This window comes from Sutterella massiliensis (assembly GCF_016899755.1).
In the GTDB taxonomy this organism is placed as follows: Bacteria; Pseudomonadota; Gammaproteobacteria; order Burkholderiales; family Burkholderiaceae_F; genus Sutterella; species Sutterella massiliensis.
In genome coordinates this window covers 1-57,007 of record NZ_JACJJC010000008.1, presented here as the reverse complement: position 1 = coordinate 57,007, position 57,007 = coordinate 1, and the positions used below count along the sequence as shown (strand labels likewise).

Genomic DNA, 57,007 nt, shown 5'->3' with positions numbered 1-57,007 from the left:
AAGCGGCTCGAGTCGGGCGTCAGCACTTCGTCCATGAGGTAGACGTTGCCTTCGTCATCCATGCCGAATTCGAACTTCGTGTCGGCGATGATGATGCCCTTCGTGAGCGCGTAGTCGGCCGCTTCCTTGTAGAGCTTGAGCGTCGTGTCGCGAATGATCGTGGCGATGCGCTCGCCGTAGAGCTCAACGACGCGCTCGAACGAGATATTTTCGTCATGCGTGCCGACCTCGGCCTTTGCGGCAGGCGTAAAGATCGGCTCGGGGAGCTTTTCAGCTTGACGCAGTCCGGCGGGTAGCTTCACGCCGCAGACCGAGCCCGTGGCGCAATAGTCCTTCCAGCCGCCGCCGATGATGTAGCCGCGAGCAACGCATTCGACGAGGATCGGCTTGAGGCGCTTCGAGACGACGGCACGACCGCTCACCTGGTCGATTTCTTCGGGCTTGACGACGGATTCGGGGGCAATGCCGGTCAGGTGGTTCGGAATCACGTCCTTGAGCTTTTCAAACCAGAAGTTCGTGAGCGCCGTGAGCACCTTGCCCTTGCCGGGAATGGGGTCACCGAGAATAACGTCGAAAGCCGAAATGCGGTCGGTGGCAACGAGAAGGAGCTTGTCGTCGCCCACGGCAAAAACGTCGCGGACTTTGCCGCTGTAGATCTGCTCGAGCGACGGAATGTGAGTCTTGGAAAGACCGGCCATGTCTAACCCTCCTGGGAATGGCGAAGTAGAGAAAAACGGGAGATGTGGAGATTTTAGTCGAGCCCGAAGCAGCGGCATCGAGTACGGCGGCGCCTTGAGTGACGAGGCGCGCCGCCGATCAAGAAAAGTACGACCAAACGACGGGACCAGCAATGCCAAGCCAGGCGATGGCGGCAATGATGAGCGCAAAAAAGACGCCCGCGCTGCCCATGTCTTTGGCACGGCCGGCAAGCGGATGAATCTCGTTGCCGAAGCGGTCGACGCAGGCTTCAATGGCCGAGTTGATGATTTCCGCGAAAGGCACGAGCAGCGTGCATTCGATGAGGACGATCTTCTCCAGCGTTGAGACGGGTAACAGAAGTGCTACCGGAATCAGGACGATCGCCAAAATCAGCTCCTCTCGGAAGGCGGCTTCGTGCTTGATCCCTGCCTGAATGCCTTGGAGCGAATAACGCGTTGCGTTGATGAGTCGGACAAGTCCCTGCTTGCCCTTGAGCGATTCTGCGGATTTCGGTTCGGTCATGAAGAGTTTTTCCGGGTAATGTGGACGGATGCGGATTGAAAAAGCGCGTGCGGCTTCATGTCGCCGCACGCGCCCAAATCATCATTGTCGCGTTACCGCATCAAAGCGCCATCAAAGGACGTTCTGACGAAGCGAACCGTCGGCATATTTGGCCGCGATCTTGTCAAGCGCGATCGGCTTGATCTTCGCGCCCTGGCCTTCGCAGCCGAATTCGAGGTAGCGCTGCTTGCAGAGTGCCATCGCGGCAGCGCGCGCAGCCTTGAGGTAGGCGCGCGGATCGAAGCCGGAGGGATTTTCGACGAGGTGGCGGCGAACAGCAGCCGTCATCGCAAGTCGGATGTCGGTGTCGATGTTCACCTTGCGTACACCGTGCTGGATCGCCTTCTGGATTTCTTCGACGGGTACGCCGTACGTTTCGCGCATCTGACCGCCGAATTCGCGGATTTCAGCAAGATATTCCTGCGGCACGGACGAGGAGCCGTGCATCACGAGGTGCGTGTTCGGCAGACGAGCGTGGATTTCCTTGACGCGGTCGATCGAAAGAATTTCGCCGGTCGGGCGGCGCGTGAACTTGTAGGCGCCGTGCGAGGTGCCGATCGCGATGGCGAGCGCGTCAATCTGCGTTTCGCGAACGAAGTCGGCAGCCTGATCCGGGTCCGTGAGGAGCTGCTCGCGGGTCATCTTGGCATCCGTGCCGTGACCGTCTTCTTTATCTCCGCGCATGGTTTCGAGCGAGCCGAGGCAGCCGAGTTCGCCTTCGACGGACACGCCGATGCAGTGCGCCATTTCAACGACGCGGCGGGTGACGTCGACGTTGTATTCGTAGGTCGCAATTGTCTTTCCGTCGCTCATGAGCGAGCCGTCCATCATGACAGAGGAGAAGCCCGAGCGGATAGCGCCCTGGCAGACAGCCGGGCTCTGGCCATGGTCCTGGTGCATGCATACGGGCACGTCGGGGTAGGCTTCAATGGCGGCTTCAATCAGGCGGCGAAGGAAAGCTTCGCCGGCGTATTTGCGAGCGCCTGCGGAGGCCTGCATGATGACGGGGGCACCGACCTCGCTGGCCGCGGCCATGATGGCCTGAACCTGTTCGAGATTGTTGACGTTGAAGGCGGGAATGCCGTAGCCGTTTTCAGCCGCATGGTCGAGCAGCTGACGCATGGAAACAAGAGCCATGAGTATGAACTCCGTAAGAGAAAAAGGCCCACGCGGCAAGCTCTTTAGTGAGCGTGCCGCATGCCTGATGGGATTGGCTCAAGATTGTAAAGGTTTTGCGGGCCGAGAAGCACCCACTTTGCTTCAGTGCATTGCAGACAAGCGCGCTCGTTGCATTCGGCAAGTATTTGTCAGCTGCGCAACAGCGTCGAATCTGCGGCAAGCTGCTTTTTGATACCTGTGAGAATGGCGCGTGCGAGCTTTTGCTGGTGCGAGGCGTTGCGAAGAAGTTTTTCTTCCTGAGGGTTCGAGATGAAGGCGGTTTCGATGAGAATGGAGGGGATCCCCTGTCCCTTGAGCACGGCAAAGCCCGCCTGCTCGACGTGATTTTTGTGCAGGCGATTGATGCCCTTAAGTTCACGCAGCACGGCGCCTCCGAGCGCGAGGCTGTAGCCGATCGTCCAGCTCGACGTCATGTCGACGAGAACGCTTGCGACTGTTTTGTCGACCGAGGCAATGTTGACCCCGCCGATCAGGTCGGACTCGTTCTGACTTTTGGCCAGCCAGCGCGCAGCTGAAGAAGAGGCACCTCGCTGACTGAGCGCAAAGACGCTCGAGCCTCGGGCACTCGACTTTACCCAGGCGTCGGCGTGAATGCTCACAAGCAGGTGCGCGCGCACCTTGCGTGCAATGGCAACGCGTCCGCCGAGACTGACGAAGTGGTCCGAGTTTCTCGTGAGAACCGCTTTCATGTTCGGCTCGGCGTCAATAAGCTTGGCAAGACGTCGTGCGATCTGCAGGACGACCGTTTTTTCCATCGTTTTTCGACGACCGATCGCGCCAGGGTCTTCGCCCCCGTGTCCGGGGTCAACGACGATGACGATTCGCTTGTCGCGCTTGCGTGCGGGCTGCTCGGCAGGCTTGGCGGGTTCTTTCGTCGGTTTCTCACCGTTTGCCGAGCCGCTCGAAGAGGCGCCACGGCCCGCTGCAAGGTCGGCAAGGATGCTCGCAAGCGGGTCGCCTCCGGTGTCGTCCGATGCATCCTCATCCGTATCCATCCCCGCGAGAATGCGGCTCACTGCATCGGTCGGGTGTTTCGGGTAGATGTCGAAAACCAGTCGGTGCTGGTAGTTGGCAAAGGGTTTAAGCGAAAAAACTTCCGGATTGACGTCTGTCTTGAGATCCATCACGAGACGCAGAATGCCGGGCTTGAACTGCCCGATTCGCATGGCGGCAATGTACGGATCGTCCGGGTTGACGGCGGCAATCTGCTTTTTGATCTGCTCGGTAAGCTCAAGCCCTTCGATGTCGATTACAAGGCGAAGGGGCTTGGCAGAGCGCACAAAAAAGTGTTTGAACTTGAGTGCAACGTCCGTTTCAATCGTGACGCGCGTGTACTCTTCTGCCGGCCACATGCGGACCGCCACCATCTTGGCGCCGTAGGCAATGTCTATGGGGGCAAAAGAGAAGAGCAGTGTGCTGCCCAATGCGGCTAACAGGCGGCGGCGTTCCATTGGGCACTCATCAATGCTAAAAAAGCGGCGCCGGACGGTGTTTCGGCGTCAATGCACACGCGTCTACCGAGCCCCTCCTGGACGAGCGACACGACGAGGTCGGCCGCAGGCAGATAGGGCAGCGCGCGTTCGCTCCACTCAGAGGCGCAAAACGCGCCTGCACAGTACATGTCGCGAAAACCTGCGTCTTCGAATTCTGTCGGCTCTTCAAAGCGATAGAAGTCAAAGTGGTTGACGGCGACGCCGGCCACCTCGTAGGTTTCCAGCAGCGTAAAGGTAGGGCTCTTCACGGCGCCCTGCCAGCCGAGCGTGCGAAGGAGTGCACGCATGAAAGAGGTTTTCCCTGCGCCCAAATTCCCTTCGAGTCGAAGGGCGAAACCGTGTTCGACGATTGAGTCGCGTGAGGCAAGGAGCGCCTCCGCAGCGGCAGCCCCAAGGCGATCCGTGTCGTCCGAGGTCGGAAGAGAAGCTTCAAAGTGCGGCATCTGTGTGGGCGAACTGATCGTCGACATGGTTGGACGGAAGAAAAGTCAGGAAAAACATTCTAGAGCAAGGGCGAAGCGTCCGAGGCAGTCGGCCAGTTAAATTCAATTTGAGTAGCAAAAGTAACAATTTGTAAATCAACTTGCCATTTTTTTAATAAGTCGTCATAATTCAACTCCTCTGAAACGCGCAACGCGAAACGCGAAAGCGAAAGAGCGAAGCTAGTTCAGATGTGCCGGAGTAGCTCAGCTGGTAGAGCAGCGCATTCGTAATGCGAAGGTCGGGAGTTCAAATCTCTTCTCCGGCACCACCAGAATTCAAGCAGTTGAAGCCCACGCTTAAGCCTTCGAGGTGATGAGTTGTGGGCTTTTCTGTTTTTTAAGCCGACCGATTCTAGTCGAAGTGGAACAAGCGGAAAGCAAAGCGCCCGATCGTCTCTGCGTTGAGACGCGGGCGCTTCGTTTTTTCGGGCGGCATCGAGTGATGCCGCCCTGTGCGAGCATTCGATTACTTTTTGTTGGTCGTTTTGCTCGTTGTTTTCGACGCACCCTGTGCGGACGATTGCTCGGTCTGTTTGCTGTCGGGAATCGCATCCGAGAGCTTTTTGAGCATGATGCCCGCGATACTCGAGGCGCTCACGCCGTCGGCTGAGAGTTGCCCGTTTTCATAGCGGATGTTTTCGAGGTGAATCGTTCCGGCAAGCTTGTCGCTGTATTTGTCGATTTTTTTGGCTGTATCCTCTTTGCCGCGAATGGCGGAAATGATCGAGGCAATGCCAGCCACTTCGCGAATGGCTTGAGTCTGCTTCTTCGCGGGCTGTTCGATTTCAGCTTTGGCGATAACCAGGTAAAGCGGCTCGGTCGTGGCGACCTCCATCCCAGAAAGCGAAGCCTTCGTCCAGCTCATGATGGTCGTGTTCTTCGCATTCGTGAGATCTAGATCGGCAAGCGACATATTCCCCTTCCAGCCGATGATGGGCTTTTCCTTCTCTTCGTTCACCGTGAGCTTGCCGCTCATGGCGAAAGCGCCCTTCTTGGCGCCGAGCCCCGTATAGCCGCGCAGGAACGGCGAGACGTCTTTGAGCTGAAGATTGGCGGCTTCAAGGTCAACATTGACACTCAAGGGCGAAAGACCGAAGCTGCCAGCGGCGTTTACGGTACCGCTTGCTGCGCCGAGAGCGACGTCGAGTACGGCGGTTGATTTCGGTGTCGAACTCAGGTTCTTGACCGTGGCGTTGATGCGCGAAAGGGCGAGATTTGCGGCAGGCTTGAGCGTTTCGTCGCGAAGGGTGAATGAGCTGTTCGAAAGGGTGGCCGATCCCACCTTCCACTGCCAGCTCGACGACGAGGCGCCGGCGCTGCCCTTGGCAGCAGCCTTGCTTTGCTCATTGCCTGCATTCGGTTTCCCGTTGCCTGTCGTCGCATTTTTTTGGCCGAGCTGCGCAAGGTCGAACCCCTGCTTTGTGTTGACCGCGTGAACCGAAAGACCGTCAACCGCTACGCTTGACACGTCGGCATTCTGCTTGAGAAGGTCAATGCTCGAAAGTGATGCCGAAGCCTTTTTCGCTGTCAGGAAGGTCTTTTTGCCGTCCTTGACAGATATGTCCGCGATCGTCGCTGAGCCCGAAACGGTTTGAACGTTATCGGCGTATTTGAGTTTGATGCCGAAGTCGGCGAGGGCGGCAATGTCAAGGTTCGTTGCCGACTTGATATAGGAGGTAAGCGACTTGGTCGAAAGCTTTGAACCCGTCACGGATGCATCGATCGCAAGGGGTGTGATTGCGACATTGCCCTTGGCGGTGACGCGTCCGCCGATCAAGTTGACCGACGCGTCGAGCGTCGCCTTCTGGCCTTCGGCGCTACCGAGTCCGTGCACGGAGACATTGATATTTGAGGCAGCGAGCTTGGCAGCAGGTTTGACGGTGTTGTCAAGCCAATTGATCGTGCCGTTTTTAAGCTGGGCTTGTGCAAGCGACCACTGCCAGCCGCTTGAATTGTTCGCCGTGCTCTCGCTGCTGGAAGCCGCTGTTCCAGCCGTACCGTTCTTGCTCGAGTCCGTCGTTGTGGAGATTGCTTCGATGACGTTGAGCCCCGACTTGTCGTTTCTCAGGTTGACACGCAGTCCGTCGAGCTGAGCGAGATCCACGGCCGCGTTTTGCGAGACAAAATTGACTTCTTTGAGCGCGACGCTCGCAGTCTTGAAGCCGATAAGTTCGGCGGCGGATTTGCCGCTCCCCTGAACAATCGAGACGCCGTCAAGCGTGGTGCTGCCCGAAAGAAGCATCTTGGCGGGTTCTCCGCCCGTCGGATTCCGGAAGATGAGATTGAGATCCGAAGAGAGCTTGCCGCTTGCGACGTGCAGTTTCTCACTGCTCAACATCGGTGCAAGTTTGGCGAGCGGAACAACATCGAGTTCCGTGACCTTGAGGTTGAGCATTGCTTCGAGCGACGAGCCGAAGGGTTTCGTCGAACCGGTCGCCTCGATGGGGGTGCCGTTGAGCTTCAGCGACAAGGTGGGGGTGACGAGGCTTTCTCGGGAACTTTCGAGCGTACTCACGAAGGGCAGGCTCAAGGCGATATCCGTGACGGCCTGATCGATGCCGAGCGAGGCATCGGCATATCGGATCGAGCTGTTCGTGACGGAAATGTTATAGAGCGCGAAACCGGGCAGCGCAGAAGAACCTTCGCTCGAGGTAGCCTTAGCAGTCGTGTCTGTCGAGGCCGTCGAGCCGCCAGAGCCCGTGAGTGCGGCGATGTCGGCTTTGAGCGCATCGTCCATAACGGCATCGATCTTGAGACCGTCTACGGCGATTTGGTCAAGGACAGGCGCAAACTTCAGAATCGTCTGTGCGGACGCATCCACGAGGAGTCGATCAAGATGCACGAGTGAGCCGCCTGACTTCTTGGGAATGTCAAGCCCCTTGATTTCATAGGTCCATGTCCAAGGATTGAACCGGACATCTTCGAGCGTGGCGGTCCGACCGAGTTTGGCGCTCACGAGCTGATCGAGTGCCGTTCTTGTTGCGTAGGGGATGCCGAGGTAGCCGATCCCGGCGTAAAGGGCCGTGCCGACGACAACCGCAGCGGCAGTGAATTTGAAAAGGCCGTTAGCCATGCTGTTCCCTCTGTGCGATGAGCGCAAATGCGCGCTTTTTCTCTTATGTTCTTCAATTATTGTTCCTGCGCTTGCGTGCGACGAGCAAAATTGCAAACGTCTTTTGCCGTGCGCAAAGAGAGGTGTTTCGCAAGAGAGGCACTGAAAAGCCCGCGAATGGCAGTCGAGCCGATGGGTGGACTAGTCCTGTGACCCACAAAACAAAATCCCGAACCACTTTCGCAGTTCGGGATTTCAGAAATTTGGTGGAGGTGGCGGGAGTTGAACCCGCGTCCGGAAACCTTTTTCCGATGGTTCTACATGCGTAGTCGACTAATTTGAGTTTCGCCTGCAGCTTTGCCAATCGACGGGCCAGTTACAGACTAGACGTCTAAGTTTCGGTTCGACATCGACGACGGCTACCGAACCTAGGCTATGTAAAACGATGCTGCTGTCGGTCGCCCGACCTGACCCATAGTCAAATCAGTGCAGCATCTCGCCAATTAGGCGGCGAGAGCGAAACGCTTGTTGTTGGCGTTTGTTTGTTTGCAGCGGATTTACGAGGTGACTGCACCTCGGCATGCCCCATTCAGCGTCCGTGTCCCCGTCGAAGCCAAGACACCCCCTGAACAAGGAGTTCAATCATAGCGCATTCGGACGCGACAGATGACATTTGGTGGGGACCTCCTCGCTAGAAAATGCGTGAGACGGGTGGCGGTTTACGCTCAGAGACCTGAGACTCACGCCTAGAGTGCTTGTTTTCAGAGCGTCAAAAACGAGAGCACATCGCTTGGTTCCTTAGCGAGGTATTGCGCCTCTGCCGGTACGGGCAGCACCGCCGCGCTCGAATCCCAACGAGCGAGCAGGCAGCGAATTCCCGCACGGTACGACGCTTCGATATCGCTAGTCGCATCGCCCACATAGAGCGTTTCTTTTTGTGAGGCGTCTAGTTGAGCCATGGCGAGTCGTATGCCGTCAGGTGCGGGCTTCATAGCCGAGCCCGGGGTGTCGCTACCGATAATCGCATCAAAGTAATGATCCAGCGAGAGCGTTCGCAGGATCTCTTTGGCGTAGACGGTCTGTTTGTTGGTGACGACCGCCGTGCGAACGCCTGTATCGCGAAGGTGTTCAAGAACGGTCGTGATCCCTGGAAACGGCTTCGAATCGACGGCAACACGCTCTTCGTAGTTGCGCAGAAACTCGGCGCGAAGCGCTGGAAAGCTTGCTTCGTCGGGTGCAATGCCCAAGGCTGCTTTGACGAGCGTGGTGGCGCCGCGGCCCGTAAGCGGGCGCAACGCGTTGAAGGATAGCGGTTCAAGCGCTCGGTCGGTTCGAAGCTTGTTGGCTGCTGCCGCAAGATCCGGCGCCGTGTCGACGAGTGTTCCGTCGAGGTCGAAAAGCACGAATTTGATCATGGGGCGACTTTTGTTTTTCGGACTTCAGTGTGCCCGGACCAAAAGAAAGCCCCCGCAGTTTGCAGGGGCTTGTCGCTAGCATGTTGGTCCGAGAGGCTGATGCGGTCGAACCAACTGCAGATGCAGATTATTCCGCAGGACGCGTGCCGACGACTTCAACCACGGCGCGGCGGTTGGGGGCGAGGCAGTTGACGAGTTCGCGGAAGTTCTTGATCTGGCCCTGACGCGAGGGATCCGGGCAGTTGACGACCGGGTCAGCTTCGCCCTTGCCTTCCGTCTGGATCAGCTGAGCGTCGACGCCCTTCGAGACCAGGTAGGCCTTGACGGATTCGGCGCGCTTCTGCGACAGACGTTCATTGAACTTGTCCGAACCGATACGGTCGGCATAGCCCGTCGACAGAATGACTTCGATATCAACGCCGGCGATGCGGGAGACGAGGTCGTCAAGAACGGCCTTGCCTTCGTCCTTCAGGTCGGAACGGTTGTAGTTGAAGAGCATGTCGGCGGAGAAGGTCACCTTTTCAGCGGCCTTGGCCGGAGCGGGTTCTTCAACAGCCTTGCAAGCTGCGGCGTCGAGGATGTCGGCGTCACAAGCGCAGCCGGCGCCGTTCACGCCGAGCGCTTCGGCAAGGGCGGGCGTCCAGAAGCCGGTGCGCCAGCAAAGGCCGGTACTGTTCTTGACGATGTCGCCCGAGCTCGAGTGGACATACGGATTCACCTGTTCGGCGGCGAACGAGGCGCCGGAGACGGCGAGCATCACGGCGGCAACGATGCCACCAATCTTCGCGGAAGTCTTCATGTGTTTTTTCCTCAAAAAAACTGGGAATGGACGATTTTTTTGTTGTGCGCCCTAAGGAAGACAGCACCGAAAGGTCATCCAAGCCTGAAAACAGAAGGAATGGAAGAATCGGTTCCGAAGGTGCCGAGTCTTCCGCCTTCTCGAATTTTTAGAACCACATTGTAAGCGCCTCTGCAGCCACACGGAACAGGTTTTTCCCGCAACGTTTGCCAACGGGATGAAAAAACGGGTTTCTTGCCTGTCGCAGAGGACACATGTTCAAAGTCTATTTTGCCATTTCCCGGCGAGCGAGTTGGCGCGGTCGACCGCATTTAGATCGTGGTAAGCGACGATTTCTTGCCTAATCGCAATAAGACGTCCGTTGACCCATGTGTGCGTGATGTTTTCACGCCCTGCCGCGTAAAGCAGCTGTGCTGCCGGGTCCTGCACGGGAATGGACTGGATCGTCGCGAGGTTGACGGCGATGAGGTCGGCCGCCTTGCCGGGTTCGAGCGAACCGATGCGGTCGTCCCAGTGCAGTGCGCGTGCGCCGCCGAGCGTGGCGGCTTCGAGCATGTCGAAAACGGTTGCGACTGTTGTGTCGCCCGCGACGGCTTTGGCGAGCATCGCTGCCAGACGCGTTTCGCCGAGCATGTCGAGCTTGTCGTTGCTCGCTGCGCCGTCGGTGCCTATACCGACGTTGACGCCGCGCGAGAGGAGCTTGGCAACGGGCGAGAAGCCGCTGGCGAGCTTGAGGTTCGAGCACGGGCAGTGGCACGTCGAGGCGCCCGCACGCGCGAGCCGATCGATGTCTTCGTCGTTGAGATGCACGGCGTGAACGGCAATGAGGCGCTCGTTGACGAGACCGAGCCGCTCGAGACGCTCGAGCGGGCGTACGCCGTGGTCGCGCAGCGAATCCGAGACTTCAACGGCCGTCTCATGAACGTGCATGTGAATCGGGGCGTCGTATTTGGCGGAGAGAGCCGCGCAGGCTTTGAGCGCTTCGTCGTTTACCGTGTACGGCGCGTGCGGTGCCACGGTCGCTCGCACAAACTCGTCGCCCTTGCACGCCTCGAGCACGGCTTCAGCACGCTTCAGGTATTCGGCATCATCCTTGGCCCAGGCGGAAGGAAAACCAATGACGAAGGCCGAGGTTGCGCAGCGCAGACCCGCGTCACGCAGACCGCGTGCGGCATCCATCGGGAAGAAGTAGTGGTCAGAAGTCGTCGTGATGCCGCTTGCAGCCATTTCGAGGCCGGCCATATATGCGCCGTCATGCACGAAGCTCGGACTCATCAACTTGCCTTCTGCCGGCCAGATTTTTGTTGTGAGCCAGTCCATGAGCGGAAGATCGGCGCCGAGCCCGCGCACGAGGTTCATCGCCGCGTGCGAGTGCAGATTCACGAAGCCGGGCATGACGAGGCTCTCGGGCAGCGAAACGACGTCGTCGGCCTCGTACTGCGTTCTGGCTTCGGCTGTCGGCAGGATCGCCGCAATGTTGCCGCCTTTGACGATGACGCTTTGGTTTTCAAGAATGACGCCTTTGGGCACGATGGGCAGAACCCAGCGGGCTTCAATGATGGTGTCGACAAGCTGCATTTGAAATCCTTGAATGATCGGTTGTGCTCGCTCTCGCAAGGTGCGGGAGCGGCTCTCGGCGGCATTTTAGCGAGTCGCTTCGCCGACGCGTGCAACGCGCAAAGCAACATCCTGATATCTCTGTGATCGAGGCTTGTGCGGCCGTGCCGGCCGACGCATGCTGGTACAATTGACCGTTTGCAGAGCGAGTCCCTCCGCGCCGCGCATTTGACTCGCGGCGCACCGGCGGCTTGCCGCTCTCCCAAAAAACAAGGAATCAGTCTCGATGGACGAAGAGAAGAACACTCAGGACGAAGAGCTGCCGCAGTCCGAAGGCGGCTCTCCGACGTCTGGCGACGCGATCGCGCAGGAACTGCTGCCCGTGTCGCTGGAGACGGAAATGCGCCGCTCCTATCTCGACTACGCCATGAGCGTCATCGTCGGGCGTGCGCTGCCCGACGTTCGCGACGGCTTGAAGCCGGTGCATCGCCGCGTGTTGTTTGCAATGAAGGAAATCGGCAATACGCACAGCAATCCCACAAAGAAGGCTGCGCGCGTTGTCGGTGAAGTCCTCGGCAAATACCATCCGCACGGCGACAGTGCGGCCTATCAGACGATCGTTCGCATGGCGCAGGACTTTTCTATGCGCTATCCGCTCATCTACGGTCAGGGCAACTTCGGCTCCATCGACGGCGACAGTGCGGCAGCCATGCGTTACACCGAAGTTCGCCTCGAGAAGATCGCTGCGGAAATGCTCGCGGACATCAACGAAGAGACGGTCGATTTCGTGCCGAACTTCGACAACTCCGAGCAGGAACCCGTCGTGCTGCCGACGCGCCTGCCCGAGCTCTTGATCAATGGCTCGGCCGGTATCGCCGTCGGCATGGCAACGAATATTCCGCCGCACAACATTCGCGAAACGGTCGACGCGTGTCTGCACGCGCTTGAAAATCCCGATTGCTCGATCGAGTCGCTTATCGAACTTATGCCCGCTCCGGACTTTCCGACGGGCGGCATCATCTTCGGTCTCTCGGGCGTGCATCAGGGCTACCGCACCGGCCGCGGGCGTGTTGTCATGCGTGCAAAGACGCACCTGGAAGAGTTCGGCAACGGTCGCACCCGCATCGTTGTCGACGAGATTCCGTACATGGTCAATAAGCGTGTCATGTACGAGCGCATGCACGAACTCTGGCGTGACAAAAAGCTCGAAGGCATCTCCGAGATGCGCGACGAGTCGACCAAGCAGGTTCGCATTGCGATCGACCTCAAGCAGGGGGCGATGCCCGAAGTGGTTCTGAACAACCTCTTCAAGAACACGCAGATGCAGGAAAGCTTCGGCATGAACATGGTCGCGCTCGTCGACGGTCAGCCGATGCTTTTGAACCTCAAGCAGATGATCGAGTTCTTTCTCGCGCATCGCCGAGAGGTCGTGACGAGACGCACGATCTTCCGCTTGCGCAAGGCGCGAGAGGCCGGTCACCTTTTGGAAGGTCAGGCCATTGCGCTTTCCAATATCGACGAGTTCATTCGCCTTATTCGTCAGTCGCAGACGGTTGAAGAGGCGCAGAAGGCGCTTCTCGGCCGAGGCTGGGCGCCGGGATTTGCCGCCGAAATCGCCTCGCGTGCTGCCGAGAATGGCCGCGATGTTTATCCGGAAGGCATGGAAGAAGACCGCGGCCTGCGAGCCGATGGCCTCTACTACCTCACGAAGGCTCAGGTCGACAATATCCTTGCGATGAATCTGCGCCGCCTCACGGGGCTCGAGCGCGAAAAAATTCTCTCGGACTATCGGCAGACGATGGAGCGCATCTTCGACTTGATCGACATCCTTGCCAAGCCCGCGCGCGTAAGCGCGATCATTGCCGAGGAACTGCGCGCCATCCGCGACGAATTCGGTGACGAACGCCGCTCGACGATCGATCTCAACGGCGACCCGAACTTCAATAAGCGCGACCTCATCCCGCAGCGCGACATGGTCGTCACGCTCACCGAGGGCGGTTACGTTAAGAGTCAGGAGCTGAACGACTACAACGCGCAGACGCGCGGCGGCAAGGGCCGTAACGTTCAGGCAACGACAAAGGACGACGTGATCGAGGCGCTCTTTATTGCGAATTCGCACGACATCATTCTCTGCTTCTCGACGAATGGGCGCGTCTATCCGATCGATGTCTTCGATCTGCCGGAAGGCAAGGCCAATTCGCGTGGTCGTCCGATCGTCAATCTGCTGCCGTTGGCTGAAAACGAGCGCATCAGCTTCATCCTGCCGATTCAGGGTTTTGATGCCGAGCATTTCGTCGTTATGGCGACCAACAAGGGCACGATCAAGAAGACGCCGCTTGAGACTTTCAAGAACGTGCGCAACAAGGGCATCATTGCCACCACGCTCGACGAAGACGAAGTGCTCGTGGGCGTGGGCATTGCCAAGATCGGCGACGACGTCATGCTCTTCTCGGATGCCGGCAAGTGCGTTCGTTTCGGTCTTGATGAAGTTCGCGCCACCGGCCGCACTGCACACGGCGTGCGCGGCATGCGCATCAAGCCCGGGCAGTCCGTGATCGCGCTCGTCGTTGTCGACGATGAAACGAAAGATATTCTTGCCGCCACCGAGCACGGCTACGGCAAGCGCACGCCCGTTTCCGAATACACGCGGCACGGTCGAGGTGTTCAGGGCATCAAGGCCATTTCGACCTCGGAGCGCAACGGCAAGGTCGTTGCCGCCTGCCTCGTGTCACCCGAAGACGACATCATGATGCTTTCGACGGGCGGCAAGGTTATCCGAACGCGTGCGGCCGAAGTGAGTGTCTACGGGCGCGGCGCAAGCGGCGTGCATCTCATTCGTCTGGGCGAAGACACGCTGCAGTCGGTCCGTATCGTTGCGAGAACGGGCGAGGAGACTGATGAAGACATCGATCACCTCGATATTGAAATTCCCGAGGATGCCGACGTGGAGGAACCCGACGATCTTGACGAAGAGCTCGACGTCGCGGCCGATGAGGCGGATGACGACGCGAATGCGGAACGCTGATCCGCATTTCGGCTGAGAGTGAAGCGGTGCGGTTTTCGCGCCGCTTCATTCGTAATAAGATCCGAGGAAGAGAGCAAGCTAAAAAAGGGAGGTCAGATGGCGCGCGTTTTGAACTTCGGTCCCGGTCCGTCAATGCTGCCCGAGAGCGTGCTCAAGCGCATGCAGGCTGAACTACTCGACTATCACGGCTGCGGCTGGTCGATTGTCGAGGCGAGCCATCGAGGCACCGAAGTGCAGGCACTGATGCGCGACCTTCGCGCGGCGGTACGCGATCTGCTTGCGATTCCCGACAATTACGACATTCTTTTCTGCCAGGGCGGCGGCAGGCTGCAGTTTGCCATGGTGCCGATGAATCTTCTCGGGGCGAGCCCTGTAGCTTCCTATCTCGTGACGGGTACGTGGAGCAAGACGGCCGCCAAGGAGGCGATGCGCTTTGCAAAAACGCAGCTCGCGTTTTCGGGGAACGGTACTCGGCTTCCTGTCGACGAGGAAATCGACATTGTCGAGGGTGCGGCTTATTGCTACTACTGTGACAACGAAACCATTCACGGGCTCGAATTTCCGACAATTCCTGAGCCAGACCTGAAGGGGGCGCCGCTTGTCGCAGACATGTCGAGCAACTTTATGAGTCGGCCGATCGATGTCGAGCGCTTCGGGCTCTTCTGGGCTGCTGCACAGAACAATCTCGGGATTGCCGGGCTCACGGTTGTTGTGATCCGAAGAGATCTTCTTGGACTTGCGAGTTCCGACGTGCCCACGCTCATGAATTACGGCGTCTATTCGAGAACGTCGAGCATTCCCAATACGCCGCCCGTTTTTCAGCTCTATGCAGCCAAGCTCATGGCTGAATGGATCGAGAAGGAGGGGGGCGTGGCCCTTATGAACGAAAGGGCAAAGGCACGTTCGGCGCTGATATACGAGGTGATCGATTCGCTCGGCGACTTCTACCTCACGCGAACGGAAGCCCGTGCGAGAAGTCGTATGAACGTCGCCTTTCGGCTGCGTACCGAATCGCTTACCCAAGATTTCATCAAGGCGGCCGAGGACGCGGGTCTATACAATTTGGCCGGGCACAGAAGCGTGGGCGGTCTGCGCGCGTCAATGTATAACGCCATGCCGCTCGAAGGTGCCGAACGGCTTGCGTCGTTCATGCGCGGCTTCGCCGACAAGCACGCCCGCTCGAACTGAGCGTCTGCGCCGAGCTCCTTCGAGGAGCCGAGGCACGCACCACTCGAAAAAGGAAACACTATGCAGGACATTCCCGTCATTACCATCGACGGCCCGGCCGCTAGCGGAAAAGGCACGATTGCGGCGCGCGTGGCTCGCTCGCTCGGCTTTCACTATCTCGACAGCGGCGCGCTTTACCGTCTCGCTACGTTTGCGGCGCTCAAGCACGGCATTTCGCTCGACGATGCAGCTGCGCTTGCCGCGCAGGCTGCGAACCTTGATCCCGTGTTCGATGGCGAGAAAATCCTCTTTGAGGGTGAAGACGTATCAACGGCCATTCGCTCTGAAGCCGTGAGCTCGGCTACGAGCCAGGTCGCCGCCATCCCGGAGGTGCGCGAAGCGCTCTTCAACCTGCAGCGGCGTTTTGCCCGCGCGCCCGGTCTCGTTGCCGACGGCCGCGATATGGGTACGGTGATTTTCCCGAAGGCCGAGCTCAAGGTGTTCCTGACGGCAACGGCGCGCGTGCGTGCCGAACGTCGCTATAAGCAACTTGTCGAGCGCGGTGAAGCAGCCGATCTTGACGCGCTTACGCGTGATCTCGAGGCGCGCGACAAGCGCGATAGGGAACGCGAGACCGCGCCCCTGCGCGCGGCAATCGATGCGTACATTCTCGACACCTCCGAAATGGATATCGAATCGGTCGAGAAAAAAGTGCTCGAATGGTGGCAAAGCCGCTGATCGATTGTGTAAGATGCTGATTTCCGCGGCGTCTCGCTCCGAGGCGCCGTTTTGTTTAACTCCGCCCAAAGCCGTTGCTGTTGTGTTCGACAGCGCAAACTGCGGGCGTGCTTTTCATTCTTTTTTTCCAATAATGTCCAACGAAACCATCAAGCCCGAATCCTTCGCTGAGCTTTTTGAACAGAGCCTCGCCAGCCAGGAAATGCGTCAGGGTGAAGTCATCACCGCTGAAGTCGTTCGCGTCGACTACAACTTCGTCGTCGTGAATGCCGGCCTCAAGAGCGAAGCCTATGTGCCCATCGATGAGTTCAAGGATGACCGCGGTGAAGTCACGGTCAAGCCGGGCGATTTCGTCTCCGTCGCTATCGAATCCGTTGAAAACGGCTACGGCGACACCATCCTCAGCCGCGACAAGGCCAAGCGCCTCGCCGCTTGGATGAATCTCGAGCAGGCGCTCGAATCCGGCGAACTCGTCACCGGTACGGTTACGGGCAAGGTCAAGGGCGGTCTCACCGTCATGACCAACGGTATTCGCGCCTTCCTGCCGGGTTCGCTCGTCGACACCCGTCCGGTCAAGGACACGACGCCGTATGAAGGCAAGACCTTCGAATTCAAGGTCATCAAGCTCGACCGCAAGCGCAACAACGTCGTTGTTTCGCGCCGTGCCGTCGTCGAAGCCAACATGGGCGAAGAACGCGCCAAGCTCCTCGAAACGCTTCAGGAAGGCGCCATCGTTAAGGGCATCGTCAAGAACATCACCGACTACGGTGCCTTCGTTGATCTCGGCGGCATCGACGGTCTGCTCCACATCACGGACCTCGCTTGGCGTCGCGTCCGCCACCCGAGCGAAGTCGTTCAGGTCGGCCAGGAAATCGAAGCCAAGGTTCTCAAGTTCGACAAGGAAAAGAACCGCGTTTCGCTCGGCCTCAAGCAGCTCGGCGAAGATCCGTGGATCGGCATCTCCCGCCGCTACCCGAAGGCCACGCGCCTCTTCGGCAAGGTCACGAACATCACCGATTACGGTGCCTTCGTTGAAGTCGAAGCCGGTATCGAAGGTCTCGTCCACGTCTCCGAAATGGATTGGACGAACAAGAACGTCGATCCGCGCAAGGTTGTCCAGCTCGGCGACGAAGTCGAAGTCATGGTTCTCGACATCGACGAAGAACGCCGTCGCATCTCGCTCGGCATGAAGCAGTGCAAGCCGAATCCCTGGGAAGAATTCTCCCAGTCGCACAAGAAGGGCGACAAGGTGACCGGCCAGATCAAGTCGATCACCGACTTTGGCGTCTTCATCGGCCTGCCCGGCGGCATTGACGGCCTTGTTCACCTCTCCGACCTCTCCTGGAACGAACCGGGCGAAGAAGCTGTCCGCAAGTACAAGAAGGGCGACGAAGTCGAAGCCGTTGTTCTCGCCATCGATACCGATCGCGAACGCATCAGCCTCGGCATCAAGCAGCTCGGCGGCGATCCGTTCAGCAACTTCACGAGCACCCACGAAAAGGGCTCGATCGTCAAGTGCACGGTCAAGAGCGTTGACGCCAAGGGCGCTGTGATCGATCTCGGCAATGACGTTGAAGGCTACCTGCGCGCCAGCGAAATCGCTGCCGACCGCGTTGAAGACGCCACGACGCGTCTGAGCGCCGGTCAGGAAATCGAAGCTGCCATCATCAGCCTCGACCGCAAGAACCGCAGCATCCAGCTCTCGATCAAGGCCAAGGACGCCGCCGAAGCTCGCGACGCGCTCAACCGCCTGAACGCCGATGCCGATGCCTCCACGGGCACGACCAATCTCGGCGCTCTGCTCAAGGCCAAGCTCGAACAGAAGTAATCGGCAGGGGTGATCATCATGGTGCAGGCCATGACGAAATCCGAACTGATCGAGGAACTCGTCGATCGCAAGTCGTCCGATCTTGATCGGGCGACCGACCGCAACATCGCTGACGGCGTTTCGGTCATCATTGCTGAGATGTCGAAGGCCCTCGTTGAGGGCAATCGCATCGAAATTCGCGGTTTCGGCTCGTTCGGGCTGAAGTATCGCGACAAGCGGGTCGGCCGAAATCCTCAGGACGGTTCGCCGGTTGCCGTGAAGGCTCGATATACCGTCTTTTTCAAGGCGGGTAAGGGTCTTCGCGAGCGAGTCGACGACTTCGAACGCTGATGCTCGAGAGGTGCGCGGCAGCGCACCTCCCAGACTGAGTCGGTAAATAGAAAGGGGGAGTGATCTTCGGATTGCTTCCCTTTTTTCTGTATGGACATCGAAGGTCGGATCTTTGCGTTCTCGACGCTTAGCATCGCCTCTCGCTAAAATGTTCGATTCTGCGTCGAGCGTTGTCGTTTCGGCGCACTTCTCAACACTTTTCCTGTCTTTACTGTTCAGATGGATTTCGAATACTGGTACTTCGTATTCGTGCCGGTGCTCTTCTTTGCCGGCTGGTTCTGCCGAGGGCTCGATCAACGCCAGCGGGACGACACGACGAATCTTCCCGAAGCATATTCGCACGGGCTTTCCCTGCTTCTGAACGGCGAGACGGATAAGGCGATCGATACGTTTGTCGAAGTGGTGCGCATCGACCCGGATCTTGTCGATCTGCATCATGTGCTCGGCAATCTCTTTCGCGAGCGCGGGGAGTTCGAGCGAGCCATTCGACTGCATCGCCATCTCTACAACCGAGCCGATCTTTCGAAAGAAGAGCGCACGCGTGCGCTCAAGGAACTTGCTCAGGATTACATTCGCGCTGGTTTTTTCGATCGTGCGGAAGCCGCGTTTCGACGTCTGTCCGAGATGCCGAGCGAGCACCTCTATGCACTGCGTTCGCTTCTTGAAATTTATGTAACCGAACACGAATGGGCGGCGGCCATCGAAACGGCTCGCCTCCTTGAGACGCAGGCGGGCGAATCGCATTCGGCGGAAATTGCACACTTTTATTGTGAGCGTATTGATCTGGCGCTCAAGCGCAAGAATCTCGAAGAAGCGACGCTTCTCGTCGGCAAGGCGCTCGAACGTGAAGATGCGACGCCGCGCGTCGGAATCACGGCAGCGCGCGTCGCACTCGCGGCAGGCAACGGCAAGGAGGCCGTTGCGCATTGGGAGCGTGTTGCAGAGCGTTTCCCCGAGTATCTTCCGATCTTCGTCGGGCCGCTTGCCGATGCAATGACGGCACAGGGCGACGAGGCGGGGGCAGTGACCCTTTTGCGAGATGCCTGCGAAAAGACGCGTTCGATCGACGCGATGGAGGCTGCGCTCTCGCGGGTCCGCAAGCTTGGTGATGCCGGCAGTGCCGAAGCGCAGAAAATCGTAACCGGTATGCTGCACGCTCGTCCCAGCCTGCTCGCTTTCAACGCGCTCGTACAGCTCAAGCACGAAGAGGATCCGAGCGACGAACAGACGAAAATGCTCGCTTCGCTTCTTGAGAAGCATGCTCGCAGGCTCTCGCGCTACCAGTGCCGAAAGTGCGGCTTTTTGGCCTCGCGCTTCAATTGGCACTGCCTCGGCTGCGGCAGCTGGGACAGCTTCCCGCCGCGCCGCATTGAGGACGGCAAAAAGGCCTGACGGTTTTGTTACAAATAACGTGGCATGCACTTTCGGGAGGACATGCCGCAGTTCGTAGAATGAGTTCCTGTCGCTTTCGGATGGCAGTTCATCGGACCGAGCTTTATGTCGTCGGTCTACGCACCCGACAGAGCGCAACACTCAAATAAAAAAGGAAAGTACTTCAAGCCATGTTCAAGCGTATCGGCTTACTGATTCTTGCCAACCTCGCCGTTTTCGTGATGCTCTCGATCGTTCTGACGATCGTGCAGATGATCTTCGGCGTCAATTTCGGCACCATGTCGGGTAAGAGCCTCAATCTCGGCGCTCTCTTTATCTTCTCCATGGTCGTCGGCTTCACGGGGTCGCTCATTTCGCTCGCCATGTCCAAGCAGATGGCGAAGATGAGCATGGGGGTGCAGGTGATTGATCCGAGCCGCCCTCGCAACAATCTCGAAGCCTATCTCGTTGAGGTTGTTCGCCGCCAGGCCGACAAGGCCGGCATTCCGATGCCCGAAGTCGGGGTGTACGAGGGCGAGCCCAATGCCTTTGCGACGGGCGCAAGCCGCTCGAGTTCTCTCGTGGCCGTTTCGACGGGGTTGCTCGGCGTGATGGGGCGCGATGAAGTGGAGGCCGTCATCGCGCACGAAATTTCGCACGTCAAGAACGGCGACATGGTGACGATGACGCTCCTGCAGGGCGTGATGAATACGTTCGTCATCTTTATTTCGCGCATTGTCGGCTGGGTGGTCGACCGGCAGATCCTCCGTAACGAAGACGACGGTCCGGGTGTCGGTTACTACGTGACTTCGCTCGTTCTCGATATCGCGCTCGGCTTCCTCGCCTCGATGGTTGTGGCCGCTTTCAGCCGCTATCGTGAGTTCCACGCCGACGCGGGCGCCGCTCGCATTATGGACGGCAGCTCCCCGATGATTCGCGCACTTGAACGTTTGGGCGGCGTCGAGCCGAACGAACTGCCGGGTTCCGTCAAGGGCTTCGGTATCTCGGGCGGCATCGGTTCGCTTTTTGCCAGCCATCCCTCGATCGAAGACCGCATTGCCGCACTTCGCGAAGGCCGCTACAACGCCTAAAGAGACGCCTGAGCCCGTAGAGAGCTGTGCATGCTTTGTGCACTCTCAAAGGGCTCGAAAACGCAAACGGGATCGCAACGAAGCGCGTTGTGGTCCCGTATTTTTTGGTCACCGCGCTCGAACGGATCGCCGCCTTATAGCGGCATGGGTGCCACCATCTGTTCGAGCGAGCGGATCCCGTCGAGCGAAACGCAGATGCGGCAGAGCTCGAGCGTGCGGCGGTTGTCCACCGTAATTTCGCGTGCCATATAGATGTGGTAGGTCTTGGGCGCTCGAGCGGGTTCCGGTTCGTCAAGGTCGAGTTCGGGCAGCGACGAATAGAGGTTGTCGATGTTGCGCAGAAAATCCGAAAGGTTAAAGCGCGTGATGTCGACGAATTGCCGTTCGGTGAACTGCAGTACGGCCTCGGAAACGGCAAGGTCAACTGTTTTGCGGTAGCGGAAAACCTGCTCCGTGCGCCCGTTCGTCATGAAGCTGAAGGGCGGCTCTTTGGCGTCGCGTCTGAGTCTTGCGACTTCTGGCGGAATCTGCTTGGAAGAAAGAAAATCGAAAGTCTCGTCGCAACGGCCGATTTCGGTGCCTGCTGTACCCGTTCGCATGATGCGAAGCCGTCGGTCCGGCAGCCATTCGCGAAAGCGGCGCAGAAGTTTCGCTCGAAGCACTTCCTTAATTCGATCCTTAAAGATGTAAGCAAGGATCATCGCAAAGAAGAGATTGAGCGAAAGGCTTCCGTAGCGGCTCTGCCAAACGAAGGCAACGATCGTCGCAAAAAGCATGGATACGGCGGCAGCTGCGCCGTAGAGCGAGTGCGCGAGAAGCGTTTCGCCGTCTCGGCGGCGGACGTCAAAGTAGAGGAGGCTTTCGACGTACTTTTTCACGGCGCGCCAGCGGTAGAGGACGCGTTCTCTGTCGGCGCTCGAGCGCGCAATCGTGCCCGGGTAGCGGCTTTCGCGATAGAGCTTTTCCTCGAGCCAGAAGCGGTCGACGACGTTTGCGCAGCGTCCTTCGAGTCTTTCGTAAAGACGTGAGACGGCTTTGGCGGTACTGATCGATATGAACTCGTTGCAGAGGTCGAACGCGTGCGATTCAACGCGCTCTTCGCAGCTTTCGGCGGCGAGCCGCAAGTCGCGAAAGCCCGAGCGGACGATTTTAGCCGATGTGAACAGTGCTTCGATCGAGGCATGAAGCTCTGCGTCCGTCATCGATTCGGCGCGCTTCAAAAGCGTTTTAACGCTCATCGAAAGGCTGCGTTGGTACAAAAGCGCCATGCGCTTGACGGCGCTCTCATAGCGACCGAGAAGCTTTTGCGGATTCTCTTTTCCCTGCGTTTCGTCGGCGAGCACCAGAAGCGTGCGGCGAAGTTTCTCGAGCGCACCGTTTGGAGCAGCGAGGGCCTCGAGCGTCCTTGCAGGACAGCCGAGACGAATGTAGGTCTTGAGGTGCTTCTGAAAATCGCGTCCGGCGTATGTGTCCGGATTGATGAGAAGCTCGTTCGGCAGGAAGAAGTACGTGTCGACAGCATAGGCGAGCGCGCGCTGGTCGCTGCCGACCGTGATGCGTTGGGTTACTTCGATTTGCGTGCCGCTTTGCAGTTTGACGGACTCTTTGAACTTTTGCATGGGTGCCTGCCGCTGCAAGTAATGTTGCCGAACATCCCGTTTTCTGTTCGTATCGTGCCTAGCTTAGCGCCGAATGAGGAAGCGAAAAAAAGAGGGACGCAAGCGCTGCTCACGTCCCTATGCGGCGGATGTTCGCGAAAGACGTCCGTAGACGTCAGCATTCTTACCGCTCGTGCTTGAGTGCGGCTGCGATTTCCGCAGGCGTGTGCGAGTCGTCCTTCGAGATGGTTTTGGACACCCAGGCCGCCATGACGGCAAGCGAGGTGCCCGTCAGGAACAGGCCGATCGAGGTCATGCCCCAGAAGCCGTAGACGTTGTACGGACCGCCGGCCCATTCTCCGTGAAAGGCCATCTGGTAGCCGAGGCCGAGACCGACGCCCCAGAGCATGACGCCGTAGATGATCATCGGCACGGTCGTGACGCGGTAGCCTCGAAGCGAGAACGATGACACGGTCTGCAGTGCGTCAAAGACGTGGTAGCAGCAGCCAAAGAGAATGAGCTTCACGGCGAGGTCATGTACAGCCGCTTCCGACGTGTAGAGCCAAATAATGGGCGAGCGGCCGAAAAAGAGAATAAGCGAAGCGAGGAGCGCAATCGTTGTCGAAAGGGCAAAGGCGCGCTTGAGAACGCGTTCACCGAGCGCGGGCCATTTGGCGCCGAGACACTGTGAAATGAGAACCGAGGATGCGATCCCGATCGAGAGCGGGAACATGTAGCACATCGACGTGAGGTTTGCGACGATCTGATGCGCCGAGATAATGGCAGGTCCGAGGCGCGAGACGAAGATCGCCATGAGCGTGAAGCTCGACACTTCGAAAAAGGTCGAGAGTCCGATCGGAATGCCGACGTGGAGCTGTTCCTTGAGAAGTTTCCAGTCCGGGAGCTTCCAGCTGCTCGGGTGCATGCGGCGGTAGTACGGGTCGAACTGCCAGATGAGCACATAGGCAATAAGCGAGAGGTAGGTGAGCGCAAAAAAGGAGACGCCAGCGCCTGCCCCGCCCATCGCGGGGAAACCCAACCAGCCGTACATGAAGATCGCGTTGAGCGGCGCTTTGAGCGCGAGCATCGCAAGCGAAACCCACATCGTGATGCGCGGCTTGGAGACGGCCGCATTCACGGCAATGAAGGTGCGAGCAGCCATGCTGCCCGGGAGTGCAAGCGCGGTCCAGAACATGTATTGGGCGGCCATTTCGGCAACTTCGCCCTTGGCGTCGCCGAGCTCGATCCAAAAGTCGGTGGCGAGCAGGATCGGTACGCCGATCAGGGCGAGGAGCACGACGAGCCAGAAGCTCTGGTTAAGCTCGGCGCCGATGCGCTCGAATTGGCGTGCGCCGAAATGGTGGCCCGCAATGGGACTCAAGCCCTGCAGAATGCCGACCAACCCCATCAGCACGGAAATCGTCGAGGCGATCCCGAGGGCTACGGCGGCCAAATGCTCCTTGCCGAGCTGGCCGGCCATGATCGTGTCGATCGTGCCGCTGCCGATAATGGCGATGTTGGCGATGAAGATGGGGCCGGCAAGTCGAAGGAGTGCCTTGAAGGTGATTTCCGGCGGCGTGAGAGCTTTCGTCATTTGTAGCATCCGGTGATGGAACGCGGCCACTGCATATGGCGGTTACGGAACTCGAAAAAAAAGAGCGGGTCCGAAACGGACCCGGGGATTCAGGTTTTGCGAGTTTGGTTTACTTGATTGCGTCAAGCACATTGTCGGCACTTTGCGCAGCTTCCTCAAGGGGTGAAGCCCTGCGGGCAGCATCGATTGAGAGCACATAGAAGACTTCGTCGGTATGCGGTCGCGCAATCGGCGTACCGAGCATGCCGGCGGGTAAAAGTCCCGCGTGGCTTCTCTCTATGCGGTAGCGGCAGGCTGACAGATTGCCGTCGGGTGCAAACGGGATGTGTCCGTAGTAGCTGAAGACGGCGCGCACACCCGGCGGCAGTTTGGTCCCCGATACGCAGTCGCCTTCGCGCATGCCGTCTTCCTTCAGAAGTGCTGCGGCTTCAGCGGCAATCGGTTCGTAGGAGCGGTTGATGTCGATGGCGTGATGGTAGAGCCCGAAGATGACGGTGGCGGCAGCGGTCATACCCGCAGCGGCAAGCCACGGACCGCGCCAGGCGACGACCGGTCGGTGCGTCATGCGCCAGCTCACGAAAACAAACCAAATCACGGTTACGCAAAGCGCGGCAACAAACCCCGTATCGAACGCGGGACGCGCTCCCGGCGCGAGCATCGCGATCGAGCGTGCCATCTTGGGCGCAAAGTTCGTGAGCCACGCAAGCCAGTATGTCCAGAGCGTGAGCACACCGAGGCTGAAAACCGACACGGAGAACCAGTCGAGAATGTCTTTGCGGTTGCGCCGCAGTGTCGCAAGTCCGAACGCCGCGAAGGAGGCCATGCTCGGAATGCAGCCCAGGAGCACCGCGTCGGCTGATTGGCTACTCGAGAAGATGGCGGCGAAAATGTTCGTACCCGTCAGAATGAGCGGCAAAAAGAGCGCCGTGCGATCGAGCTGCCAGCGCCAGCTGTAGAGCCCCCAAAGCGCGAGCGGCCAAATCGGACAGAGGTACCAGACGAAGTTCTTGCCGATCCATGCCAAGGTCGAGAGGCTCACGAGGCCGAAATTCTCCGACTGCGAGAGTGCCCAAGCGAAAAACCAGTCTTCTGTTGCCTGCGGGGCGACCGACCAAGCGGCGGCAAACCAAAGCGCAAAGGGCAGAATCGACGCGGCAATGAGAAGCAGAATCCGGCGATCGCGGTTCCCGGGAAAGCTTCTGAGCGCCGCATTCGCGACAATCGCACCCGCAAGGAGCCAAATGCCCGCAAAGAGCGTGTAGGCGAGAACGGCAAAGCCCGTTGCGAGCCCCGAGCAGAAAGCGCCGAGGTAGGGGCGTCGAAGCGAGGCGACAAGCGAAAGGAAAGTAATGCTCGTGAGCGCGAGGAACGCCGTCTCGGGAATCGCCTCGTGCTGGCGCGTCACGATGCCGAATGTCGCAACGAAGAGAAGTACGGCGCAGTCGGCGATGACTCGGCTGTAGCTGCTCGGCGAGGCTTCGCCGCCGAACGCAAAGGCGACGGGCTGCACTTCGGGGCGGCGTGCGAGCCAAAGCGTCGCATACCAAATGCCCGCCGTCGAGAGCGCGAACCAGAAGAGAGAGGCAGCTCGAAACGACTGTACGTCTCCGGCCAATGAACCGAAGAGCTTGATGAAAATCGCCGAGATCCAGCCTGTCAGCGGACCAGCAGCGTGAACGGCCGCTCCCGCGACGTTGGGCAGCAGCCAGTCGCGGGCACCGCCTTCTGCCATCGTGAAGGCAATGCCGAAGCTCGCGGCATCTCGAAGCGTCCAGAGGTCGCGCGCCCAGAAGCCGCACAGAATGAAGACCGCAAGCAGCGCATGCAGTGCGTAGCGCGGAAGCTTGCGAGCGGCTTCCTGCGACATTTTTGCGGGGGTGGGCAGCTGACTGAGCACGATGAAAGGCCTCTGACGTTTTTTGTGATTCTATTGGGAAGCCCGATCGCAGGGAAGGATCGAGAGCAACGGGCGCGGTGCGGCCGAGGAACAAAGAAAAGGAGAGCTCCTTCGTGGGGAAACTCTCCTTTTTGACGGCAGGGACTTCGACGCTCTGCTCGTTCGATGTCCTGCTCTGAACGCGAAGCGAAGCGCGATTACTTGGCGGCCTTGGCGGCAGCGGCAGCGGCGTCGAGGGCCTTCTGCTTGTTGGCGAACTTGGCGCGGAACTTTTCCACGCGGCCGGCTTCAACGATGCGGGTCTGAGCGCCCGTGTAGAAGGGGTGGCTCGCCGAGGAGGTATCGAGCTTGAAGAGCGGGTACGTCACGCCGTCGATCTCAACCGTTTCCTTCGTCTGGACGGAGGAGGGGATGATGAACGTCTTGTTGATCGAGAGGTCGATAAAAGCGACGGGACGGTACTCGGGGTGAATATTCGGCTTCATTTGAACTGGTTTCCTAGTTTGTGTGTCGGTCGCCCTGGCAGCCTTGCGCATCCGCCCGAAGGTTCGGGTCTTACGACGGGCATGCGTGCCCACGTGCCAACTGGGAAGGTCGGCAATTATCCCAAAGTCGGACTCTCGGTGCAACCGAAATTGGGCGGCAATTTCGGCGCTGCTCGCTTTAGAGGGCGTTTGTTGACGCCGTCGGCTTAAGCGTTCGAAAAAGATGCGGCAGTAAAATCGCAAAATTCGACGAGCGCGACTTGATTCGTGTTCGGTGTCTTCCAATCAATCAGTTAATCCATCGTTCATCATGTCCAAATTCGAACGCTGCGTCATCGCGACCCGCGAAAGTCCCCTTGCCATGTGGCAGGCGCTCCATGTACAGGCGCTTCTTCGCGAACGCTATCCCGATGCGCAGGTTGATTTGCTCGGTATGACGACGCGCGGTGACCAGATTCTCGATCGTACGCTCTCGAAGGTCGGCGGCAAGGGGCTTTTCGTGAAGGAGCTCGAAACGGCCATGCAGGCTCGCGAAGCCGATCTTGCCGTCCACTCGCTCAAGGACGTCCCGATGGTGCTGCCCGAAGGGTTCGAGCTTGTAGCCGTGAGCAAGCGCGAAGATCCGCGCGACGCCTTCGTTTCACCTAAGTACGCTTCGCTTGACGAGCTTCCCGCCGGCGCGCGCGTCGGCACGGCGAGCCTTCGCCGCGAATTGATGCTCCGAATCAACTATCCGCACCTTGAAGTGCTACCCGTTCGAGGCAATGTCGGCACGCGCCTCAAGAAGCTCGACGCTGGCGAGTACGACGCGCTTGTGATGGCATCCGCGGGCCTGAAGCGACTCGGTCTTGCCGATCGCATCCGCGAGATCATCCCCGTTGAAAAGAGCCTGCCCTCGCCCGGTCAGGGCGCGCTCGGCGTGGAAATCCGCGCGGGCGACGACGTGATGCATGAAGCGATGCAGTTCCTTAACGATGAAGAAACGCGTGCCTGCTGCCTGGCCGAGCGCGCTGTTTCTCGCGCTTTCGGCGGCTCCTGCCAAGTGCCGCTTGCCGCGTATGCAATCGTCGAAAACGGCGAACTCTGGCTGCGTGCGCTCGTTGGCAATCACCACACGGGCGAGTGCGTCCGCGCTGAAGCCCGCGGGCCGCTGAGCGATCCCGAGGGGCTCGCCATCACCGTGGTGGATTCGTTGCGCGCGCAGGGCGCCGAGGCGATTCTTCAGGCGGTTCTGAGCCTCTGAACTTTGTAAATGTGGCGGCGCGCCGCTCGCGCGCCGCGCTTAGCTTTCCTAGCATGGCAGCATGTAAACGAGGTGTCGGACCGACGGCTTTCGGTCACTGCCGCCTTGGCGGGAAAGTCAAACATATGGACAGCATGAAAACCCTTCATCGCCCCGTGATTCTGTCGCGACCGGGACAGGCGAACAACCGGCTTGCGGAGCTTCTGTCGGAAAAGGACGACATTGAAGCTTGGCGCTGGCCTGCCTTCACGATCGAGCTGCCGGAAGAAACGGAGCTTGTTACGCAGCGCCTTGCCAATCTCGACGACGTCGAGATGGTGCTGCTGCCGAGTCCTTCCTCGGTAGCGGCGGTGGCGCATTGGGTGCGCAAGTGGCCCGAGCACATCACGCTCGCGGCCGTGGGCGAAGGAACGGCCAAGGCGATTCGGTGCGCCTGGGGCGAAAACGTGCCGATTCTTTACCCGGAGGGCAGCGCCGAAACTTCCGGCAGCGAGGCGCTCTTTGCGCTTATCGAGAAGCGTGCAGTACCTTCGCGCGTGCTTATCCTGCGCGGTCAGACCGGACGAGAGTGGCTTCCGCAGAAGCTGCGCGAAATGGGCAGCGACGTCGTCGTGATGTGCGCCTACGTGCGTGTGCCGCTCGAGCTGAGTGCGCGCGCCGTCAAGCAGCTTAAGGACGCCCTGATGGGGCCTTCGCCCATCCTGTACGTCACCTCGACCGATGCGGTCGACGCCATCATGCATGCGGTGCGTCCGATTCCGGGTGCGCAGGCTTGGCTCGCGCGCGGCACGGCCGTGACGATTCACCCGCGCGTGGTTCGCCGTCTCGAAGAAAGCGGCTTCGAGCACGTTGAAATCACCTCCGCCGACGACGAAGCCGCCCGTGAACACATCCTCGCGAATTTGCAGGTGCAAACATCCGACGCGGTCTGACGGTTTTTGCCTGGACAACGGCGAAAAGATTTCTTCGCGGCGCACGAGAGCAACGCTTTCGTGCGCCATAATCTTTTGTGCCGCCGGCAACCCGAAAAATCCCTAAGGCTAGAAAATCATGCGCTTTACGCTCGTGCTTCATCAACCCGCACCTGAAAGCGGTGCTTTTGAAAAAAACGCCAAGAAAATAGTGGAGTCGCTTCGCGCTGCTCGACGCCGCCGACCCGAAACACCCGTCGTGCTCTTTGCGCCGCGCGCTGCACTCGAAGGTCTCGAAGGGCTTCGTGCACTCGAGTGTGATTTCGTCCGCATGGCGCGCGATGCCGCTCTTAAGGCGCTGCACGAGGAAGCGCGACTCTTGAAGGCGCTCGTTTATATGACAGTCGAAGGCGATCGAGGTCCGATCGCTATGGTGCTCGGGCGCAATGACGGTCCGACGGAGCTGCGCGCATTCGAGCGCCGTACCGGGTTTGAAATCGATTGTCTCGCGAGCACTTTTCCGAGTGTTTCCGTGCTTACGCAAGACAGTCCGATGCTTCTCTGGGAGCCCTTCGAAATACGAGAGCCCTTCTGCTCGAACGTGTCCGAGAGCGTTGGACTGCAGAGCGGTACGGCACGCATCTCGCCTTCTCTCGGCGGGTGCGAGACCTCGCACGCCTGTGCGGGCGGCTCTTTTGTCGACTTCGGAGGCACTCGCTTTACTGCGCGCCGCTACGAGCCCGATGCGCTCGCGTTCGACTGTGCCGCCGAAGACGGTCGGCTTCTAGAAGTCGGCGCGCCCGAGCGGCTTCTTGAGACTCCTGCACGCTCGCTATCGCTCCCGCAAGACGAGCGGCTTGCGGCGCTCATTGCCGCCATTCGCGACTACGTTTCGGCCGTTCGTGCCGAGGGCGTCGTTCTGGGCATTTCGGGCGGCATCGACAGCGCGCTCGTGGCGGCGGCCGCTGTCGAAGCGCTTGGTGCAGCGCGCGTACGCGCGCAGCTGCTGGCTTCCCGCTTTACTTCGCAGGAGAGCCGCGAACTCGCAAGAACGCTTGCCGAGCGGCTCGGCCTGGAACTTGCCGAGCGCTCGATTGAGGTCATGCACGAAGCTGCGCGCCGCGACTATGCGGACGACCTCGGCGATATGGTCGACGGCGAGATCACCGATCAGAACATTCAGGCTCGCTTGAGAAGCCTGCGGCTCATGGCGATTGCAAATAAGGAAAACCGCATCCTGCTTTGCACGGCCAACAAGTCCGAAGCCGCGATGGGTTACGGTACGCTTTACGGCGATCTGTCCGGCGGTTTCTCGCCGATCGTCGACCTCTGGAAGAGCGAAGTAAGGGCGCTCTGTCGAGCGTTCAACGCTTGGAAGGGTTCGGAGTGCATTCCCGAAGCGATCATCGAGCGCGAGCCTACGGCGGAGCTTCGCTTCGACCAGAAGGACAGCGACAGCCTGCCGCCCTACGACGAGATCGAACGCGTCATGCGTGCGGCTCTCGGGACCGATTTCGAGCCAGCGGACTTTACGGAGGCGGAGCTCTCGATTGTGCGTGCGGCTGCCCGCTTTGCCTTTAAGCGCCGTCAGTGTTCGATCGGTCTGCGTCTTTCCTCGCAAACGCTTGGCGACTTCGACGAGCGCTTCGGCATCAACCGTACGATCGAAATGCGTCGCTGACGCCGCACGTCGGCGCCCTGCTGCCAAATGTGTAAAGGGCCGCTCGCGATTATTTCGCGAGCGGCCCTTTCGGACCTTTACGCGCGGTTCAAGCCGCGCTTCAAGCGAGGCGATCAGCGCTTCATGAGCTCGAAGAACTCGTCGTTGGTCTTGGTGGACTTGAGCTTGTCGAGCAGGAATTCCATCGCTTCGAGTTCGTCCATGTCGTAGAGGAACTTGCGCAGCACCCAAACCTTCTGCAGGTTGTCGGGCTTCATCAGAAGCTCTTCGCGGCGGGTGCCCGAGCGGTTGAGGTTGATGGCCGGGTAGACGCGCTTTTCCGCAAGACGGCGCTCGAGGTGGATTTCGTTGTTGCCCGTGCCCTTGAACTCTTCGTAAATGACGTCGTCCATACGCGAGCCCGTATCGATCAGGGCTGTGCCGATGATCGTGAGCGAGCCGCCTTCTTCAAGGTTGCGCGCCGCGCCGAAGATGCGCTTCGGACGTTCGAGTGCGTTGGCGTCGACGCCGCCCGTGAGAACCTTGCCAGAGGAGGGAATCACTTGGTTGTAGGCGCGAGCAAGGCGCGTGATGGAGTCCAGCAGCACGACGACGTCGCGCTTCGATTCGGCAAGGCGTTTGGCTTTTTCGATCACCATTTCGGCGACCTGAACGTGTCGCAGCGCCGGTTCGTCGAAGGTTGCCGCGACGACTTCGCCCTTGACGGTGCGCTGCATTTCGGTGACTTCTTCAGGACGTTCGTTCACAAGAAGCACCATCAGCACGACGTCCGGGTGGTTCGTCGTAATCGAGTGGGCAATGTGCTGCAGAAGCACGGTCTTGCCGGACTTCGGCGGCGCGACGATAAGCGCGCGCTGGCCTTTGCCGATCGGCGCGATCATGTCAATGATTCGACCCGTCAGATTCTCTTCGCCGCGCATATTGCGCTCGAGAGTAAGACGCTCGTTCGGGAAGATCGGCGTGAGGTTCTCAAAGAGCATGCGGTGCTTGATGGCTTCGGGGGGAAGGCCGTTCACCGTCTCGACACGAACAAGCGCGAAATAGCGTTCGCCGTCTTTGGGCACGCGCACCTCGCCTTCGATCGTGTCGCCCGTGTGCAGATTGAAGCGTCGAATCTGCGAGGGCGAAATGTAGATGTCGTCCGTGCTCGCGAGATACGAAGAGTCGGGGCTGCGCAGGAAGCCGAAGCCGTCGGGCAGGATTTCAAGGGTGCCGTCGCCGAAAATTTGCTCGCCCATGCGGGCTTTTTTCTTGAGGATCGCAAACATTAGCTCCTGCTTGCGCATGCGCTGCGCGTTGTCGACTTCAAGCGCGAACGCCATGTCGAGGAGCTGCGAGACGTGCAGAGATTTGAGGTCCGAAAGATGCATGATCAAAGTGGCGAGCATCCGATGTCGATCGGTTGCCGCCGCAGGCTGGATCGTCAAATGAGGGTTGTTATGGGAGTCGAGGGACGCGTACGAGACGCGCCCAAAACACGACAGTCGCCCGCCAGGGAGCCGGACGACTGCGTGCCGAGTATGTGCTCGGAATTAGAGATTCTTTTCGATGAAGGCGTTGAGCGTGGCTTGGTCGCAGGCGCCCGTGCGCTGATCGATCACTTCACCCTTGCGGAAGGCAATGATCGTGGGAATGCCGCGAACGCCGTACTGCGTTGCCATACCCGAGGACTGGTCGACGTCGTACTTGGCAATGATCGCGCGGCCGTCGAAGGTCTTGGCCGCCTCTTCAAGGCGCGGGGCGAGCATGCGGCAGGGCCCGCACCACGTGGCCCAGAAGTCGACGAAGACGGGGGTTTCGGAGTTGACGACTTCGGCGAAGTCGGCGTCGGTGATGTGAAGAATTTCGCTCATGATGTGCTCCTCTAATGCGGAAAATGCTTACGGCCGACGGCCAGCAACCGATGCTTGCAGCGCAGAGCTGCAAAAGGACGTCTGTCCAGAGCCGCACGAGCGGCACGGCGTTGCGGAGTCGGCGCAGAGAGAAGTGGATAAAACGGTATGAAAGGGCGGGCGTCCGCTCGAACAGGCGACGGATGCGAAGAGAGGCTTCGCGCCTCGTAAGAACTGCGCGCAAGCCGGATGCGAGCGCCGCACGTCGGAAGCGTGCGGGCGGGACTTCATCCGGGACGCCCGAAAAAAGTCGGGCTAATACTAGCACTCATAGGCGCAAAAGGGCATGTCTGCAAGTGCTCTGAAACGAGTTTTTGCATCTGAGCGCTCGATGTCGCGAAAAGTTTTTTGCAAAATCGACGCACCTCACATATACTTGCGGGCTTGGCGGGTCCCCTCGCATGCGGTCCCCGGAAACCTGGTCAGGTCGGGAACGAAGCAGCCATACCGGTGTGTCTGCAGTGCCGAGGATAAGGCTCGCCATTTTTGCGCCCGCAGCTTTCGGCTTGTGCGGGCTTTTTTGTTGCCTAAATCCACGCCGGGTTCTGGCGGCCGTCCCGTGTTCGCTGGTGCGGCTTTGCCGTTCAATCCGCTTCTCGCGCGCCGCACCTCCCGCTTTTCCGTGTCTTCCCGCAAGTGCAAGGCGCGACATAAAATGTTCCGATCTGCAGAGTTTCCTGCGCGGATTCATTCGGCGATTCGGTCATGAACGCGACGCTTTTCGCTCTCTTTCTCGTGACATCGGCCACGACCATCGTGACGCCCGGTCCGGGCGTGCTCATGGTTGTCATGAAGTCTCTTCAGCACGGTTTTCGCGGCGCGATATGGACGATTTGCGGCACATCCTCAGGCACAGTCGTTATGGCGCTTATTTCCGGTACGGGCGTCGGTGTCGTGCTTTCGCATTCACCAACGGCGTATGCGGCGCTTCGCATTGTCGGCGCGTGCTACCTCGTTTGGCTCGGCATCAAATCCTGGCGCGTGCGGCCTCAACCGCCCGTGATGAAAGTTGCCCGGGTGAAGCTGCCCGACGGTTCGGGTGAGGCGCCCGAAAAAGTTCGCCGCTGCAAGGCATTTGTGGAAGGGATTACGCTGCAGCTCACGAATCCCGTCCTCATTATGTTCTTTGTCTCGCTCTTTCCGCAGTTCATCGACCAGAAGCTGCCCTATGCGGAGCAGTATGCGGTCCTTACGGCCGTCTACTTCGTTCTTGTTTTCGGCATCCACTGCGGCTATTCGATTTTGACGAGCCGCTGCAGGAATCTCTTGAACGGCAATTCAACGTTGGTTCTTCATCGTGTTGGCGGTACGCTCTTTTTGCTTTTGGCCGTTATGGTGTTCTACGACGTCTTCTGGCACGCGGCTTGATTGACTGTCTTCGTACGGGCGCGCAAGCACGTCGCAAAAGAAGACGCAGAGGACGCGCGGTATATGCCTCTTGCACTCGATAGGCCGGTCGAGCCCGTACAATGACGGCAGTTCGTACTGCGCAATCAATCTCAAAGCAACGCATTCATGAGCAGCTATCAGGTACTCGCTCGAAAGTGGCGACCGCACGACTTCGAAACGATTGTCGGCCAGGATCATGTCGTCACGGCGCTCACGCGCGCGCTCACCGAAAAGAGACTGCACCATGCATATCTCTTTACCGGGACGCGCGGCGTCGGCAAAACGACCATTTCCCGCATTTTCGCCAAGGCGCTTAACTGCCGCGGCGCCGACGGCAACGGCGACATCACCGCCAAACCCTGCGGCGTTTGCGACGCCTGCCGCGCGATCGATGCCGGGCGCTTCGTCGACTACATCGAAATGGACGCGGCTTCAAACCGCTCTGTCGAAGACATGACGGCGCTTCTTGAGCGTGCCATGTACGCGCCGACGGTCGGTCGCTTCAAGGTCTACATGATCGACGAAGTGCATATGCTCTCGAGTACTGCCTTCAACGCCATGCTCAAGACGCTCGAGGAGCCGCCCGAGTACGTCAAGTTCATTCTTGCGACGACCGATCCGCAGAAGGTGCCCATTACGGTGCTTTCGCGTTGTCTGCAGTTCAATTTGCGCAATATGACGCCCGCAGGCATCGTCGGTCATCTTGAGCACATTCTCAGCACGGAGTCGATTCCTGCAGAAAAAGAAGGGCTGCGCTTGATCGCGCAGGGCGCGCGCGGCTCCATGCGAGACGCGCTTTCTCTGCTCGATCAGGCAATTGCTTTTTCGGGCGGCAACGTCACGGGCGCGAGCGTGCGTTCGATGCTCGGGATGACCGGCGGCGACACGCTGGCGGGCATTCTCGAGGCGCTCGTCCAGGGCGATGCACCGGCGATGCTTGCGCGTGCCGACGAAATGCAGGGAGAAAGTCTTTCCTTTGCGCAGGCGTTGCGCGATCTGGCCGGGATGCTTCATCGCATTGCGCTTTTGCAGCGCGTGCCGGGTGCCGTTTCGCCCGACGAGCCGACCTATGCAGCGGAAGCTGCGCTTGCGAAGGCAATGTCGCCCGAAGAGGTGCAGCTCTACTACCAAATTGCGCTTCACGGGCGCAACGACTTAGGGCTTGCACCCGATGAATACGCGGGCTTCACAATGACGCTGTTGCGCATGCTCGCCTTCAAGCCCTCGGGGCTCAAGGTGCGGCACGTTCCGCCGCGCGACGGCGGTGCGGCTGCCGCACCGAGCTTGCCGGCAGCGTGGGCTGCGCCTGCCGCCTCGGCGCTCGAGACGGCGCCCGCAATTTCACGCGCGCCGACATCGCTAGCGATGGCGCCGATGCCGCCCGCTCAATCGGTGCCTCCCTGGGGAGAACTGCCCGCCGGTTGAGGAGGCTCCGATGTCCGAACCGCCCCGCGCTCAGCAAGCGCCTCGGGCGGGCGAACAGCTCAACTGGCGGAACATTATTGACGGAGCACGCTTCTCGGGGCCCGTGCGCATGCTTGCATCTCAGTCGCAGGTCCTGAAGCTCGAAGAAAACCGCGTACAATTGCGGCTCAATGTCGCAGCTTTGGCGACGGAAGCCAATCGGCGGCTGATGGCCCAAAAGCTCAGCGACTATTTCGGGCGACCGTTTCGTGTTGAATTCGAAGTCGGTTCACTTGATGCGGGCTCGACCGTTGCTGATGCGCAGCGGGCCGAAAGGGCTAAGGCGCACGCCGAACTCGTCGAGCGGTTCAAGAACGATCCGCTCGTCAAGGAAGTGCTCCGCGTTTTTGGCGGCACCATTGACGAAGACTCGATTCGCCCGATTTCGGACGATGAGCACTCGAAGAACTCTTAACCAGGAAAAAGGATTGCTATGCGTGGCATGGGTGGTATGGGCGGCATGGGCGGACTGATGGCTCAGGCGCAGAAGATGCAGGCGAAGCTTCAGAAGGTCCAGGAAGAAATCGCCAAAACCGAGTTTTCCGGCGAAGCTGCCAACGGCGCCGTCAAGGTTGTCATGAACGGCAAGCACGAATGCCTGCGCGTGCAGATCGATGCGGGCGTCATCGATCCGGAAGATCCGGAAATGCTCGAAGATCTCGTGACGCTTGCCGTCAATAACTGCGTCAAGACGATTTCGCAGGAAAGCGAAGCCAAGATGCGTCAGGCCGTGCCGCTGCCTCCGGGCATGAAGATGCCCTTCTGAGGCTAACCGCACGGGCGCTGATGGCGCCGCGGCTTTTCTCTGCGCTCCCGGCTCGCTTCTCGGAAGATATCGAGCGGGAGCGCTTTATTTATAGGGGTGTTGGCGATGAATCGGGTTTCGACGGTGGCGTCCTGTTGCTCGCATCGAACGGATACGTATCTCCTGCGGCTTCTTGAAGACGACTGTCCGCAGCTTGACCTAACGACGATTGGTCTCGGGATTGAGAAGGCCGAGGGCGTTGTTACGGCCGCTTTCAAGCGAAAGGGTATTGTTGCGGGGGCGATGCTCGCCAAGCGCCTTTTCGAGCTTTCGGGGGCTTCTGTGTCCGTCTACGCCGAAGACGGCGCTTCGCTCGCCGCTGGTGAACCGATTCTGCGCGCCGAGGGGAGTGCCGCGGCGCTGCACGCCGTTTATAAAACGGCGCAGTGCGTGATGGAATACGCTTGCGGTATTGCGCTTCGCACGCGCGAAATGCTCGATGCCGCTCGCGCCGTTTCGCCCGGCGTTCAAATTGCGCTCACGCGCAAGCACGCGCCCGGCACGAAGCCGATCGCCTATGCCGGACTGCGCGCGGGAGGCGGCATTGTGCACCGGTTCGGTCTTTCGGATTCGATCCTCGTTTTTGATCAGCACCGCGTCTTTTGCGAAGACTTCGACCGCTCTTTGAAGCGCCTGCAGGCCGAGTCGCCCGAGCGCAAGGTAGCCGTTGAGGCGGGTGGCCCGGAGGAAGCGCTCGGCTTTGTGCGGCTCGGGGTCGACATCGTGCAGTGCGAGCGGTTTTCGCCCGAGGCGCTCGCGGCCTTTTGCAGCAAGGCGCGCCGGATCAATCCGCGGCTCGTTATCAACGCCGCCGGCGGAATCCATGCCGGCAACGCAGCGCAGTACGCAGCCGCGGGCGCCGACGTGCTCGTCACCTCTTGGCCCTATTTCGCGGCGCCCTTCGATGTGAAGATGCGCTTTTCGGCAACGCGCTTAGCCTGAGGCGACTCGAAGCGGTTTTAGGAAAGAAAAGGACACCATGGCTTCGCTCAGACTTTCTCCATCGCTCGATGCGCTCGTTGATGCACTGGCGCAGCTCCCGGGGTTCGGTCCGCGCAGCGCGCAACGCGCGGCCTTTCACCTGCTGCAGGACCCTAAGCGCCTCGAGCGGCTCGAGCGCGCACTCGCGGGTGTGCGGGAGAATGTTCGCCGCTGCAAGAAGTGCCGCGTTTTTTGCGAATCCGAACTCTGTCCGATTTGCTCGGACGAAACGCGCGACAAGTCGCTGCTTTGCGTCGTTGAGAGTGTTGCCGACGAGCTCGCGCTCGACGCTTCGCTTGCGTGGCCGGGACTTTACTTCGTGCTTTCGGGGCGACTCAACCCCATCGACGGGATCGGTCCGGAAGAGATCGGTCTTACGGCGCTTGTCGATCGGATTGAGGCAGACGTAGCGGCAGGCATTCTTCGCGAAGTGGTTGTCGCCACGTCCTACACGCCCGAAGGCGACGCAACGGCGTACTATCTGATAGCTGCTGTGAAAAAACGCTATCCGCATCTTCGCATCACACGCCTCGCGCGCGGGTTGCCGAGCGGACTCGAGATCGAGTACACCGACCTCTCGACGATCGCGGGCGCTGTCTATGCGCGGCGCGATGCCTGATTAAAGGCGAAATTCTCCAAAGTACAACCACTCGGATACATAAAGGCTTATGAGCAAAGAACACGTGCGAGCTGCGCTTCAGGAGGCGCGTCAGGCTCTGGACAACTTCCTCGCCGACGAGGCAGGCCTTGAAGCGGTCGACCGCGCCGCTGCTCTGATGGCCGAAGCCATCGAGAAAAACTGCAGAATTTACGCTTGCGGCAACGGCGGCAGCCTCTGCGATGCGATGCATTTTGCCGAAGAAATGACGGGCCGCTACCGGCGCGATCGCCGTCCTTACGGCGCGACCGCCATTGCGGATGCTTCGCACATTGCTTGTGTTGCCAACGACTTCGGTTATGAGGCCGTTTTCTCGCGCTACGTTGAAGCGCACGGTCGTTCGGATGACGTGCTCCTCGCGATTTCCACCTCGGGCACGAGCCCGAACGTGGTTGCGGCAGCCAAAAGCGCAAAGGCCAAGGGCATGCGTGTCGTTGGCATGACGGGGCGTGCGGGTTCGCCCCTTGCCGAGCTCTCCGATGTGGCGATCGTGACGCCGGCCGGTCGCTATGCCGATCGCGTGCAGGAACTTCACATCAAGTGCATTCACATCATGATCGAGCTTGTCGAGCGACGCCTCGACCCGCAGAACTACGCCGACTGAGGCGCGGACGACAAAGCTGCACTTTGATAAAATAGCCGCCATCCAAGCACTTGCGAACGACTCGTTTTTTTCGAGTCGTTCTCTTTTTTGCCGGCCGCGTTCGGACGTGAAGTTTTCCGGGCGTGGCTTTTTCTACGTTTGCTGTACGACATGCTCAATCGAATTCCCATCACTGCCGCCGGCGCAGAAAAACTCAAGGCCGAGCTCGATTACCTCAAGAAGACGGCTCGTCCGGCCGTCGTCGCCGCCATTGCAGAGGCGCGGGAAAAGGGCGATCTTTCCGAAAACGCCGAATACGATGCCGCTCGCGAAGAACAGAGCCACATCGAAGGGCGCATCGCCGAGCTTGAAGGCAAGATTCCGGCGCTTCAGATCATTGATCCGAAGACGCTCAATGCGGGCGACCGCATTGTCTTCGGTGCGACCGTGACGCTCTACGACGAAGAGGACGACACGACCGTCACCTATCAGATCGTCGGCGACGACGAAGCCGACATCAAGAAGAACCTGATCTCGGTTTCCTCACCCATCGCGCGTGCGTTGATCGGCAAGTACGAAGGCGACTTCGTTCAGTACCAGGCTCCGAAGGGGCTTGTCGGCTTCGAAATCGAGTCGGTCGAGTACAAGTAATTGCCAGAGCGCGCCGATGCATTCGGCGTTCGCGATGAAGCTGCGCAGCAATGAAAAAAGAGCGCAGCCTGCTCTTCGGGGCAGACTGCGCTCTTGCGCATAGATGGGGCCAGCGAATTACTTACCCGAGAGCATCGCCTTCTTCGTCTTGCGGGTGCGCTTCGGGCGGGCGCGGCGCGGCGCTTCGGTCTTGCGGGCCTTTTTGTCACCCGGCTTCTTCGAAGCAACTTTTTTCTTGGGTGCAGCCTTCGCAGCCGAGGTCTTTTCGGCCTTGACGGGGTTGGCTGCAGCGGCAGCGGCCGCCAGAATGCGGGCGGCGGCGTCTTCTTCGGCTTCGTCTTCGGCGGGACGCCAGAAGATCAGAAGCTTGCCGATCATTTGAACGCGTGCAGCGCCGAGCGTTTCGGCGACCTGCGCGTAAATGGCTTCGCGTTCTTCGCGGTCGTCGGTCGGAACGCGCACCTTGATGAGTTCGTGCGCTTTGAGTTCGCGGTCGATTTCCTTCATGACCGCTTCCGTGAGGCCGTTGGCGCCGAGCAGCACGACGGGATCGAGGTGATGGGCCTGAGCGCGAAGCGAAAGACGAACGTCGCGCGTAAGAATGATTTCGCTCATAAAATTTGAAAAACTTGGCCTGCACGCGACTTCGCGTCGAAAATGAAACCGCACGCGTGCAGAGATAAAAAACGGAGGGGCAGATGCCCGTATCGAATAAAAAGCTGCGTTCGAACCGCGCCTGGATCGAACGGCATATCAATGATCCGTTCGTGAAGCGCTCCAAGGCGGAAGGCTACCGCGCCCGATCGGTCTATAAGCTCATTGAGCTCGACGAGAAGGAGCATCTCCTTAAGCCGGGCCTTACCGTCGTTGACTTGGGGGCTGCACCGGGCAGCTGGACGCAGGTTGTGCACGAGAAACTCGTCGACAAGAACGGTGAAGTCCGCGGCCGCATTATCGCCATGGATATCCTGCCTATGGATCCCATTGACGGGGTCACATTCTTGCAGGGCGATTTTCGCGAGCAGTCGGTTGCCGACAAGCTTGCCGAGATTTTAAACGGTGACAAGGTCGATGTGGTGCTTTCGGACATGGCGCCGAACCTTTCCGGCATCGCCGCGGCGGATGCCGCACGTTCGCTTCTCTTGAACGAGCTTGCGCTCGAATTCTGTCTCGAGCACCTCAAGCCTACGGGTGTCTTCGTGACGAAGGCTTTCCAAGGTTCAGGCTACTCGCAGTATGTGGAGGCGCTTAAGCGCGTTTTCAAAAAGGTTGCTGCGAAGAAGCCCGCAGCGAGCCGGGACACGAGCGCGGAAGTCTACCTTGTTGCGCGCGGCCTCAAGCAGTCCTGAGACCGACGGACTTCAGCGCTGGTTTTTGCGGCTCGATCGGTCGATCGGAAATATTTTCGAACGAAAAAGAACGGGCCCGAGACGCATTGTCGGCGGCAAAAGTCCCCGAGCGAAAGGCGAGGGGCGATAGAGTACCGCTACAATGAAACAATTTCGCATTCGTACGGGCTATGCGGAGCCGAAGCGACGGCCCGCATGCCAGCAGCCCGAAGCGTTTGCGCGGACCGGACTTTCCGGTCGCAATCTTCTGACATGAGGCCCCTTGAGCGCAGTGCGGCCCGCTTTTGAACGCCGCAGGCTGCGCATCTTGAGGGCACGGAGCCCAAACGTGGACAACAAGTCATTCGCCCGCATTGCCGTATGGATTCTGGTCGCGGTCGTTCTTTTCACCGTGTTCCGGCAGTTCGATACGGCGGCCGAGCAGACGGCCGATTCGACGAGCTACACGCAGTTTATGGATGATGCCAAGGAAGGCAAAATCAAGCGCGTGGATATTCAAGGCCGCCGCATTATGGTGACGCCGCAGAACGGCGCGGAGTATGTCATTACTTCGCCCGGCGACATCTGGATGGTGGACGACCTGCGCAAGGCGGGCGTTCAGGTTTACGGCAAGGCCGAAGAAGAGCCCTCTTTCCTGACGACGCTCTTCGTCTCCTGGTTCCCGATGCTTCTTCTGATCGGCGTGTGGATTTTCTTCATGCGGCGCATGCAGGGCGGCGGCGGGGGCGGCGGCGCCTTCAGTTTCGGCAAATCCAAGGCCCGCATGATCTCCGAAGAGCAGAACAAAGTGCGCTTCAAGGACGTTGCGGGCTGCGACGAAGCCAAGGAAGAAGTGCAGGAAATCGTCGACTTCCTGCGCGATCCGTCGAAGTATCAGCGCTTGGGCGGCCGCATTCCGCGCGGCATCCTTCTGGTGGGGTCGCCGGGTACCGGCAAAACGCTTCTCGCCAAGGCCATCGCCGGCGAAGCGGGCGTGCCGTTCTTTACGATCTCCGGTTCGGACTTCGTTGAAATGTTTGTCGGCGTCGGTGCCGCACGCGTGCGCGACATGTTCGAAACCGCCAAAAAGAATGCGCCCTGCATCATCTTCATTGACGAAATCGACGCGGTCGGCCGTCAGCGCGGTGCCGGTCTCGGCGGCGGCAACGACGAACGCGAACAGACGCTCAATCAGATGCTCGTCGAAATGGACGGGTTCGATACGGGCGCGAACGTGATCGTGATTGCCGCGACGAACCGTCCGGATGTGCTTGACCCTGCGCTTCTGCGTCCGGGCCGCTTCGACCGTCAGGTGGTCGTGCCGTTGCCCGACATTCGCGGTCGCGAACAGATTCTCGCGGTCCACATGCGCAAAATTCCGGTCGGCGCCGACATCGACGCCTCTGTCATCGCGCGCGGCACGCCGGGCTTTTCCGGCGCGGACCTTGCGAATCTTGTCAATGAAGCGGCACTCTTTGCCGCGCGCCGCAACGGGCGCGTCGTGAAGATGATCGACTTTGAGAATGCCAAAGACAAGATCATGATGGGCAGCGAACGACGCGGCATGGTGATGTCCGAGGAAGAACGCCGCAACACGGCATATCACGAATCCGGTCATGCGGTTGTGGCGTGGCTGTTGCCGCAGAGCGACCCCGTGCATAAGGTAACGATCGTGCCGCGCGGCCGTGCGCTCGGCCTCACGATGCAGCTTCCCGAATCGGATCGCTACGGGTACAACAAGGAGTACATCCTTACGCGCATCGCGATTCTTTTTGGCGGGCGTATCGCCGAAGAGATCTTCATGAATCAGATGACGACGGGCGCGTCGAACGACTTTGAGCGCGCTACGCAGCTCGCTCGCGACATGGTGACGCGCTACGGCATGAGTGATCGTATGGGGCCGATGGTCTATGCGGAGAACGAAGGCGAAGTATTCCTCGGTCGCTCCGTGACGAAGACGACGCATATCTCCGAATTCACGATGCAGGCAGTCGACGCCGAAATCCGACGCATCATCGACGAGCAGTACGCTCGCGCGCGCAAGATCATCGAAGAGAATCGTGACAAGATGGAAGCGATGACGAGGGTATTGCTCGAACGAGAAACGATCAATGCCGAGCAGATCGCCGCCATCATGAACGGCAAGCCGCTCGATCCGATCGAATCGGAGGAAGGCGATGCGCCAAAGACGCACGATAAGGCTGGCGAATCCGCCGGTTCCGACGTCGATCAGGCCGCTCAAGCGCCTGCTGTTGACGATGCAGAACCGGCTCGCGCTGAAGGCGACCGTGCCGATACGCCTGAAGAGGATCGTGCCGACGAAGCCGAAAAAACTGCAAAAGCAGAAGACGGCGACAAGGGGGATCGTTCGGCTTCCTGACGCGGACCGATCCGACGACAACGCTGATTGAATTCCGCCGCACTTCTCTAGGAGGGGAGTGCGGCGGTTGCGTGTTTATGAATACATTCGATACTTGGCAGTGCGGCAGCGTGCGCTACGAACTTGAGTCGCGCGTTCTCGTTATGGGGATTCTGAACGTTACGCCGGACTCGTTTTCCGACGGAGGCGAACACAATTCGCTTGAAGCGGCCGTTGCCTGGGCGCAAGCCATGCACGATGCGGGTGCCGACATCATCGATGTCGGCGGAGAATCTACACGTCCGGGGTTTGACGAAAATGCCGTTACGCTTGATGAGGAACGGCGTCGGGTGCTGCCCGTCGTCGATGCACTCGTCAAGCGCGGCATGATCGTCTCGGTCGATACGTCTAAGCCCGAAATCATGCGTGAGGCGGCAGCGGCGGGCGCGGCTGTTCTCAACGATATCCGGGGGTTTGAGCTGCCGGGTGCTCTCGAAGCGGCGGCGACGACGGATTGCGGACTCGTCGTGATGCATCGCACGCGCATTGTCGGCGCAACCGATCCTCTCGGCGAAGTTGTGCGCTACCTCGAAGCGCGCACGAATGCGCTTCTCTCGGCGGGCGTCGCTCGCGAGCGCATTGTTTGGGATCCGGGTTGCGGATTCGGCAAGACAGCCGATCAAACCTGGTTGCTTCTGGCACAGACCGCTGCGCTGCGCGAGAGGGCGCGGCGCCCCGTCATGACGGCGGTCTCGCGCAAGGGCTCGATCGGCAAACTGCTCGCGCGCGAAACGAAGCCCGAAGAACGCGATGCGGCGAGCACCGCTGCGGCGCTATTTGCCGCCCGACACGGCGCACGCATCCTGCGCGTACATGACGTAGGCTCGATGGCGGACGCTCTTCGCGTCTGGCAAGCGCTCGAAAGCGAAGAGCGCGAAGACGAGCGCGCATAGAGAGCGTCCGAGCAAGGCGTAAAGTATCTATAGACGCGGCCGCACCCGTGCGCAGCATCGATTGCACGCATCGGTTCGGCGGCAAAGCTAATGCAAAGAAGAGGAAGGAGGCACAGATGTCTCGACGTTATTTCGGCACGGACGGCGTGCGCGGCAAGGTGGGCGTTTCGCCGATTACGCCGGATTTCGTTTTGAAGCTCGGTCAAGCGGCGGGCCGTGTTCTGAAGCGCCGCAGCCCCACGGGGCATGCAGCGGTGCTGATCGGCAAGGACACGCGTGTTTCCGGCTACATGCTTGAGGCTGCGCTGCAGGCAGGGTTCTCGAGTGCAGGCGTTGACGTCGTGCTCTGCGGTCCGATTCCGACGCCGGCGGTCGCGTATCTCACGCGCGCGCTGCGCCTAGACGCGGGCGTTGTCATTTCAGCGAGCCACAACCCGTACGACGACAACGGCATCAAGTTCTTCTCCTCGAGTGGGCAGAAGCTTCCCGATGCGCTTGAACTGGAAATTGAGGCGGAAATCGATCGCGGTTTCGAGTGCGTGCACTCGGCTGCGCTCGGCAAGGCCAAGCGTCTTGACGACGCAAGCGGCCGCTACATCGAATTCTGCAAGTCGACGATCGACAATTCGGTCGACCTCAAAGGCATGCGCATCTTCGTCGACTGCGCCAACGGTGCCGCTTACCATGTTGCGCCGGACGTTTTCCACGAACTCGGCGCCGATGTGCGCGTGACGGGGGCCTCGCCCGACGGCTTCAACATCAACGACGGCGTAGGGGCAACACATACCGAGCATCTCTCCGAGCTGACTGCCGCTGCTGGCTGCGAAGTGGGTGTCAGTCTCGACGGGGACGCCGACCGACTAATCATGGCCGACGCAGAGGGGCGCGTCTACAACGGCGACGAACTTCTCTATGTGATGGTACGAGACCGCATGCTCTCGGGCGGCAAGGTCGAAGGTGTCGTCGGCACGCTCATGACGAATTACGCGCTCGAGAAGCGTTTGGCAGAGCTCGCTGTCGGCTTCGAGCGCGCCAAGGTGGGCGACCGGTACGTGCTCGAGAAGCTCGTCGAAAAGGGCTGGCTCTTCGGGGGCGAAAGTTCCGGTCATCTGCTTGCACTCGATCGACAGACAACGGGCGACGGCATAGTGAGCGCGCTACAAGTGCTTTCGGCGATGCGTCGCTCGGGCCGCTCGCTTGCGGGGCTCACCGAGGATCTGCAGATGCTGCCGCAGACGCTCGTCAACAAGCGCATGCCCAAGGGCTACGACTGGCGAGGCGACGAACGCTTCGCACAAGCTGTCCGATCGGCCGAAGCGACAGTAAAAGGGCGTGGGCGCGTGCTTGTGCGTCCCTCGGGTACGGAACCGCTGCTGCGCATCATGGTTGAGGCCGACGATCGCGAGCTCGCTGCGAAGCTTGCGAACGAAATGGCGGATGCATTGGCTGTATAGGCGTATAAACCCTAATCCGAATACAGCCGGGACGACTATTTATTTCCGTGAATCGGTACTTCCCTCGTGGTAAAGTAGTGCTCCTACACAGAGACGATTACCGTGTTCTCACGGGGGGGTCGTCCTGTACCGGATTTGTCTCGTGGCGGGTCGGTGCGCTTCATTTTCCCCGGAGAGCCTCGACCCCTTGCCCTTAAAGCTAAAGGATGTTCAAAATGGCTGAAGAGAAAGATCAGGCCCAGGCTCAGGCTCAGGAGCAGACGGCGCCCAAGGGCCCCTTTGTTCACCAGCTTCAGGTGTACCTCGTCGGCGGTCAGACCTTCACGATCAACGAAGTGACCGATTCGCCCAACATGCCCAACAACGTTGTCGCCTTCATCAACGCCTGGCGTCAGAAGCGCGATGTGTGGCACAGCCCGAACAACGACCCGAAGTTCGGCGTTCGCGTGAAGGATGTGTCCCTCTACGAATACCGCGTCGGTACGCCTGCGCCCAAGGCTGAAGAAGCCAAGAAGGCGCCCAAGGCTGCCAAGAAGCCTGCTGCCGACAAGTAATTGATTGGCAGATCGGAAGCCGGGGTGCGATACTCCGGCTTTTGTTTTTGCATTTGCGCGTTCGCCCGTACGGTGGTCGATCGCAGATAAAGGAAGCGCCATGAAGCAGATTTGCGCCGTCATCAAGCCGTTCAAGCTCGATGAAGTCCGAGAAGCCCTTTCCGAAATCGGCGTCAACGGTCTTACCGTTACCGAAGTTAAGGGTTTCGGTCGTCAGAAGGGACACACGGAGCTCTACCGAGGCGCCGAATACGTCGTGGACTTTCTGCCGAAGGTGAAGATCGAAACGGTTGTCGCGGATGATGTGCTTGAAACTGCGGTGGAAGCCATTCGCAACGCCGCCTATACGGGCAAGATCGGCGACGGCAAGATCTTCGTCTTTGACGTCGAGCAGGTCATTCGCATTCGCACGGGTGAAACGGGCGAAGCAGCAGTTTGAGGCGTCTCTTCGACTTCGTTTGACACGACAATAAAAAAGCCGGCTTGTTGCCGGCTTTTTTATTGTCGTCGCCGCAGCTTCTGTGCGGGCTGCGGCGACTGTAGAAACGATCACGAGTTCTTGACTGTTTGCAGACGCATGCTGCTGCGAGCAGGTGCGGGCATACGCTTCTTGTCGAACGGCTGACGGAAGGCCTTGAGAGAACCGCGAACGCCGTAGAGCAGAATGACAAAGCCGACAATCATGGTCCACGAGGGCATTTCGCCGCGGTAGATGAGCGCGTAGATCACGGCAAAGATCGATTCAAAAACGATCAGCTGACCGCCGAGTGCCGAGGGCAGACGCTGGCTCATCTGGTTCCAGCAGATCATGGCAACCCAAGAGCAGAGAAGCCCGACCATGAAGACGACGCCGAGGAAAAAGACCGGCGTTTCGCCGAGCCAGCTCGCCGTCGTGTCCATGAGACCCACGGGCCAAGCGAGAACAGCAAAGAGGGCGGTGGCCGTCGGCAGAATCGTCACGCCCTGCAGCGCTGTCCAGGCGTTGGCGCTGTGCTTCGGGTGACGCAAAAGCCATTCGCCGTTTTCAATCGAGAACCACGTCCAAGCGGCAACGGCAGCGGTACCGAGTGCGGCGCCGATCCAGAAGTTGACGCTGCCGTTGGCACTCGATTCGGCAATGCGGGCGAACTCAGACCAGTTCGCGAGCACGAGGCCCGTGAAAATGATGGCGAGCGGCGGCAGAACATTGCGCCAGGGCACCGCCCGACCTTCTTTGGCGTAGCGGCAGTTCGACACAATGGCGACGAGGACCGGAATGACGGCCATGAACATGCCTGCGAGCGGCGCACCCGCGAGGCGAATGCACATCGTGAGCAGACAATAGAAAACGAGATTGCCGATCAACGGCAGCTTGAAAGCATCGAAAACTTCGCTGCGGGTGTACTTTTTAAGGTCTTCGCGAAGAATCCAAAGGAAGGGAAGGGAAACGACGCCGAAAGCGACAAAGCGTCCGAGGGCAACCAAAACGGGATTGTATTGAGGGAGCAGAAGCGGCGCGATGTAAATCAAACCCCAAAGAGCGCCGGCAGCTACGCCGAGAAGCACACCTGTGAACATGGCTGAATGCTGACTTTTCGAACTCGCCTTTCACCCGAGTTCAATGGTCTTCGAGCACACCCGAAAGAGGAGCATCGGTGCGCTCGTCGCTTGCCGGTCGCTGTCGGAAAGCCGTCCGAAACCGTAGCTTCGGCCGTTGGTCATCTTCCCGGAGCAGGATCGGCCACCCGAGGGGCCGCCTCGGATGAGTCTCAAAAACCCTTCGGTGCGCTGCACGCGATCGGTTTGAATCGCGGCCGGCAAACAGCTCCAAATTCGCTTTTTACGCGCCTCGGAATTTTCAGACGGCGCTATCTTAACAAGCAGAGATCGCTACGCATAGGATCCTACGGGTAAACGATCAGTAATTCGCTGAAAAATATGCAGTTTTAAGTAAAACGAATATACGAACGGCATCAGCAGACAAAAGAAAGGTATGCATAAGTATTTATGCATATCTTTGCGAGTCTTTCTGTTTAGGAGCGCTGGAATGGTTTCAGAAGCACAATGACGGCGCCCGAATCGCCGTCGTTTGGGGGCGCTTGAACGAATGCCATCACTTCGTCTCGCTGCTTGAGCCAACGGCGAACCATTTCTTTGAGAATGCTCTGGCCGCCTACGGAACCGTGGCCCTTGCCGTGCACGATGCGCAGGCAGCGGAAGCCGCGGATGCGCGCTTCACGCAGGAACCCCGCGACGGCTTCACGCGCCTCCTCGACAAAAAGGCCGTGCAGATCGATGTGTGCCTGAACGGTCCATTCGCCGCGAAAGAGTTTGCGAGGAATGTCAGGCGAAACATTCGGGCGGCGAAAGAGCATGCCGTCTTCGCTCTCGAGGAAGTTGACGGGATCGTACGCTTCAGAGAGGCTATCTTCGAGAATTTCCTGTTTTTCAATCTCTCGCTGACGGGGTTTCGGGGCGGCGGGCGCCTTTGAATGGCTCACGCGGCGGCTCGTATCGTCGAAGCGTTCGACGCCGAGCTCGGCCATCGCGTGCTTGAAATAGGCGGCACCTTCCTTCGTGCGCGCATCCTTGGCGGCCTGTTCGGCGCGCGCGGCTTCTTCGGCTTTGACGCGCGCCTTGAGATCCTTGCTGTAGCGCTTGAGGTCGGCAAGCGACTTGTAAGTGGGCATTTGCTTTTCTTTTGATCCGGTAAAACTTCGCCGCGCAGGTGGCGCGGCGAAGGATGTGTTGTTTATTTAGCGAGAGAGTGCCTGCGCCTCAAGGAAGCGCTGTGCGTCGAGCGCTGCCATGCAGCCCGTAGCGGCCGACGTGATGGCCTGACGATAGGTCTGGTCTTGAACGTCTCCAGCGGCAAAGACGCCTTCCACACTCGTGGCGGTAGCCGCCTGCGCTTTCGTGCCGGCGGTGACGATATAGCCGCCGTCAAGCTCGAGCTTGCCCTCGAAGATCGACGTGTTGGGCTTGTGGCCGATCGCGATAAAGACGCCGTCGACGGCGACTTCAAGCGCAGGCTGACCTGCGGTACTCGCAAGGCGAAGTCCCGTAACACCCTTGCCGTCGCCCAAGACCTCTTCGACCGTGCGCTCGAGCGCGAGCTCGATCTTGCCTTCGGCCACGGCCTCCATCAGACGGTCGACCATGATCGGTTCGGCACGGAAAGAGGTTCGGCGGTGTACGAGCGTCACCTTCGAAGCGATGTTCGAGAGGTAGAGCGCTTCTTCGAGCGCTGCGTTGCCGCCGCCCACAACCGCGACCGGTTTGCCTCGGTAGAAGAATCCGTCGCAGGTGGCGCACGCCGAAACGCCCTTACCTTTGTAGGCCTCTTCGGACTCGAGGCCGAGGTACTGCGCGGAAGCGCCCGTCGCAATGATGAGCGAGTCGCACGTGTAGGTCGTGCCCATGTCGCCCGTGAGCGTAAAGGGACGCTTTGAGAGGTCGACAGAAGTGACGAGGTCAAAGGCGACCTCGGTGCCGAAGCGCTCGGCGTGCTTTTGCATGCGATCCATCAGTTCGGGGCCCTGGATGCCGTCGACGGCGCTCGGCCAGTTGTCGACTTCGCTCGTCGTCATGAGCTGGCCGCCCGATTCCATGCCGGTAATGAGAAGAGGCTTCAGGTTGGCGCGCGCGGCATAAACGGCGGCTGTCCAGCCGGCAGGGCCCGAGCCGAGGATGATGACGGGTGCGTGCTTGATGTCCGACATGAGGTTACTCCGTATGTTGGAAGGCTCGCTTGGCGCGTGCGGTGTTCGCAGATGTGCCGAGCGTATGCCGGTTCGAATGATGTCGAATCATTATATGGTTGAAGGCGCGCAGCGCCCCTCAGGGCGCGTTAAAAGGGCAGTATGGCAACGAGGATGCTGCGGCACAAGCTTCTACAATATCCGGATTGCAGCCGTGCGTCCGGCGAAAGAATTCTGTTGTAGTGTGCGATGGCAAGAAAGAAAGCAAAAGAGAAAACGTCGAAGACTGTTGACGAGCGGCTCGAAGCCGTACGCGAGCAACGGCGGGCCCGCCGCAAGGCTGCGCGCGCTGCCCTGCGCGCGAAGATCTGTTCGCTTTCCGTCTCGTCGATTCGTTTTCTTTGGGAGCGCAGCTGGACGCTCTCCATTCCCGCTGCTGTGATTTTGGCGCTCGCCTTCGGAAGCTACTCGCCCGACGATCCGTCGTTCTCGGTGAGCACGATGAGCAAAGCGACGAATTATTGCGGGCTCTGGGGCGCTTGGACGGCCGATCTCATGCTCGGCGTCTTCGGTCTGTCGGCTTGGTGGTTCGTTCTCGGCTTCTTCATGGTGGCCTATTTCGCCATTCGTTCTCTCGTGCGTCGTCACCGCGGCGAGATCATTCCCGACAGAATCAACCCCCCAAAAATCAGCGCCGCGCTCGGTTTCGCGACGCTTCTCGTGGGGTCGAGCGGTCTTGAGGCGCTGCGCTTTCGCCGCTTCGAGGCGGCGCTCCCCGCAAAGGCGGGCGGTGTTCTCGGCGACGTGATCGGTTTTGCCGTCGAGCACTACATCGGTCTCGGTCTGGCTACCGTGGTCTTTTTCACGATGATGCTGATCGGCATTTCACTTCTCATGGACTTTTCTTGGGTCGACGTGGCGGAGCGTGTCGGCAAGTGCTTGGACGAAAAGATCTTTTCGCTCTTTGGTAAAAAGACGCCTGTCGTACAGAGTGAGACTGCGAGCACGGGGAACGAAGATACACCTCGACTCAATGAGGACGGCATGCTCGAGCGCGTGATCGATTTGAACGGCGGCAAGGGCGAGAAACCCCAGCCGCTTCGTATCATCAAACCTCGTGTTGAAGAGATTGAGCGCAGCAATACGCTCTTTAGCGATGAGATTGTTGCGCCCGCCGCGCACAGTGCGGCGCACGAGCAGCCCAAGCCGAGCCTTTCGCTCCTTGACGACGCAGTTTCTGTCGGCACCGCTGCCGATGAAGAAACGATCGGCATGACGAGTCGCCTGATCGTCTCGAAGCTCAAGAGTTATAACATCGACGCTGCGGTGATGAGCGCACAGCCCGGCCCTGTTATTACCCAGTATTGGCTCGAACCCGGTCCGGGCGTCAAAGGCGCGCAGATCGAAAACATCCGCGACGATCTGCGGCGCGCGCTCGGTGTGCAGGCAGTCCGAATCGTTCTGAGTATTCCGGGGACGAGCTACATCGGTCTCGAAGTGCCGAATCCAGTGCGCCAAACGGTGCGACTCAAGGAAATTCTCAAGAGCGAAGCCTACGAGAAGAGCAAGTCCGCGCTCACGCTTGCAATCGGCAAGGACATTGCGGGCAAGCCCTTTGTCATGGATCTCGCCAAAACGCCGCATCTGCTCGTCGCCGGCACGACCGGCTCGGGTAAGTCAGTCGGCATCAACGCGATGATTCTCTCAATGCTGTTTCGCAACGACCCTTCGCGCCTTCGTCTCGTGCTGATCGACCCGAAGATGCTCGAGTTCTCGCTCTACAACGGCATTCCGCATCTGCTCTGTCCGGTTGTTACCGATATGAACAAGGCGGCGAGTGCGCTCAAGTGGCTCACGCGTGAAATGGACAACCGCTATGCGGTGATGTCCAAGGTTGGTGTTCGCCACTTTACGAGCTACAACGAGCGCGTGCAGGCCGCGATCGATCGAGGCGAACCGATTCGCGATCCGATGGCCGCTGCTGCGGATCCGAATGCGGGCACACTCGAACCTTGGCCCTACATCGTTTGTGTTGTCGACGAACTCGCGGACTTGATGCTCACAAACCGCAAGGAAGTCGAAGGCGAAATCACGCGATTGACACAGAAAGCGCGAGCTGCCGGCATTCATCTGATTCTTGCGACGCAGCGCCCGTCTGTCGACGTCGTTACATCTCTCATCAAGGCCAACGTACCCACGCGCATTTCATTCCAGGTTGCCTCCTCGACTGACAGCCGTGTAATTTTGGGCGAGTCTGGCGCCGAGCAGCTCCTTGGCTACGGCGACATGTTGCTTCATCGGCCGGGCGACTCGGGCGCCACGCGAATTCAGGGCTGCTTCGTTGATGACGGAGAAGTTCAGCGTGTTGCCGATGAGCTTAAAAAGTTCGGTTCGCCGAGCTATATCGAAGCTGTGACGCAAGCCGACGAATCGATGGCGGCAGCAGGAGACGAACCGTCGGGACGCCGCGCAGGCGAATCCGATCCGCTTTACGACAAGGCCGTGAACATCGTGTTGTCGGAAAAGCGTGCGACGATCTCTTTTGTGCAGCGCCATCTCGGCATCGGCTACAACCGCGCAGCGAACCTCTTGGAGGCTATGGAGCAAGCCGGTATCGTGAGCAAAGCAAGCAGCAGCGGCAAGCGCACCATTCTTGTGCCGACAAGAGAAGATTGAGTGGAGAAGTGACCATGCAGAAGAATGACGTACTCTTTCGGATGACGCGCCGGCGCTTCTTAAGCGCCGCGGCAGGTGCGGCGCTAGCCGCAGCCGCCGTGCCCGCAGCGTCGCTTGCCAAGCCTGCAGGGGGTGGAAGGGCGACCTCAGACGTGCTCCGCGTGTTTCTCGCTTCGACCAAGGGGGCTTCTGGGCACTTTAAGGAAACGGTTCTTGGCAAGGACGGTAAGCCGCGCAGCAGCGCCGAAGGCGAATTTGCATTTCTACGGCCAGGGCGATTCCGCTGGGTTTACCGCAAACCTTTTTCGCAGACGATTGTGTGCGATGGCAAAAAACTCTGGCTCTACGACGAAGAGCTCATGCAGGTGACCGTGAAGCCGATCGGTGCCAGCCTGCCGCAGACGCCCGCAGCTATTCTTTTTGGGAACGACGATCTTGAAAAGGACTGGAACCTCAAAGCGGAAGCCATGCCTGAAGGTGCCACGAAAATCACGGCCGAGCCCAAAAAAGAAGGGGGCTTTGCGTCCGTAGAGCTCTTGTTTGCCGCATCCGGCCTGCCGCAGGAAATGGTGCTCTGCGATCTCTTCGGTCAGCGAACTCGCTACGAATTCACGGCTTTCGAGCAGACGATACCCGACGAGGCGCTTTTCGTTTTTGTTCCGCCCAAGGGGGTCGACGTAAGTGAATTGGGGGCAGACGCCGCGGGTTCGAATTGAAGCTGCGGAGAATTGGTAGCGCGCTTCTGCGTTCGGATCTCGGTGAATTCGAGGAGTGAGCGCCCGAGAGGCTCAAACCTCGATACAATCATTGAACAGGCGGGCGCCCTCCCCGATGGGACGGCGCCTTTTTCTCAGATTGATCACTCGTCTCGTACCAGCGGCAATTGTCGCTTGATCGCAGCGGGTTCAATGGCAAACGACGGAACGGATTTCAGAGGAACCGAACATGAAGAGCAGCATGCGCCGCCTCATCATCGACAGGCTCTTGAGCGAGAAAGGACTCGTGCCTTTTGACGAGATTACGAGCGTTTTGCAGGTGAGTGCGCCGACAGTAAAACGAGATCTGCGCTACATGCGCGAGCAACTCGGCGCGCCGATCCGCTACTCGAAGCAGCGCGGCGGCTACTTTTACGATGTTTCCGACAAAGAGCCGCGTCAGCTTGTCGGCCGCCCCAGGAAGAATCCCCGTCCGCAGCCCCAGCGCCTCGCCCGCAAGCAGTGGTACACCTCAGAAGAGCTTTACGTGCTTGCTTCTACCGTGAGCCTTCTCGGACAGCTCTCCGAAGACAAGCAGTCGGCCATTTTCCAAGAGCTCGAGCCGCTGCGGGCGCGCGTCTCGAGTCTGCTCTGCCTTGGCGAGATCGAGCCAAAGGAGCTTTTGCGCCGCGTGAAGATTGTGAGTTCCCGCGTGCCCTACGAGGAGCCCCCCGCTTTTGAGACGATCGGCGCTGCACTCAGCATCCGTCGGCGTGTCCTTATCAACTATTACTCGGCAAGTCGCGGCGAGCACTCCTCGAGAACGATTTCACCGATGCGCCTTGTTCACTACAAGAACCGCTGGTATGTAGACGCCTATTGCCATCAGTCTGAGGGCCTCAGAACTTTCCTGATCGAGAATATCGAGTCGGCCGAGGTGCTCGAAGAATCGGCTATCCGCTATTCGCTCGAGAAGGTCAAGCAGGAGCTCGATGCGGGGTACGGCATCTTTCACGGTGCGCAACTGCAGGAGGCGCACATCCATTTGCCGGCCAATCGCGTTTCGTATGTGCTGCGCGAAGCCTGGCACAGCGATCAGAAGGTTGTCGCCAACGAGGACGGGAGTGCCGAGCTCTATGTGCCTTACAGCAATCCGACGGAAATCGTCGGTGAAATTCTTCGCTGGGGGGCAGGCGTTGAAGTGAAGGCGCCTGAAGCGCTCAAGGCGCTCGTAGCTGCGCAGGCGCTCGAAATCGCGAGCCTATACGATTTCAGCAGGAAGGCTTGACTCGTTGCGCTCAACGATAGTCAGATAAAAGAGTCGGTTCATGAGTCAAGAGTCGAAAGTTCCCGAGCAGAAGAAAAGGCGCCGTCCCAGACGACACCATCGCGCGATGCGCCAGCGAAAACTGCCGAACATCTTTTTTTGCGGTGATCCGCACGGCTCTTTCGATCACATCAACGAAGCCGCGCGGGAATACAAGCCCGACGCAATGGTGATCTTGGGCGATCTTCAGCCGCCCGCACCTCTTGAAGAGGTGCTTGCCGAGGCACTCAAGTACACGCAGATCTGGTGGATCCCCGGCAATCACGACACCGACTCCGACGAAATTTACGATCGACTGTGGCGCAGCAAACTCGCGGGCCACAATCTGCACGGACGTGTCGCAAACGTTGCCGGACTTCGCATCGCGGGCTTGGGCGGTGTTTTCCGTGGCCAAGTCTGGATGCCGGACGGCTCGCCCAATTATTTCTGTCCGTCGACCTTTATTCGCCGCATGGGACAGAGCAACGTCTGGCGCGGTGGACTGCCGAGGCGACATCGTTCGACGATTTTTCCGTCGGTCTACAACAGTCTGATGCACCAGGCCGCCGATATCCTTATTTCGCACGAGGCGCCCGGTTGTCACCGAAAGGGATTCGCCGCACTCGATCGACTCGGCAAGAGTCTCAAGGTTCGCTGGTACTTCCACGGACATCAGCACGAGGATCGCGTCTACGGGCAGCACCTCGGCATGACAGTGCGCGGCGTGGGCTATCGCGGCATTGTCAATTTGAAGGGCGAAGTCATCGTGCCCGCGCAGCTCGACCCCCGGGAAGCCGCGGCGCTACAGTCGGCGATCGACTGGGCCCAGCGCGACGAGCTGATGCTCGTGCGTGCGGTCAACGAAAAAGAACCGGCAGGACGACCGACAGCACACGCTGCGGCCATTGAAGCCGAAACGGGTGTGCCTATGGCGGCTGTCGACGGCGCATTGACTGTTCGTTCTGCGAATCTTCCGGTCGAAAGAAAAGAGTATTTGCCTACGCGAGTTATCGGTTTTGCGCCAGAGGCAACGATGGCCGAACACGAAGTAGCGCTCGGACGAGAAGTGGCGAAACTTGCGCCCGGCGGCCGATGGAAACCCAAAGCCGAGGAGTACGCGGCCAAAAAGAATCGCCCGAGGCGCGGCCGGTTCGAGCGTTATGGTAAATTCCGGCGCTCGAAGAACGGCGGGCGTTCGGGCGGTAGAGGCGGCTCGCAGAAAAACGGTTGAGCGAGCGGTTGCAGATTTTTGCTGTTTGTACCGGATCAATCCGGCAGGACGAACACTTTGATGATCGAACCGGCTTCAACGCCGGCCGACTCTTCGTTCAAAACAGCCGCGCCATTTTTACCGACGAGCGTCGTCAGCATGGCGGAGCTCTGCGACTTGGTCGCATGAAAAACAAGTTCGTCTTTTTCCATGGCAAGCGTTCCCCGCACGAAGTCCGTGCGGCCCTTGCGCCCCTTGATCGGTGCGGCGGCTTTGGCTGAGACGCAAAGACAGGGGGCGGCGCTCCCGGCAGCGTGATAAACCGCTTCCCGAAGAAAGAGTTTGGCTGACATTGCTGCCGCCACAGGATTCCCCGGGAGCGCCACGAAATAGGTGGACTTTTCCTGGATCCGCAGTACGCCGAATGAGAAGGGTTTGCCCGGTCGCATTCTGATCGCATAGTGCGAAAGCTCGCCAAGTTCGCTCAACACCGACGTCGTGAAGTCGCGCTCGCTCTCGCCGACACCGCCGGAGGTCACGAGAAAGTCGCAGTTGCTTGCCGCATTGCGAATGGCGGCTCGCAGCGCTTGCGGATCGTCCGGGAGGATCCCAAGGTTATGAACCTCAACACCCCAGGCGCGAAGCGATGCGGTGACGAGGTGCGAATTTGCGTCGTATATGCTGCCTGCACGAAGCTGCTCGCCCGGAGGCGTCAATTCGTCGCCTGTCGCGAACACTGCTGCACGCAGCACTCGGCACTTCAGGTGTGAACGCCCGAGCGCAGCAGCGAGCCCGATCTCGGCAGCGCCAAGGCGCGTACCTGCCGTGAGGACGGTGTCGCCGGCAGCGATCTCTTCCCCTTTCAGACGAAGATTGACTTTGGGTTTGATGTCGCAAACGGAAAACTCAATAAAGTTTTGATCGTTTTCGTCGTAAGCGTTCACTTTCTCGTACGGGATGACGGTGTCATACGCTGAGGGCACATAAGCCCCCGTCATGACTTTAAGCGCAGCCTGCGGGTCAATGGTCTGATCGGGGGGCGTGCCTGCGTAGGAAGCGCCTTTTACGAGAAGACGGCACTTATCTGCACAGGTCTCGAGTATGGCGGAGTTGAACGCATAGCCGTCCATGGCTGAGTTGTTGAAGAGCGGCACGGGTGTCGGACTTGTGACGCACTCTGCCAAAAATTTGCCGTTCGCCTCGTCAAGCGGCAGCTCGATTACGCGCCCTGCGGGCGCAACCGTTTTGGAGATAATCTCGTAGACTTCCCCGACTGAAATGCTCGAAGCCATGCTGCATTCCTTCATCGTTCAGTGACGCGTGAAGCGCCGATTCGAGAAAGGATAGCCGCAACACGAATAGGTAGCTAGATATGAGACTGAGCAAGGACGATACGGTTGGACTCATTTACGCGGGCGGACGGGCAACTCGAATGGGCGGCGTCAACAAGGCCTTCGTCAAATTCGAGGGGCGTTGTCTGATCGAGCATGTCGTCGAGCGTCTGCGTCCGCAGTGTGCTGGCATCGTGATATCGGCCAACAGAGACCTCTCCGATTTTTCCCGTCTTGCCGATGCGGTTCTTCCTGATGTGCTTTCGGATTTTCCGGGGCCCTTGGCAGCGTTGGATGCAATGGCTCGCGCAGCAATGCCGAATTGCGAGTGGGTGCTTACTGTACCTTGCGATGCGCCGAGGTGTCCTGCCGATCTCTTCGAACGTTTTTCTGCAGCATGGTGCGCCGCCGAGGAAAAGCCCGCTGTGCTCATTGCCGAAGCAGCCGGGCGGGCGCAGCCCGCTTTTGCGCTCATTCATAGGAGTGTGCTCGGTGGGGCGTTGCACTACCTCAGTAAAGAGGGGAATCGCTTGGGAGGTTTTTTGAAAAACTGCGGTGCAATGACCGTTGACTTTGGCGATGAAGAGGGAGGCTTCATTAACTTGAACTCGTTCGACGAATGCCGTGCGGCTGAAATGAAAATTCCACTTGACAAATAAGGCGCACTTAGGCACAATACGCACTTCGCCGCTCGCTGGAGCGGTCGAGATCAAGCGCAAAACGACGGGTTTTAGAAATTCTTCGAAATTGCTCTTGACAAACAGAATCGATTTCGATATGATTTCAATTCTGCGCTGAACGAAATGTTCAGCGGTTCTTTAAAAATTCGATTCAACGAACCG

49 protein-coding genes, 1 tRNA gene and 2 other RNA genes (1 of these 52 cut by a window edge) are annotated in these 57,007 nt (G+C 59.3%); 31 read left to right on the top strand and 21 right to left on the bottom strand.

What is annotated here, in order from left to right; translation table 11 throughout:
- From H6A60_RS06355 to tsaE, 5 genes are all read right to left on the bottom strand, one after another.
- Positions 1-698 carry the 5' portion of a phosphoribosylaminoimidazolesuccinocarboxamide synthase gene (locus tag H6A60_RS06355; protein ID WP_205102578.1) on the bottom strand. Its footprint begins 196 nt before the window's first position, so 698 of the gene's 894 nt are visible here — the first part of the coding sequence; its start codon is at positions 696-698; the stop codon falls past the left edge of the window.
- 118 nt (positions 699-816) lie between these two features.
- Positions 817-1,221, bottom strand: coding sequence for a diacylglycerol kinase (locus tag H6A60_RS06350; protein WP_205102577.1), 405 nt, complete (start codon positions 1,219-1,221; stop codon positions 817-819).
- A 111-nt stretch (positions 1,222-1,332) separates the two neighbouring features.
- Positions 1,333-2,397: a class II fructose-bisphosphate aldolase gene (gene fba / locus H6A60_RS06345; RefSeq protein WP_205102576.1), complete on the bottom strand. Its 1,065-nt coding sequence runs from the start codon at positions 2,395-2,397 to the stop codon at positions 1,333-1,335.
- A gap of 170 nt (positions 2,398-2,567) precedes the next feature.
- Complete coding sequence (locus H6A60_RS06340; protein WP_205102575.1) at positions 2,568-3,890, bottom strand: N-acetylmuramoyl-L-alanine amidase; 1,323 nt, start codon at positions 3,888-3,890, stop codon at positions 2,568-2,570.
- The gene (gene tsaE / locus H6A60_RS06335; protein ID WP_239477626.1) at positions 3,869-4,402 is read right to left on the bottom strand and encodes a tRNA (adenosine(37)-N6)-threonylcarbamoyltransferase complex ATPase subunit type 1 TsaE; all 534 of its coding nucleotides are present in this window, start codon (positions 4,400-4,402) and stop codon (positions 3,869-3,871) included. Before tsaE ends, H6A60_RS06340 begins: the two co-directional genes overlap by 22 nt.
- Positions 4,403-4,607: 205 nt before the next feature.
- On the opposite strand from tsaE, the gene H6A60_RS06330 reads away from it, so the two are divergent.
- Positions 4,608-4,683 (top strand) — tRNA-Thr (locus H6A60_RS06330).
- 197 nt (positions 4,684-4,880) lie between these two features.
- Here the strand turns inward: H6A60_RS06330 and H6A60_RS06325 are convergent.
- The 5 genes from H6A60_RS06325 to H6A60_RS06305 form a co-directional block, all read right to left on the bottom strand.
- Positions 4,881-7,487, bottom strand: coding sequence for a DUF748 domain-containing protein (locus tag H6A60_RS06325; RefSeq protein WP_205102574.1), 2,607 nt, complete (start codon positions 7,485-7,487; stop codon positions 4,881-4,883).
- 243 nt (positions 7,488-7,730) lie between these two features.
- Positions 7,731-8,092, bottom strand: a transfer-messenger RNA (tmRNA) gene (gene ssrA, locus H6A60_RS06320).
- A gap of 135 nt (positions 8,093-8,227) precedes the next feature.
- Positions 8,228-8,881: an HAD family hydrolase gene (locus tag H6A60_RS06315; RefSeq protein ID WP_205102573.1), complete on the bottom strand. Its 654-nt coding sequence runs from the start codon at positions 8,879-8,881 to the stop codon at positions 8,228-8,230.
- 127 nt (positions 8,882-9,008) lie between these two features.
- On the bottom strand, positions 9,009-9,680 hold the full coding sequence (locus tag H6A60_RS06310) for an OmpA family protein (RefSeq protein WP_205102572.1): 672 nt from the start codon (positions 9,678-9,680) through the stop codon (positions 9,009-9,011).
- Positions 9,681-9,938: 258 nt separating this feature from the next.
- Positions 9,939-11,258 carry a TRZ/ATZ family hydrolase gene (locus H6A60_RS06305; RefSeq protein WP_205102571.1) on the bottom strand — a complete coding sequence of 440 codons (1,320 nt, stop codon included), beginning with the start codon at positions 11,256-11,258 and terminating at the stop codon, positions 9,939-9,941.
- Positions 11,259-11,523: 265 nt separating this feature from the next.
- On the opposite strand from H6A60_RS06305, the gene gyrA reads away from it, so the two are divergent.
- The 7 genes from gyrA to htpX all read left to right on the top strand — a co-directional run bounded on the left by gyrA (position 11,524) and on the right by htpX (position 20,787).
- The gene (gene gyrA, locus H6A60_RS06300) at positions 11,524-14,262 is read left to right on the top strand and encodes a DNA gyrase subunit A (protein WP_205102570.1); all 2,739 of its coding nucleotides are present in this window, start codon (positions 11,524-11,526) and stop codon (positions 14,260-14,262) included.
- A 96-nt stretch (positions 14,263-14,358) separates the two neighbouring features.
- On the top strand, positions 14,359-15,450 hold the full coding sequence (gene serC / locus H6A60_RS06295; protein WP_205102569.1) for a 3-phosphoserine/phosphohydroxythreonine transaminase: 1,092 nt from the start codon (positions 14,359-14,361) through the stop codon (positions 15,448-15,450).
- A gap of 60 nt (positions 15,451-15,510) precedes the next feature.
- Complete coding sequence (gene cmk / locus H6A60_RS06290) at positions 15,511-16,167, top strand: (d)CMP kinase (RefSeq protein ID WP_205102568.1); 657 nt, start codon at positions 15,511-15,513, stop codon at positions 16,165-16,167.
- 133 nt (positions 16,168-16,300) lie between these two features.
- Complete coding sequence (gene rpsA, locus H6A60_RS06285) at positions 16,301-17,995, top strand: 30S ribosomal protein S1 (RefSeq protein WP_205102567.1); 1,695 nt, start codon at positions 16,301-16,303, stop codon at positions 17,993-17,995.
- A gap of 30 nt (positions 17,996-18,025) precedes the next feature.
- Entirely contained in the window at positions 18,026-18,325 is a 300-nt protein-coding gene (locus tag H6A60_RS06280) for an HU family DNA-binding protein (RefSeq protein ID WP_239477625.1), read from the top strand.
- A gap of 219 nt (positions 18,326-18,544) precedes the next feature.
- A complete protein-coding gene (locus tag H6A60_RS06275; RefSeq protein ID WP_205102565.1) occupies positions 18,545-19,717 on the top strand; it encodes a lipopolysaccharide assembly protein LapB in 1,173 nt (390 codons plus the stop codon).
- A 170-nt stretch (positions 19,718-19,887) separates the two neighbouring features.
- The gene (gene htpX / locus H6A60_RS06270; protein ID WP_205102564.1) at positions 19,888-20,787 is read left to right on the top strand and encodes a protease HtpX; all 900 of its coding nucleotides are present in this window, start codon (positions 19,888-19,890) and stop codon (positions 20,785-20,787) included.
- 134 nt (positions 20,788-20,921) lie between these two features.
- Here htpX and H6A60_RS06265 read toward each other — a convergent pair whose 3' ends face one another.
- The 4 genes from H6A60_RS06265 to H6A60_RS06250 all read right to left on the bottom strand — a co-directional run bounded on the left by H6A60_RS06265 (position 20,922) and on the right by H6A60_RS06250 (position 26,361).
- Positions 20,922-22,406, bottom strand: coding sequence for a hypothetical protein (locus H6A60_RS06265; RefSeq protein WP_205102563.1), 1,485 nt, complete (start codon positions 22,404-22,406; stop codon positions 20,922-20,924).
- Positions 22,407-22,569: 163 nt separating this feature from the next.
- The gene (locus H6A60_RS06260; protein ID WP_205102562.1) at positions 22,570-23,979 is read right to left on the bottom strand and encodes an MATE family efflux transporter; all 1,410 of its coding nucleotides are present in this window, start codon (positions 23,977-23,979) and stop codon (positions 22,570-22,572) included.
- 109 nt (positions 23,980-24,088) lie between these two features.
- The gene (locus H6A60_RS06255; RefSeq protein WP_205102561.1) at positions 24,089-25,876 is read right to left on the bottom strand and encodes a glycosyltransferase family protein; all 1,788 of its coding nucleotides are present in this window, start codon (positions 25,874-25,876) and stop codon (positions 24,089-24,091) included.
- Between the two features lie 197 nt (positions 25,877-26,073).
- Complete coding sequence (locus H6A60_RS06250; protein ID WP_205102560.1) at positions 26,074-26,361, bottom strand: type B 50S ribosomal protein L31; 288 nt, start codon at positions 26,359-26,361, stop codon at positions 26,074-26,076.
- A gap of 310 nt (positions 26,362-26,671) precedes the next feature.
- On the opposite strand from H6A60_RS06250, the gene hemC reads away from it, so the two are divergent.
- The 3 genes from hemC to nadE all read left to right on the top strand — a co-directional run bounded on the left by hemC (position 26,672) and on the right by nadE (position 30,196).
- Positions 26,672-27,604 (top strand): hydroxymethylbilane synthase, encoded by a 933-nt coding sequence (hemC, locus tag H6A60_RS06245; RefSeq protein WP_205102559.1) that lies wholly within the window; start codon positions 26,672-26,674, stop codon positions 27,602-27,604.
- Positions 27,605-27,738: 134 nt separating this feature from the next.
- Positions 27,739-28,536, top strand: coding sequence for a uroporphyrinogen-III synthase (locus H6A60_RS06240; RefSeq protein WP_239477624.1), 798 nt, complete (start codon positions 27,739-27,741; stop codon positions 28,534-28,536).
- A gap of 118 nt (positions 28,537-28,654) precedes the next feature.
- Positions 28,655-30,196, top strand: coding sequence for an NAD(+) synthase (nadE, locus tag H6A60_RS06235; protein ID WP_205102557.1), 1,542 nt, complete (start codon positions 28,655-28,657; stop codon positions 30,194-30,196).
- A 113-nt stretch (positions 30,197-30,309) separates the two neighbouring features.
- On the opposite strand, the gene rho is transcribed toward nadE, so the two are convergent.
- On the bottom strand, positions 30,310-31,566 hold the full coding sequence (gene rho / locus H6A60_RS06230) for a transcription termination factor Rho (RefSeq protein WP_205102639.1): 1,257 nt from the start codon (positions 31,564-31,566) through the stop codon (positions 30,310-30,312).
- Positions 31,567-31,728: 162 nt separating this feature from the next.
- Entirely contained in the window at positions 31,729-32,049 is a 321-nt protein-coding gene (gene trxA, locus H6A60_RS06225) for a thioredoxin (protein WP_205102556.1), read from the bottom strand.
- Positions 32,050-32,474: 425 nt separating this feature from the next.
- Here trxA and ffs point away from each other — a divergent pair.
- The 9 genes from ffs to greA all read left to right on the top strand — a co-directional run bounded on the left by ffs (position 32,475) and on the right by greA (position 38,619).
- Positions 32,475-32,573, top strand: an RNA gene (gene ffs / locus H6A60_RS06220) — signal recognition particle sRNA small type.
- Positions 32,574-32,793: 220 nt separating this feature from the next.
- Entirely contained in the window at positions 32,794-33,456 is a 663-nt protein-coding gene (locus H6A60_RS06215; RefSeq protein ID WP_205102555.1) for a LysE family translocator, read from the top strand.
- Positions 33,457-33,603: 147 nt separating this feature from the next.
- Positions 33,604-34,902, top strand: coding sequence for a DNA polymerase III subunit gamma/tau (gene dnaX / locus H6A60_RS06210; RefSeq protein ID WP_205102554.1), 1,299 nt, complete (start codon positions 33,604-33,606; stop codon positions 34,900-34,902).
- A 10-nt stretch (positions 34,903-34,912) separates the two neighbouring features.
- Positions 34,913-35,356, top strand: a complete 444-nt coding sequence (locus H6A60_RS06205) for a DNA polymerase III subunit gamma/tau C-terminal domain-containing protein (RefSeq protein ID WP_205102553.1) — start codon at positions 34,913-34,915, stop codon at positions 35,354-35,356.
- Positions 35,357-35,374: 18 nt separating this feature from the next.
- The gene (locus H6A60_RS06200; RefSeq protein WP_205102552.1) at positions 35,375-35,707 is read left to right on the top strand and encodes a YbaB/EbfC family nucleoid-associated protein; all 333 of its coding nucleotides are present in this window, start codon (positions 35,375-35,377) and stop codon (positions 35,705-35,707) included.
- Between the two features lie 105 nt (positions 35,708-35,812).
- Positions 35,813-36,688 (top strand): ModD protein, encoded by an 876-nt coding sequence (gene modD / locus H6A60_RS06195; RefSeq protein WP_205102551.1) that lies wholly within the window; start codon positions 35,813-35,815, stop codon positions 36,686-36,688.
- Positions 36,689-36,725: 37 nt separating this feature from the next.
- Entirely contained in the window at positions 36,726-37,346 is a 621-nt protein-coding gene (recR, locus tag H6A60_RS06190) for a recombination mediator RecR (RefSeq protein ID WP_205102550.1), read from the top strand.
- Between the two features lie 49 nt (positions 37,347-37,395).
- Positions 37,396-37,989: an SIS domain-containing protein gene (locus tag H6A60_RS06185; protein WP_205102549.1), complete on the top strand. Its 594-nt coding sequence runs from the start codon at positions 37,396-37,398 to the stop codon at positions 37,987-37,989.
- Positions 37,990-38,139: 150 nt separating this feature from the next.
- Positions 38,140-38,619: a transcription elongation factor GreA gene (gene greA / locus H6A60_RS06180; RefSeq protein WP_205102548.1), complete on the top strand. Its 480-nt coding sequence runs from the start codon at positions 38,140-38,142 to the stop codon at positions 38,617-38,619.
- A gap of 117 nt (positions 38,620-38,736) precedes the next feature.
- Here greA and yhbY read toward each other — a convergent pair whose 3' ends face one another.
- Positions 38,737-39,234, bottom strand: a complete 498-nt coding sequence (yhbY, locus tag H6A60_RS06175; protein ID WP_205102547.1) for a ribosome assembly RNA-binding protein YhbY — start codon at positions 39,232-39,234, stop codon at positions 38,737-38,739.
- Between the two features lie 83 nt (positions 39,235-39,317).
- Here yhbY and H6A60_RS06170 point away from each other — a divergent pair, with 83 nt between their 5' ends.
- The 6 genes from H6A60_RS06170 (at position 39,318) to glnK (ending at position 45,706) form a co-directional block, all read left to right on the top strand.
- Positions 39,318-39,968, top strand: coding sequence for an RlmE family RNA methyltransferase (locus H6A60_RS06170; RefSeq protein WP_205102546.1), 651 nt, complete (start codon positions 39,318-39,320; stop codon positions 39,966-39,968).
- Between the two features lie 328 nt (positions 39,969-40,296).
- Positions 40,297-42,327 (top strand): ATP-dependent zinc metalloprotease FtsH, encoded by a 2,031-nt coding sequence (ftsH, locus tag H6A60_RS06165; RefSeq protein WP_205102545.1) that lies wholly within the window; start codon positions 40,297-40,299, stop codon positions 42,325-42,327.
- 77 nt (positions 42,328-42,404) lie between these two features.
- Entirely contained in the window at positions 42,405-43,259 is an 855-nt protein-coding gene (gene folP / locus H6A60_RS06160; RefSeq protein WP_205102544.1) for a dihydropteroate synthase, read from the top strand.
- Between the two features lie 116 nt (positions 43,260-43,375).
- Positions 43,376-44,713, top strand: coding sequence for a phosphoglucosamine mutase (gene glmM, locus H6A60_RS06155; RefSeq protein WP_205102543.1), 1,338 nt, complete (start codon positions 43,376-43,378; stop codon positions 44,711-44,713).
- 215 nt (positions 44,714-44,928) lie between these two features.
- Positions 44,929-45,267 (top strand): hypothetical protein, encoded by a 339-nt coding sequence (locus H6A60_RS06150; RefSeq protein ID WP_205102542.1) that lies wholly within the window; start codon positions 44,929-44,931, stop codon positions 45,265-45,267.
- 100 nt (positions 45,268-45,367) lie between these two features.
- On the top strand, positions 45,368-45,706 hold the full coding sequence (gene glnK, locus H6A60_RS06145; RefSeq protein WP_205102541.1) for a P-II family nitrogen regulator: 339 nt from the start codon (positions 45,368-45,370) through the stop codon (positions 45,704-45,706).
- Between the two features lie 110 nt (positions 45,707-45,816).
- Here the strand turns inward: glnK and H6A60_RS06140 are convergent, their stop codons facing one another.
- The 3 genes from H6A60_RS06140 to trxB form a co-directional block, all read right to left on the bottom strand.
- Complete coding sequence (locus tag H6A60_RS06140; protein WP_205102540.1) at positions 45,817-46,824, bottom strand: DMT family transporter; 1,008 nt, start codon at positions 46,822-46,824, stop codon at positions 45,817-45,819.
- 455 nt (positions 46,825-47,279) lie between these two features.
- Positions 47,280-47,936, bottom strand: coding sequence for a Smr/MutS family protein (locus tag H6A60_RS06135; RefSeq protein ID WP_205102539.1), 657 nt, complete (start codon positions 47,934-47,936; stop codon positions 47,280-47,282).
- A gap of 66 nt (positions 47,937-48,002) precedes the next feature.
- A complete protein-coding gene (gene trxB, locus H6A60_RS06130; RefSeq protein ID WP_205102538.1) occupies positions 48,003-48,968 on the bottom strand; it encodes a thioredoxin-disulfide reductase in 966 nt (321 codons plus the stop codon).
- Positions 48,969-49,196: 228 nt separating this feature from the next.
- Between trxB and H6A60_RS06125 the strand changes: the two genes are divergently transcribed.
- The 4 genes from H6A60_RS06125 to H6A60_RS06110 all read left to right on the top strand — a co-directional run bounded on the left by H6A60_RS06125 (position 49,197) and on the right by H6A60_RS06110 (position 54,855).
- Positions 49,197-51,623, top strand: a complete 2,427-nt coding sequence (locus H6A60_RS06125; RefSeq protein WP_205102537.1) for a DNA translocase FtsK — start codon at positions 49,197-49,199, stop codon at positions 51,621-51,623.
- A gap of 14 nt (positions 51,624-51,637) precedes the next feature.
- Positions 51,638-52,339, top strand: coding sequence for an outer membrane lipoprotein periplasmic chaperone LolA (gene lolA / locus H6A60_RS06120; protein ID WP_205102536.1), 702 nt, complete (start codon positions 51,638-51,640; stop codon positions 52,337-52,339).
- Positions 52,340-52,568: 229 nt separating this feature from the next.
- A complete protein-coding gene (locus H6A60_RS06115) occupies positions 52,569-53,606 on the top strand; it encodes a helix-turn-helix transcriptional regulator (protein ID WP_205102535.1) in 1,038 nt (345 codons plus the stop codon).
- A gap of 106 nt (positions 53,607-53,712) precedes the next feature.
- Entirely contained in the window at positions 53,713-54,855 is a 1,143-nt protein-coding gene (locus H6A60_RS06110) for a metallophosphoesterase family protein (protein WP_239477623.1), read from the top strand.
- Between the two features lie 35 nt (positions 54,856-54,890).
- Here the strand turns inward: H6A60_RS06110 and H6A60_RS06105 are convergent, their stop codons facing one another.
- Positions 54,891-56,126, bottom strand: coding sequence for a molybdopterin molybdotransferase MoeA (locus H6A60_RS06105; protein WP_205102533.1), 1,236 nt, complete (start codon positions 56,124-56,126; stop codon positions 54,891-54,893).
- 80 nt (positions 56,127-56,206) lie between these two features.
- Here H6A60_RS06105 and mobA point away from each other — a divergent pair, with 80 nt between their 5' ends.
- Positions 56,207-56,824: a molybdenum cofactor guanylyltransferase MobA gene (mobA, locus tag H6A60_RS06100; protein WP_275114219.1), complete on the top strand. Its 618-nt coding sequence runs from the start codon at positions 56,207-56,209 to the stop codon at positions 56,822-56,824.
- The last annotated feature ends 183 nt before the right edge of the window (positions 56,825-57,007 follow it).

Bases quoted from the DNA above. Each gene is read 5' to 3' on its own strand.
- H6A60_RS06125 (WP_205102537.1), top strand. From the start codon at position 49,197: ATGGCAAGAAAGAAAGCAAAAGAGAAAACGTCGAAGACTGTTGACGAG.
- H6A60_RS06140 (WP_205102540.1), bottom strand. From the start codon at position 46,824: ATGTTCACAGGTGTGCTTCTCGGCGTAGCTGCCGGCGCTCTTTGGGGT.
- H6A60_RS06340 (WP_205102575.1), bottom strand. From the start codon at position 3,890: ATGGAACGCCGCCGCCTGTTAGCCGCATTGGGCAGCACACTGCTCTTC.
- H6A60_RS06310 (WP_205102572.1), bottom strand. From the start codon at position 9,680: ATGAAGACTTCCGCGAAGATTGGTGGCATCGTTGCCGCCGTGATGCTC.
- greA (WP_205102548.1), top strand. From the start codon at position 38,140: ATGCTCAATCGAATTCCCATCACTGCCGCCGGCGCAGAAAAACTCAAG.
- H6A60_RS06105 (WP_205102533.1), bottom strand. From the start codon at position 56,126: ATGGCTTCGAGCATTTCAGTCGGGGAAGTCTACGAGATTATCTCCAAA.
- tsaE (WP_239477626.1), bottom strand. From the start codon at position 4,402: ATGTCGACGATCAGTTCGCCCACACAGATGCCGCACTTTGAAGCTTCT.
- hemC (WP_205102559.1), top strand. From the start codon at position 26,672: ATGTCCAAATTCGAACGCTGCGTCATCGCGACCCGCGAAAGTCCCCTT.
- trxB (WP_205102538.1), bottom strand. From the start codon at position 48,968: ATGTCGGACATCAAGCACGCACCCGTCATCATCCTCGGCTCGGGCCCT.
- H6A60_RS06350 (WP_205102577.1), bottom strand. From the start codon at position 1,221: ATGACCGAACCGAAATCCGCAGAATCGCTCAAGGGCAAGCAGGGACTT.
- rho (WP_205102639.1), bottom strand. From the start codon at position 31,566: ATGCATCTTTCGGACCTCAAATCTCTGCACGTCTCGCAGCTCCTCGAC.
- glmM (WP_205102543.1), top strand. From the start codon at position 43,376: ATGTCTCGACGTTATTTCGGCACGGACGGCGTGCGCGGCAAGGTGGGC.
- H6A60_RS06280 (WP_239477625.1), top strand. From the start codon at position 18,026: ATGACGAAATCCGAACTGATCGAGGAACTCGTCGATCGCAAGTCGTCC.
- H6A60_RS06260 (WP_205102562.1), bottom strand. From the start codon at position 23,979: ATGACGAAAGCTCTCACGCCGCCGGAAATCACCTTCAAGGCACTCCTT.
- recR (WP_205102550.1), top strand. From the start codon at position 36,726: ATGGCTTCGCTCAGACTTTCTCCATCGCTCGATGCGCTCGTTGATGCA.
- trxA (WP_205102556.1), bottom strand. From the start codon at position 32,049: ATGAGCGAAATTCTTCACATCACCGACGCCGACTTCGCCGAAGTCGTC.
- H6A60_RS06315 (WP_205102573.1), bottom strand. From the start codon at position 8,881: ATGATCAAATTCGTGCTTTTCGACCTCGACGGAACACTCGTCGACACG.
- cmk (WP_205102568.1), top strand. From the start codon at position 15,511: ATGCAGGACATTCCCGTCATTACCATCGACGGCCCGGCCGCTAGCGGA.
- mobA (WP_275114219.1), top strand. From the start codon at position 56,207: ATGAGACTGAGCAAGGACGATACGGTTGGACTCATTTACGCGGGCGGA.
- folP (WP_205102544.1), top strand. From the start codon at position 42,405: ATGAATACATTCGATACTTGGCAGTGCGGCAGCGTGCGCTACGAACTT.
- H6A60_RS06200 (WP_205102552.1), top strand. From the start codon at position 35,375: ATGCGTGGCATGGGTGGTATGGGCGGCATGGGCGGACTGATGGCTCAG.
- dnaX (WP_205102554.1), top strand. From the start codon at position 33,604: ATGAGCAGCTATCAGGTACTCGCTCGAAAGTGGCGACCGCACGACTTC.
- lolA (WP_205102536.1), top strand. From the start codon at position 51,638: ATGCAGAAGAATGACGTACTCTTTCGGATGACGCGCCGGCGCTTCTTA.
- H6A60_RS06305 (WP_205102571.1), bottom strand. From the start codon at position 11,258: ATGCAGCTTGTCGACACCATCATTGAAGCCCGCTGGGTTCTGCCCATC.
- modD (WP_205102551.1), top strand. From the start codon at position 35,813: ATGAATCGGGTTTCGACGGTGGCGTCCTGTTGCTCGCATCGAACGGAT.
- H6A60_RS06275 (WP_205102565.1), top strand. From the start codon at position 18,545: ATGGATTTCGAATACTGGTACTTCGTATTCGTGCCGGTGCTCTTCTTT.
- H6A60_RS06215 (WP_205102555.1), top strand. From the start codon at position 32,794: ATGAACGCGACGCTTTTCGCTCTCTTTCTCGTGACATCGGCCACGACC.
- H6A60_RS06250 (WP_205102560.1), bottom strand. From the start codon at position 26,361: ATGAAGCCGAATATTCACCCCGAGTACCGTCCCGTCGCTTTTATCGAC.
- H6A60_RS06135 (WP_205102539.1), bottom strand. From the start codon at position 47,936: ATGCCCACTTACAAGTCGCTTGCCGACCTCAAGCGCTACAGCAAGGAT.
- H6A60_RS06265 (WP_205102563.1), bottom strand. From the start codon at position 22,406: ATGCAAAAGTTCAAAGAGTCCGTCAAACTGCAAAGCGGCACGCAAATC.
- H6A60_RS06150 (WP_205102542.1), top strand. From the start codon at position 44,929: ATGGCTGAAGAGAAAGATCAGGCCCAGGCTCAGGCTCAGGAGCAGACG.
- glnK (WP_205102541.1), top strand. From the start codon at position 45,368: ATGAAGCAGATTTGCGCCGTCATCAAGCCGTTCAAGCTCGATGAAGTC.
- gyrA (WP_205102570.1), top strand. From the start codon at position 11,524: ATGGACGAAGAGAAGAACACTCAGGACGAAGAGCTGCCGCAGTCCGAA.
- H6A60_RS06115 (WP_205102535.1), top strand. From the start codon at position 52,569: ATGAAGAGCAGCATGCGCCGCCTCATCATCGACAGGCTCTTGAGCGAG.
- H6A60_RS06185 (WP_205102549.1), top strand. From the start codon at position 37,396: ATGAGCAAAGAACACGTGCGAGCTGCGCTTCAGGAGGCGCGTCAGGCT.
- nadE (WP_205102557.1), top strand. From the start codon at position 28,655: ATGCGCTTTACGCTCGTGCTTCATCAACCCGCACCTGAAAGCGGTGCT.
- H6A60_RS06170 (WP_205102546.1), top strand. From the start codon at position 39,318: ATGCCCGTATCGAATAAAAAGCTGCGTTCGAACCGCGCCTGGATCGAA.
- H6A60_RS06240 (WP_239477624.1), top strand. From the start codon at position 27,739: ATGAAAACCCTTCATCGCCCCGTGATTCTGTCGCGACCGGGACAGGCG.
- htpX (WP_205102564.1), top strand. From the start codon at position 19,888: ATGTTCAAGCGTATCGGCTTACTGATTCTTGCCAACCTCGCCGTTTTC.
- rpsA (WP_205102567.1), top strand. From the start codon at position 16,301: ATGTCCAACGAAACCATCAAGCCCGAATCCTTCGCTGAGCTTTTTGAA.
- H6A60_RS06325 (WP_205102574.1), bottom strand. From the start codon at position 7,487: ATGGCTAACGGCCTTTTCAAATTCACTGCCGCTGCGGTTGTCGTCGGC.
- fba (WP_205102576.1), bottom strand. From the start codon at position 2,397: ATGGCTCTTGTTTCCATGCGTCAGCTGCTCGACCATGCGGCTGAAAAC.
- yhbY (WP_205102547.1), bottom strand. From the start codon at position 39,234: ATGAGCGAAATCATTCTTACGCGCGACGTTCGTCTTTCGCTTCGCGCT.
- H6A60_RS06110 (WP_239477623.1), top strand. From the start codon at position 53,713: ATGCGCCAGCGAAAACTGCCGAACATCTTTTTTTGCGGTGATCCGCAC.
- H6A60_RS06205 (WP_205102553.1), top strand. From the start codon at position 34,913: ATGTCCGAACCGCCCCGCGCTCAGCAAGCGCCTCGGGCGGGCGAACAG.
- serC (WP_205102569.1), top strand. From the start codon at position 14,359: ATGGCGCGCGTTTTGAACTTCGGTCCCGGTCCGTCAATGCTGCCCGAG.